This window comes from Microbacterium pasadenense (assembly GCF_047246565.1).
Classification (GTDB): Bacteria; Actinomycetota; Actinomycetes; order Actinomycetales; family Microbacteriaceae; genus Microbacterium.
The window spans coordinates 1-57,441 of the sequence record NZ_JBFOKN010000003.1 but is presented as its reverse complement, the minus strand read 5'-3'; the positions used below and the strand labels follow the sequence as shown (position 1 = coordinate 57,441).

At 71.4% G+C, this 57,441-nt stretch carries 48 protein-coding genes and 1 riboswitch (1 of these 49 only partly in view); of the genes, 19 read left to right on the top strand and 29 right to left on the bottom strand.

The window, feature by feature from the left end; genetic code table 11:
• Positions 1 to 524: the 3' end of a helix-turn-helix domain-containing protein gene (locus tag AB3M83_RS10850; RefSeq protein ID WP_412947975.1), read on the top strand. It extends 916 nt beyond the left edge of the window; 524 of the gene's 1,440 nt are visible here — the last part of the coding sequence; its start codon lies off the left edge, out of view; its stop codon occupies positions 522 to 524.
• A 7-nt stretch (positions 525 to 531) separates the two neighbouring features.
• Here AB3M83_RS10850 and AB3M83_RS10845 read toward each other — a convergent pair whose 3' ends face one another.
• Both AB3M83_RS10845 and AB3M83_RS10840 read right to left on the bottom strand, forming a co-directional pair.
• On the bottom strand, positions 532 to 1,623 hold the full coding sequence (locus tag AB3M83_RS10845; protein ID WP_412947973.1) for a winged helix DNA-binding domain-containing protein: 1,092 nt from the start codon (positions 1,621 to 1,623) through the stop codon (positions 532 to 534).
• A 41-nt stretch (positions 1,624 to 1,664) separates the two neighbouring features.
• Positions 1,665 to 3,143: an MFS transporter gene (locus AB3M83_RS10840; RefSeq protein ID WP_412947971.1), complete on the bottom strand. Its 1,479-nt coding sequence runs from the start codon at positions 3,141 to 3,143 to the stop codon at positions 1,665 to 1,667.
• A gap of 238 nt (positions 3,144 to 3,381) precedes the next feature.
• Between AB3M83_RS10840 and AB3M83_RS10835 the strand changes: the two genes are divergently transcribed.
• Positions 3,382 to 5,031, top strand: a complete 1,650-nt coding sequence (locus tag AB3M83_RS10835; protein ID WP_412947970.1) for a thiamine pyrophosphate-binding protein — start codon at positions 3,382 to 3,384, stop codon at positions 5,029 to 5,031.
• Positions 5,032 to 5,041: 10 nt separating this feature from the next.
• Here AB3M83_RS10835 and AB3M83_RS10830 read toward each other — a convergent pair whose 3' ends face one another.
• On the bottom strand, positions 5,042 to 6,934 hold the full coding sequence (locus AB3M83_RS10830; protein WP_412947968.1) for an FAD-dependent monooxygenase: 1,893 nt from the start codon (positions 6,932 to 6,934) through the stop codon (positions 5,042 to 5,044).
• Between the two features lie 10 nt (positions 6,935 to 6,944).
• Positions 6,945 to 8,336, bottom strand: coding sequence for an MFS transporter (locus tag AB3M83_RS10825; RefSeq protein WP_412947966.1), 1,392 nt, complete (start codon positions 8,334 to 8,336; stop codon positions 6,945 to 6,947).
• 98 nt (positions 8,337 to 8,434) lie between these two features.
• On the opposite strand from AB3M83_RS10825, the gene AB3M83_RS10820 reads away from it, so the two are divergent.
• The 6 genes from AB3M83_RS10820 to AB3M83_RS10795 are packed head-to-tail and all read left to right on the top strand — an operon-like array spanning position 8,435 to position 14,955.
• A complete protein-coding gene (locus AB3M83_RS10820) occupies positions 8,435 to 9,925 on the top strand; it encodes a fumarylacetoacetate hydrolase family protein (RefSeq protein ID WP_412947964.1) in 1,491 nt (496 codons plus the stop codon).
• A complete protein-coding gene (locus tag AB3M83_RS10815) occupies positions 9,922 to 10,611 on the top strand; it encodes a GntR family transcriptional regulator (RefSeq protein WP_412947963.1) in 690 nt (229 codons plus the stop codon). Before AB3M83_RS10820 ends, AB3M83_RS10815 begins: the two co-directional genes overlap by 4 nt.
• 23 nt (positions 10,612 to 10,634) lie before the next feature.
• A complete protein-coding gene (hpaE, locus tag AB3M83_RS10810) occupies positions 10,635 to 12,203 on the top strand; it encodes a 5-carboxymethyl-2-hydroxymuconate semialdehyde dehydrogenase (protein ID WP_412947961.1) in 1,569 nt (522 codons plus the stop codon).
• A 15-nt stretch (positions 12,204 to 12,218) separates the two neighbouring features.
• A complete protein-coding gene (gene hpaD / locus AB3M83_RS10805) occupies positions 12,219 to 13,385 on the top strand; it encodes a 3,4-dihydroxyphenylacetate 2,3-dioxygenase (RefSeq protein ID WP_412947960.1) in 1,167 nt (388 codons plus the stop codon).
• Positions 13,382 to 14,173 (top strand): 2-keto-4-pentenoate hydratase, encoded by a 792-nt coding sequence (locus AB3M83_RS10800; RefSeq protein ID WP_412947958.1) that lies wholly within the window; start codon positions 13,382 to 13,384, stop codon positions 14,171 to 14,173. Before hpaD ends, AB3M83_RS10800 begins: the two co-directional genes overlap by 4 nt.
• Positions 14,158 to 14,955, top strand: coding sequence for an HpcH/HpaI aldolase family protein (locus AB3M83_RS10795; RefSeq protein ID WP_412947956.1), 798 nt, complete (start codon positions 14,158 to 14,160; stop codon positions 14,953 to 14,955). The genes AB3M83_RS10800 and AB3M83_RS10795 overlap by 16 nt, the downstream gene beginning before the upstream one ends.
• Before the next feature lie 43 nt (positions 14,956 to 14,998).
• Here AB3M83_RS10795 and AB3M83_RS10790 read toward each other — a convergent pair whose 3' ends face one another.
• Positions 14,999 to 15,808, bottom strand: coding sequence for a Rossmann-fold NAD(P)-binding domain-containing protein (locus AB3M83_RS10790; protein WP_412947954.1), 810 nt, complete (start codon positions 15,806 to 15,808; stop codon positions 14,999 to 15,001).
• Between the two features lie 80 nt (positions 15,809 to 15,888).
• Between AB3M83_RS10790 and AB3M83_RS10785 the strand changes: the two genes are divergently transcribed.
• Positions 15,889 to 16,767: a glycoside hydrolase family 43 protein gene (locus AB3M83_RS10785; RefSeq protein ID WP_412947952.1), complete on the top strand. Its 879-nt coding sequence runs from the start codon at positions 15,889 to 15,891 to the stop codon at positions 16,765 to 16,767.
• A 6-nt stretch (positions 16,768 to 16,773) separates the two neighbouring features.
• Here AB3M83_RS10785 and AB3M83_RS10780 read toward each other — a convergent pair whose 3' ends face one another.
• The 3 genes from AB3M83_RS10780 to AB3M83_RS10770 form a co-directional block, all read right to left on the bottom strand.
• Positions 16,774 to 18,414, bottom strand: a complete 1,641-nt coding sequence (locus tag AB3M83_RS10780) for an MGH1-like glycoside hydrolase domain-containing protein (RefSeq protein WP_412947950.1) — start codon at positions 18,412 to 18,414, stop codon at positions 16,774 to 16,776.
• Positions 18,415 to 18,496: 82 nt separating this feature from the next.
• Positions 18,497 to 19,816 carry an ABC transporter substrate-binding protein gene (locus AB3M83_RS10775; protein WP_412947948.1) on the bottom strand — a complete coding sequence of 440 codons (1,320 nt, stop codon included), beginning with the start codon at positions 19,814 to 19,816 and terminating at the stop codon, positions 18,497 to 18,499.
• A gap of 153 nt (positions 19,817 to 19,969) precedes the next feature.
• A complete protein-coding gene (locus AB3M83_RS10770) occupies positions 19,970 to 20,977 on the bottom strand; it encodes a LacI family DNA-binding transcriptional regulator (protein ID WP_412947946.1) in 1,008 nt (335 codons plus the stop codon).
• Positions 20,978 to 21,168: 191 nt separating this feature from the next.
• On the opposite strand from AB3M83_RS10770, the gene AB3M83_RS10765 reads away from it, so the two are divergent.
• From AB3M83_RS10765 to AB3M83_RS10745, 5 genes are all read left to right on the top strand, one after another.
• The gene (locus tag AB3M83_RS10765) at positions 21,169 to 22,086 is read left to right on the top strand and encodes a carbohydrate ABC transporter permease (RefSeq protein ID WP_412948506.1); all 918 of its coding nucleotides are present in this window, start codon (positions 21,169 to 21,171) and stop codon (positions 22,084 to 22,086) included.
• Complete coding sequence (locus tag AB3M83_RS10760) at positions 22,076 to 22,981, top strand: carbohydrate ABC transporter permease (protein WP_412947944.1); 906 nt, start codon at positions 22,076 to 22,078, stop codon at positions 22,979 to 22,981. Before AB3M83_RS10765 ends, AB3M83_RS10760 begins: the two co-directional genes overlap by 11 nt.
• A 129-nt stretch (positions 22,982 to 23,110) precedes the next feature.
• Positions 23,111 to 23,977 (top strand): ABC transporter substrate-binding protein, encoded by an 867-nt coding sequence (locus tag AB3M83_RS10755; RefSeq protein ID WP_412947943.1) that lies wholly within the window; start codon positions 23,111 to 23,113, stop codon positions 23,975 to 23,977.
• A 22-nt stretch (positions 23,978 to 23,999) separates the two neighbouring features.
• Positions 24,000 to 24,851 (top strand): amino acid ABC transporter permease, encoded by an 852-nt coding sequence (locus AB3M83_RS10750; RefSeq protein ID WP_412947941.1) that lies wholly within the window; start codon positions 24,000 to 24,002, stop codon positions 24,849 to 24,851.
• Complete coding sequence (locus AB3M83_RS10745) at positions 24,848 to 25,582, top strand: amino acid ABC transporter ATP-binding protein (protein WP_412947939.1); 735 nt, start codon at positions 24,848 to 24,850, stop codon at positions 25,580 to 25,582. The genes AB3M83_RS10750 and AB3M83_RS10745 overlap by 4 nt, the downstream gene beginning before the upstream one ends.
• 78 nt (positions 25,583 to 25,660) lie before the next feature.
• On the opposite strand, the gene AB3M83_RS10740 is transcribed toward AB3M83_RS10745, so the two are convergent.
• On the bottom strand, positions 25,661 to 26,551 hold the full coding sequence (locus AB3M83_RS10740) for a bifunctional methylenetetrahydrofolate dehydrogenase/methenyltetrahydrofolate cyclohydrolase (RefSeq protein WP_412947937.1): 891 nt from the start codon (positions 26,549 to 26,551) through the stop codon (positions 25,661 to 25,663).
• A complete protein-coding gene (gene glyA, locus AB3M83_RS10735; RefSeq protein WP_412947935.1) occupies positions 26,548 to 27,822 on the bottom strand; it encodes a serine hydroxymethyltransferase in 1,275 nt (424 codons plus the stop codon). Before glyA ends, AB3M83_RS10740 begins: the two co-directional genes overlap by 4 nt.
• 37 nt (positions 27,823 to 27,859) lie before the next feature.
• Positions 27,860 to 27,943, bottom strand: a riboswitch (ZMP/ZTP riboswitch).
• Between the two features lie 68 nt (positions 27,944 to 28,011).
• Between glyA and AB3M83_RS10730 the strand changes: the two genes are divergently transcribed.
• Complete coding sequence (locus AB3M83_RS10730; protein WP_412947934.1) at positions 28,012 to 29,502, top strand: beta-N-acetylhexosaminidase; 1,491 nt, start codon at positions 28,012 to 28,014, stop codon at positions 29,500 to 29,502.
• Positions 29,503 to 29,528: 26 nt separating this feature from the next.
• On the opposite strand, the gene AB3M83_RS10725 is transcribed toward AB3M83_RS10730, so the two are convergent.
• The 5 genes from AB3M83_RS10725 to AB3M83_RS10705 form a co-directional block, all read right to left on the bottom strand.
• Positions 29,529 to 30,434 (bottom strand): ROK family protein, encoded by a 906-nt coding sequence (locus AB3M83_RS10725; protein WP_412947932.1) that lies wholly within the window; start codon positions 30,432 to 30,434, stop codon positions 29,529 to 29,531.
• Positions 30,435 to 30,436: 2 nt separating this feature from the next.
• Positions 30,437 to 31,384 carry a carbohydrate ABC transporter permease gene (locus tag AB3M83_RS10720; protein WP_412947930.1) on the bottom strand — a complete coding sequence of 316 codons (948 nt, stop codon included), beginning with the start codon at positions 31,382 to 31,384 and terminating at the stop codon, positions 30,437 to 30,439.
• Positions 31,381 to 32,337 carry a carbohydrate ABC transporter permease gene (locus tag AB3M83_RS10715; RefSeq protein ID WP_412947928.1) on the bottom strand — a complete coding sequence of 319 codons (957 nt, stop codon included), beginning with the start codon at positions 32,335 to 32,337 and terminating at the stop codon, positions 31,381 to 31,383. Before AB3M83_RS10715 ends, AB3M83_RS10720 begins: the two co-directional genes overlap by 4 nt.
• Complete coding sequence (locus tag AB3M83_RS10710; RefSeq protein ID WP_412947926.1) at positions 32,334 to 33,599, bottom strand: extracellular solute-binding protein; 1,266 nt, start codon at positions 33,597 to 33,599, stop codon at positions 32,334 to 32,336. Before AB3M83_RS10710 ends, AB3M83_RS10715 begins: the two co-directional genes overlap by 4 nt.
• 61 nt (positions 33,600 to 33,660) lie before the next feature.
• Positions 33,661 to 34,797: an ROK family transcriptional regulator gene (locus AB3M83_RS10705; protein ID WP_412947924.1), complete on the bottom strand. Its 1,137-nt coding sequence runs from the start codon at positions 34,795 to 34,797 to the stop codon at positions 33,661 to 33,663.
• A 104-nt stretch (positions 34,798 to 34,901) separates the two neighbouring features.
• Between AB3M83_RS10705 and AB3M83_RS10700 the strand changes: the two genes are divergently transcribed.
• Together AB3M83_RS10700 and AB3M83_RS10695 are read left to right on the top strand one after the other, a co-directional pair.
• Positions 34,902 to 35,300 carry a YrdB family protein gene (locus AB3M83_RS10700; protein ID WP_412947922.1) on the top strand — a complete coding sequence of 133 codons (399 nt, stop codon included), beginning with the start codon at positions 34,902 to 34,904 and terminating at the stop codon, positions 35,298 to 35,300.
• A complete protein-coding gene (locus AB3M83_RS10695) occupies positions 35,297 to 36,664 on the top strand; it encodes an FAD-binding oxidoreductase (protein ID WP_412947920.1) in 1,368 nt (455 codons plus the stop codon). The genes AB3M83_RS10700 and AB3M83_RS10695 overlap by 4 nt, the downstream gene beginning before the upstream one ends.
• 18 nt (positions 36,665 to 36,682) lie before the next feature.
• On the opposite strand, the gene AB3M83_RS10690 is transcribed toward AB3M83_RS10695, so the two are convergent.
• Complete coding sequence (locus AB3M83_RS10690) at positions 36,683 to 37,462, bottom strand: glucosamine-6-phosphate deaminase (RefSeq protein ID WP_412947918.1); 780 nt, start codon at positions 37,460 to 37,462, stop codon at positions 36,683 to 36,685.
• A gap of 162 nt (positions 37,463 to 37,624) precedes the next feature.
• On the opposite strand from AB3M83_RS10690, the gene AB3M83_RS10685 reads away from it, so the two are divergent.
• Entirely contained in the window at positions 37,625 to 39,046 is a 1,422-nt protein-coding gene (locus tag AB3M83_RS10685; RefSeq protein ID WP_412947916.1) for a L,D-transpeptidase family protein, read from the top strand.
• A gap of 69 nt (positions 39,047 to 39,115) precedes the next feature.
• Here AB3M83_RS10685 and AB3M83_RS10680 read toward each other — a convergent pair whose 3' ends face one another.
• Positions 39,116 to 41,332 (bottom strand): NADP-dependent isocitrate dehydrogenase, encoded by a 2,217-nt coding sequence (locus AB3M83_RS10680; protein WP_412947914.1) that lies wholly within the window; start codon positions 41,330 to 41,332, stop codon positions 39,116 to 39,118.
• 155 nt (positions 41,333 to 41,487) lie between these two features.
• Here AB3M83_RS10680 and AB3M83_RS10675 point away from each other — a divergent pair, with 155 nt between their 5' ends.
• The gene (locus AB3M83_RS10675) at positions 41,488 to 41,940 is read left to right on the top strand and encodes a GNAT family N-acetyltransferase (RefSeq protein WP_412947912.1); all 453 of its coding nucleotides are present in this window, start codon (positions 41,488 to 41,490) and stop codon (positions 41,938 to 41,940) included.
• 60 nt (positions 41,941 to 42,000) lie between these two features.
• Here the strand turns inward: AB3M83_RS10675 and AB3M83_RS10670 are convergent, their stop codons facing one another.
• The 12 genes from AB3M83_RS10670 to AB3M83_RS10615 form a co-directional block, all read right to left on the bottom strand.
• Positions 42,001 to 43,812 carry an ABC transporter ATP-binding protein gene (locus tag AB3M83_RS10670; protein ID WP_412947910.1) on the bottom strand — a complete coding sequence of 604 codons (1,812 nt, stop codon included), beginning with the start codon at positions 43,810 to 43,812 and terminating at the stop codon, positions 42,001 to 42,003.
• Positions 43,809 to 45,629: an ABC transporter ATP-binding protein gene (locus tag AB3M83_RS10665; protein ID WP_412947907.1), complete on the bottom strand. Its 1,821-nt coding sequence runs from the start codon at positions 45,627 to 45,629 to the stop codon at positions 43,809 to 43,811. Before AB3M83_RS10665 ends, AB3M83_RS10670 begins: the two co-directional genes overlap by 4 nt.
• 282 nt (positions 45,630 to 45,911) lie before the next feature.
• Entirely contained in the window at positions 45,912 to 46,406 is a 495-nt protein-coding gene (locus AB3M83_RS10660) for a methylated-DNA--[protein]-cysteine S-methyltransferase (protein WP_412947905.1), read from the bottom strand.
• Positions 46,403 to 47,899, bottom strand: a complete 1,497-nt coding sequence (locus tag AB3M83_RS10655) for an AlkA N-terminal domain-containing protein (RefSeq protein WP_412947904.1) — start codon at positions 47,897 to 47,899, stop codon at positions 46,403 to 46,405. The genes AB3M83_RS10660 and AB3M83_RS10655 overlap by 4 nt, the downstream gene beginning before the upstream one ends.
• 69 nt (positions 47,900 to 47,968) lie before the next feature.
• Positions 47,969 to 49,657, bottom strand: coding sequence for an ABC transporter substrate-binding protein (locus AB3M83_RS10650; RefSeq protein ID WP_412947902.1), 1,689 nt, complete (start codon positions 49,655 to 49,657; stop codon positions 47,969 to 47,971).
• Positions 49,658 to 49,665: 8 nt separating this feature from the next.
• Entirely contained in the window at positions 49,666 to 49,890 is a 225-nt protein-coding gene (locus tag AB3M83_RS10645) for a hypothetical protein (RefSeq protein WP_412947900.1), read from the bottom strand.
• A gap of 108 nt (positions 49,891 to 49,998) precedes the next feature.
• Positions 49,999 to 50,289, bottom strand: a complete 291-nt coding sequence (locus AB3M83_RS10640) for a WXG100 family type VII secretion target (RefSeq protein WP_231370862.1) — start codon at positions 50,287 to 50,289, stop codon at positions 49,999 to 50,001.
• A gap of 122 nt (positions 50,290 to 50,411) precedes the next feature.
• Entirely contained in the window at positions 50,412 to 50,972 is a 561-nt protein-coding gene (locus AB3M83_RS10635) for a GAD-like domain-containing protein (RefSeq protein ID WP_412947898.1), read from the bottom strand.
• Between the two features lie 9 nt (positions 50,973 to 50,981).
• Positions 50,982 to 51,611 (bottom strand): polymorphic toxin type 15 domain-containing protein, encoded by a 630-nt coding sequence (locus AB3M83_RS10630; protein ID WP_412947896.1) that lies wholly within the window; start codon positions 51,609 to 51,611, stop codon positions 50,982 to 50,984.
• A 3-nt stretch (positions 51,612 to 51,614) separates the two neighbouring features.
• Positions 51,615 to 52,319: a WXG100 family type VII secretion target gene (locus tag AB3M83_RS10625; RefSeq protein ID WP_412947894.1), complete on the bottom strand. Its 705-nt coding sequence runs from the start codon at positions 52,317 to 52,319 to the stop codon at positions 51,615 to 51,617.
• A gap of 57 nt (positions 52,320 to 52,376) precedes the next feature.
• Complete coding sequence (locus tag AB3M83_RS10620) at positions 52,377 to 56,969, bottom strand: type VII secretion EssC family protein (RefSeq protein ID WP_412947892.1); 4,593 nt, start codon at positions 56,967 to 56,969, stop codon at positions 52,377 to 52,379.
• 58 nt (positions 56,970 to 57,027) lie between these two features.
• On the bottom strand, positions 57,028 to 57,441 hold a 414-nt coding region (locus AB3M83_RS10615), incomplete at its 5' end, for an FHA domain-containing protein (RefSeq protein WP_412947890.1).

The following is a 57,441-nucleotide window of genomic DNA, read 5'->3' as shown; positions in this document are numbered from 1 at the left end:
TGCTGACCCAGCATTTCGGCATCGGGGTGCACTTCCTCCGCGTCGATGACACCGGCGCCATCAGCCGCGTCTACGAGAACGACGGCCTCCCCCTGCCGATGGACGTGACGGGGGCGGTCGAGGGCCAGATGGTGTGCCGGACCTTCGCCGCGCGCTCGGCGTTCACCGAGCAGAACCGCACGACCGAGCACTATCAGTACACCGACACTCCGGGCGGCACGTTCTGGTGCTCGAGTCAGACGGGCTCGACGACCGACGGCGAGTTCTCGATCACGGTCGGCGTCGGCTTCGACGACGCCCGCTGGTTCCGTGGTCGCGAGACCCACAAGCGCGCCACCTCCACCTGCCCCGATGAGGGATGCTGCCGCCGTCCCGACGCCGAGCTGACCCGCCGCTGGGAGGGCAAGGCCTGGCCGAGCGCGCGCGTGCACATGCGGATGTTCTCGCCGCTGCCGGCGGGTTCCTTCCCCGGCGTCGACGACAACGAGGTGTACGCCTTCCTCGACCGTCACGCCGACAGCTGAGCCGCGCTCAGGAGGCGAGGAACCGCGCGTACTCCGCGAGCGCGTCGGTCGCGTCGACGGATGCCTCCTCCTCGAACGCCGCCGCCACCGGCGGCAGGTGGTGCTTGCCGACGGCCGTCGAGTGCGACCACGTGCCGACGACCTCGCCGCCGGCGACGAGCACCGGCTTGACCATCCCGTTGGCACTGGGGCCGACGCGCGCCATCCGCTCCGGCGCGCACACCCGGCTGCGGTCGGCGTACGACAGGTAGTACTCGTCCCACGGGGGCAGCGCGCGCACCCGGTCGGCGCCGTCCGCGACGGCCGCTGCCGCGTCCCCGGCATCCGTCCCGACGAACATGCCCGCTTCCTCCGCCGGCGCGATCCGGTCGCCGGCCGTGGCCGCCGCCTCGCGGACGGCCGTCTGCGGCAGTCCCACCCACCAGCGGAAGTCGGCCAGCGTCGCCGGTCCGTGGGAGCGCAGATACGCGACGAGCAGCTCGGCCAGCGGGTCGGTGACCGTGCGCCCGGCGGGCAGGTCGTCGACGGCGACCAGGTACTGCTCCCGTGTCGGCCCGCTCTCGCGCGGAACGACGGGTCCGAGGGCGAGCACCGCGCGTACCGCGAGCGCCGACAGCAGGTGGTTGGCCCGCGAGGCGGTCGTCTCGATGCCCGCCCCCGCGAGGACGTCCGCGAACTCGGCGCGGGTGAGCCGGTTGCCGCCGGCGAGCGCCGTGCGGACGGCCCGCTCCGCCCGGCCGAGGTCCGTGTCGTCGATGCCGTAGGCGCGATGGATGCCGGCGGCGGCCTGCAGCTGGCGCCCGGCCGTGACGGGGAGGATCCATGCCAGGTCGGCGGCCGCCACGATGTGGAGCGTTCCGCGCTGGGTCCAGGTGCGCACCAGCTCGCCCCGCTCGAACGCGCCGTCGACGTCGGAGCGGCCCGGATGGTCCGCGGTGCGGGCGGCGAGCGCCCAGCGTCCGCCGCCGAAGTCCTGGGACTGCACGGCCAGCATGTGGGTGGCGGCATCCGTCACGGTCGACGCGGGCGCGGACAGCAGATGCGACCGCAGCCGGGCGCGCTGCACCGGGGTCATCGACTCGGGCGTCCTCGGCGGCATGTCGGCAGTGTGCCACGCCGGCGGCCGGGACGCACCCGCCCTCACCGCGAACCGGGGGTCACGCCCTCCTTCGCCCCTTCGACGAGCGACAGCGGGTCGGAGATGTCCTCGAGGGACTTGCCGGCGGCGCTCACCCCGAAGATCCCGCAGATGATGCCGCCGAACATCATGACGCTCGCCCCGAGCACGTATCCCCAGAACAGCGGACCGCGGTCGCCGGTGTCGGCGCTCGAGCCGATGAGCGACCCGTACAGGGTGGGGGCGATGGCGCCCACGAGCTGGCCGATCGAGAAGACGTACGAGATCACCTGGCTCCGCACCTCGAGCGGGAAGATCTCGCTGACGGTGAGGTAGGCGGCCGAGGCGCCGGCGGATGCGAAGAAGAACGAGGCGCACCAGAAGGCGGTGTGGGTCGCCGCCGTGAGCACCCCCGCGTTGAACAGGAAGGCGCTCACGAGCAGGATGAGACCCGCGAGCATGTAGGTGCCGAACAGCATCCGCCGGCGTCCCCACGTGTCGAAGAAATGCCCGAGCAGCAGCGCACCGGTCAGGTTCCCCACCGCGAAGACGATGAAGTACGTCGACGCCTCGGCGGGCGGGGTGTCGTAGAAGTTCTCCAGCACGAGCGCGTAGGTGAAGAAGATGGCGTTGTAGAGGAACGACTGCGTGACCATCATCGTGATGCCGACGAACGTGCGGCGCGGGTATTTCGTGAAGAGGACCTTCGCGATGGTGACGAACGGCACCCGGCCGTACTCCCTCACGGTGATCGCCTTGGACTCCGGGACGTCCTCGAAGGTCTTCCCCTCCGTGCGGATGCGCTGCTCGATCTCGTCGACGTTGCGCTCCGCCTCGTCCTCGCGGCCGTGCGTCATCTGCCAGCGCGGGCTCTCGGGGATGTGCCGGCGCAGCCAGATGATCAGGATGCCCAGCACCGGTCCGAGGAAGAAGCTGAGGCGCCAGCCGATGTCCTCGGGGAGGATGTCCGTGTTCAGGAAGAACATGTTCGCGACGGCGCCGAGAGCCGCACCGCCCCAGTAGGTGCCGTTGATGGCGATGTCGACGCGACCGCGGTACTTCGCCGGGATGATCTCGTCGATCGCGGAGTTGATCGCGGCGTACTCGCCGCCGATGCCCGCGCCGGCCACGAAGCGCCAGACGTAGAAGAACCAGGGAGCGAACGACAGGCCCGCGACACCCGATCCCACGAGATAGATCACGAGGGAGATGATGAAGAGCTTCTTGCGGCCGAGCCGGTCGGTGAGGCGACCGAAGACGAGCGCGCCGAAGACCTGCCCGAGCAGATAGAACGTGCCGGCGAGACCGACCTCGGCGGGGCCCATCCCGAGCGTGCTGGCGTAGCCGTTCGCCGCGACGATCTGCACCTCGAGGCCGTCGAGGATCCACGAGAAGCCGAGACCCACCACGATCATCCAGTGGAACCGGGCCCACGGCAGCCGATCCATCCGTGCGGGGACCAGCGAGCGGACCTCTTTCACCTCGATGCGCGACGACGCCATCGTCCGCTCCTCCCTGCGGCGCGTCCGAGCGCGTCTGCGGGGATATTTCTACTCCCGCCGGATCGTCGCGACGACGTCTTGACCGCGGTCCACCCAGCCGCTAATGCCGCGCCTATACTCGTGCTGTCCGGCAACGACCGCCGGTGCTCGGAAAAGGGGCACGCAGCCGACGCGCATCGACGCGGCGCGCGAGACACATACGGCATCCATCCGTCACTGTCCTCCGCAGGAGCCTCCCGTGCCCACCGTCTCCGCCCACGTCGCCTCGACCCTCGCCCGCCACATCGACTCCGTCTTCGGGGTGATGGGCAACGGCAACGCGTACTTCCTCGACGCCCTCGAGCGCTCCACCGACGTCTCCTTCACCGCCGTCCGCCATGAGGCCGGCGGCGTCGTGGCCGCGGACGCCTACCACCGCGCCGGCGGCGGCCTCGCGGCCGCCACCGCGACCTATGGGGCGGGGTTCACGAACACCCTGACCGCGCTCGCCGAGTCGGTCCTCGCCCGCGTCCCGCTCATCCTCGTCGTCGGCGACGAGCCCACGTCGGGACCGCGGCCGTGGGACGTCGACCAGATCGCGCTGGCGTCCGCGGTCGGGGCGCGGACGTACACCGTCGGGCGGGCGGATGCCGCGGCCACGACCGCCATCGCGGTCGAGCACGCGCTCACCTACCGCGTGCCGACGGTCCTCGCCATCCCCTACGACGTCGCCAAGCTCGACGCGGGCCCGGTCCCTTCCGCCCCGGAACCGGTCGTGCCGCTGCCGCTCGCCCCCGCACCCTTCGCGCAGGCCGCGATCGGGGAGCTCGCCGCCGCCCTGGCCCGCGCGGAGCGCCCGCTGCTGCTCGCCGGTCGCGGCGCCTGGCTGGCAGGGGCGAGCGACGCCCTCGGGCGCCTCGCCGACGCGACCGGCGCGATCACCGCGTCCACCGCGCTCGGCCGCGGGGTGTTCCCCCGCGCCGAGTACGACCTCGGCGTCACGGGCGGCTTCGGCGCCGAGCCCGCGATGGAGCTCATACGCACCGCCGACGTCGCGGTCGTGTTCGGCGCCTCGCTCAATCAGTTCACGATGCGCTTCGGGGAGCTCTTCGCCCCGGCCACGCGGGTGGTGCAGGTGGACATCGCCCCGACCGCCACCCATCCGCACGTGGGGGGCTTCATCCGCGGCGACGCGGACCTCGTGGCATCCGCCCTCGCCGACGAGGTGGCGCGCATCGGCTCGGCCCCGTCCGGGTGGCGGGAGTCGCTCGACGTGCCCGCGCTGCGGGTCTACGAGCCGGGCACGGAGTTCGCCGCGGACGGCCGGCTCGATCCCCGCTCGGTGGCACGCCGGATCGGCGAACTCCTTCCCGAGGACCGCGTCGTCGTCTCGGACGGCGGACACTTCCTCGGCTGGTCGAACATGTACTGGCCGGTCGCGGCACCCGACCGGATGATGATGATCGGCACGGCCTACCAGTCGATCGGGCTCGGGTTCCCCTCGGTGCCCGGCGCGGCGCTGGCCCGGCCGGACTCGACGATCGTCCTGACGACGGGCGACGGCGGCGGCCTCATGGCCCTCGCCGACCTCGAATCGGCCGTGCGCGTCGCGGGCGGCCGCGGACTCGCCGTCGTCTGGAACGACGCGGCCTACGGCGCAGAGGTCAACCTGTACGGCCTGTTCGGTCTGGCCACCGCACCCATGATGATCCCCGACGTGGACTTCGCCGGCTTCGCGCGGGCGGTCGGGGCGGACGGCGTCGTGGTGCGGACCCTCGCCGACCTGGACGCGCTGCAGCGCTGGGCCGCCTCGCCGCCGGCCGAGCGCCCGTTCCTGCTGCTCGACTGCCGCATCTCGACGTCCGTCATCGCGCCGTACCAGCAGGAGATCATCCGGGTGAACTCCTGACGCCTCCGCCTCAGCGCTGGGGCAGCAGCGCCCCGGCGAAGAAGTCGGCGAGCTCGGCGGTCGCCGTCAGCGGCAGGATGTGCGCGACGTACTGGTCGGGCCGGACGACGACCACGACCCCGTCTCGGGACAGCTCCCGCTCGTCGAAGATGTCGACCCCGGTCCACGTCGAGGGCCCCGACGCGAAGACCTTCTCCCAGTCCATCAGGGCGAGGGGACCCGACACCGGGCGGAACACGGCCGGCACCCGGGAGATGTCGACGTCCTCGAACCCCTGCTGGTACACGACCTTCACGTCGAACACGGCGTCGGCGTCGGCTCCCGCCGGCGTGTGCCGCCGAAGGGGCGACTCCGCGGAGCCGAGCCAGTCCGCCCAGTCGGCGAGCGCGGACGGCTCGCCGGCAGCCGGGGCGTCGGCGAACGCATAGATCCGCCAGCGGCCGTCGGCCTTGGCGTGGTGGCCGAGGTGGACGACGTTGCCGTCGGCCACCCGGACGACCTCGGCCGACTTCAGCCGCTTGCCGAGCGGGAAGCCCGCCGCGAGCCCCTGATGGGCGCCGGCGGCCGTGATGGCGCTGGCGCCGTACTGCGTCATGAACCCGGAGGGGAACTCGGCCGTCGCGAGGTAGTACGTCGCGAGGTCCTGTGCGTCGGTGATCTCGTCGGGCTTGCGGGCCATCAGCGACGACCACTCCTTGTCGAAGTCGATGAGCTGCTGCGCGACCGGCATCCGCTCCGCCCCGTAGGTCGACAGCAGCGCCGGCGCCGCCAGGCCGGAGAGGACGTGGCCGAGCTTCCAGCCCAGGTTGAAGCCGTCCTGCATCGACACGTTCATCCCCTGGCCGGCCTTCGCGCTGTGCGTGTGGCAGGCGTCGCCGGTGAGGAAGACGCGCGGATCGCGCTCGACGCCCTCGGGCACGTCGTCGAAGCCGTCGGTCACCCGGTGACCGACCTCGTAGACGCTGTGCCAGGCGACCTCCTTGACGTCGATCGTGTACGGCGCGAGGATCTCGTTCGCGCGGCGGATGACGTCCTCGATGGGGGTCTGCCGCACCCGGTGGTTGTCGTCCGCGGCCACCTCGCCGAGGTCGATGTACATGCGGCTCAGGTACCCGCCTTCGCGCGGGATGTGCAGGATGTTCCCGGCCGCCGAGCTGATCGCGCACTTGGTCCGCCAGTCCGGGAAGTCCGTGTTGACGAGGACGTCCATGACGCCCCACGCGTGCAGCGAGGCGTCGCCGACGTGGACCCGGCCGATCGCCGTGCGCACGCCGCTCCGGGCGCCGTCGCATCCGACGACGTACCGCGCCCGCACCGTCTGCTCCTGCCCGGCGCGGTCCCCCGCCACGTGCCGCACGCGCACCTCGACGGGGTGTTCGCCCTCGTCCCCGACGGTGAGTCCCAGGAACTCCACGCCGTAGTCGGGCGTGATGCGGCCGGGACCGGAGGCGGCTGCCTCGGCGAAGTAGTCCAGCACGCGTGCCTGGTTGACGATGAGGTGGGGGAACTCGCTGATCTTCAGCGCGTAGTCATCCGTGCGGGTGGTCCGGATGATGCGCCCCGGATCGGCCGGATCGGGTCCCCAGAAGTTCATGTACGCGATGTTGTAGGCCTCGGCGACGATCCGCTCCGCGAAGCCGAACGCCTGGAAGGTCTCGACGGACCGCGGCTGGATGCCGTCGGCCTGGCCGAGCACCAGGCGCCCCTCGCGTCGTTCGATGAGGCGCGTCGTGACGGCCGGGAACTGCGCGAGCTGGGCGGCCAGCAGCATGCCGGCCGGCCCGGAGCCGACGATGAGCACATCCGTCTCATCGGGCAGCTCGGCGGGCCGGTCGACTCCGGTCCCCGCGGCGGGTGCGACGCGGGGATCGCCCGAGACGTAGCCGTGGTGGTGGAACTGCATGGGCGACTCCTCAGGCCTTGGACATGCCGTACACGGGGCTGACCGCCTGCTGGTCTTCGTGCGCCGGGTCGAGCGGGATGCCGGAGCGGTCCCGCAGGAGCAGCGTCGCGATGAGCCCGAGGACCGTCATGCCCGCGAGGTACCAGGTCACCGGAGTCGTCGACCCGAACGCCTGGACGAGCGCCGTCGCGATCGTCGGGGCGAAGGCGCCGCCGAGGATCGCGCCGATGGCGTACGAGATAGAGACGCCGGAGAAGCGGATGGATGCCGGGAACAGCTCCGCGTAGAGGGCTGCCTGCGGCCCGTACGTGAAGCCGAGGCCGAGGGTCAGGAGGGCGAGGCCCAGGAACAGGACCCCGACTTCACCGCTGTTCACGAGCGGGAAGAGGGCGAAGACGCCCACCAGCTGCAGGATCCAGCCGATGATGTAGGTCGTCCGCCGGCCGATGCGGTCGGAGAGGAAGCCCGCGGCGAGGGTCGAGAGGAGCCAGGTGACGGCGGACCCGGTCACGGCCCAGAGCACGGGACCCCGCTCGAGCGCGAGCGGGCCGTCGGGGTTGGTCGCGTACCCCTGGATGTACCCGCCCGTCGTCATGTAGCCGACGGCGTTGTTGCCGGCGAAGACGAGTGCGGCGATGATCACGAGCGGCGCGTGCCGGCGGAACAGCTGGACGATGGGCATCTGCGCCCCCTCCTTGCGCTCGGCCAGCTCCAGGAACACGGGGCTCTCCTCGACGCGGCGACGCACGTACCAGCCGATGAGGATGAGGACGACGCTGAGCAGGAACGGCACGCGCCAGCCCCACTCGAGGAACTGGTCACCGGGGGCGATCGCCGACATCAGCGCCATGACGCCCGAGGCGAGCAAAAGCCCGAGGGGGACGCCGATCTGCGGCGAGGCGCCGAACGCGCCGCGGCGCGTCTTAGGCGCGTGCTCGACGGCCATGAGGACCGCGCCGCCCCATTCGCCGCCGGCCGAGATGCCCTGCAGGATGCGGAGGAGCACGAGCAGGATCGGCGCGGCGAGGCCGATCGTCTCGGCGGACGGGAGCACGCCGATCAGCGCGGTCGCGACGCCCATGAGGATGAGAGTCCACATCAGGACGACCTTCCGGCCGTACTTGTCGCCGAGGTGGCCGGCCAGGAACGCGCCGAGCGGGCGGAAGAGGAAGCTGACGCCGACGGTCGCGAAACCGATGAGGAGGCTGTCGTCGCCGAGCGGCGCGAAGAACAGCTGCCCGAAGACGAGTCCCACGGCGGTCGCATAGATGAAGAAGTCGTACCACTCGACGGTGGTTCCGACGACGGTCGCGAAGACGACCCGGCGGCGGTCCGCCGCGGTCGCGATCGTGCCGGTGGGGGTGAATCCGCTCGGCGGCGGCGCGGAGGGGGATGCGCTCATGATGACTCCTGTGTCACTCGACGTCTTCGTCGTTCCGGGTTGTCCGGTGCACGCCGATCATATACGATTTGAGATACGACGCAAGAGCGAGGGAGCTCATGACCGACACGGATGCCACGACGCCGGGATTCCGAGCGCTGCCCCACCGGCCGGGGAAGATCATCGCGATCCATCTGAGCTACCGCTCGCGCGCCGCGCAGCGCGGCCGCATTCCCGCGGCTCCCTCCTACTTCTTCAAGCCGTCGAGCTCCGTCGGCGTCTCCGGCGGAACGGTGGAGCGCCCGGCCGGAACCGAGCTGCTCGCCTTCGAAGGGGAGATCGCGCTCGTCATCGGCACCCCCGCCCGCCGCGTCGGGCAGGACGACGCATGGGGGCATGTCGCGTTCGTGACGGCGGCGAACGACCTCGGGCTGTACGACCTCCGCGCGAACGACAAAGGCTCGAACGTCCGATCCAAGGGCGGCGACGGGTTCACCCCCCTCGGGCCGGACCTCATCGACGCGCGCACCGTCGACCCCGCGGGCCTGCGCGTGCGCACGTGGGTGAACGGCCGTCTCGCCCAGGACGACGGCAGCGACGCCCTCCTGTTCCCGCTCACCCAGCTGGTGGCGGACCTCTCGCAGCACTTCACGCTCGAGGACGGGGACGTCATCCTGACCGGCACGCCGGCCGGCTCGTCCGTCATCGTCCCCGGCGACGTCGTGGAGGTGGAGGTCGACTCCCCCACCACCGGCGCCACCAGCGGGCGACTCGTCACGACGGTGACGCAGGGCGATGTCGGCTTCGATGCGACGCTCGGGTCGCTCCCCGCGGTCGACGACGCGCAGCGCGAGGAGGCCTGGGGCTCGCGTGAGGCGGCCGGACTCCCGGCCGCGGCGGGACCGGCATCGTTCCTGACCCCCGCCCTGCGGGAGAAGCTCCTCGCCGCTCCCGTCGCGGGCCTGTCGCAGCAGCTGCGCAAGCGCGGGCTGGACAACGTCACGATCGACGGGCTCACGCCGCTGCATCCCGACCGCAAGCTCGTCGGCACCGCCCGGACCCTCCGCTTCGTGCCCAACCGCGAGGACCTCTTCGCGGCGCACGGCGGCGGCTACAACGCCCAGAAGCGCGTCTTCGACGCGGTGGGAGAAGGCGAGGTCGTCGTCATCGAGGCCCGCGGCGAGCACGGCTCCGGCACGCTCGGCGACGTCCTCGCCATCCGGGCCCGCGCCCGGGGCGCGGCCGGCATCGTCACCGACGGCGGAGTCCGCGATGTGGCGGCCGTCGCCGCGGTGGGGCTGCCCGTCTACACCGTCGGCGGCCACCCCGCCGTCCTCGGACGCAAGCACGTGCCGTGGGAGGGCGACGTCACAGTGGCCTGCGGCGGCACGACCGTCCAGCCCGGCGACGTCATCGTCGGCGACGCGGACGGCGTCATCGTGATCCCGCCCTCACTCGTCGCCGAGGTGGTGGACGCGGCCCTCGCACAGGAGGACGAGGACGCCTGGATCGCGGCGCGCGTGGCCGAGGGGAATCCGGTGGACGGCCTGTTCCCGATGAACGCGCGGTGGCGCGCGCGCTTCGAGGCGGAGCGGGGTCCGCGCGCATGACGACCGAACCCGCCGGCACCCTCGGCAAGTCGCAGCGCGCGTACCGCTGGCTCCGGGAGCGCATCACGGACCAGGAGTTCACGCCCGGCTACCGGCTCGTCCTCGGTGCGATCGCCGGCGAGCTCGACATGAGCGTCGTCCCCGTGCGCGAGGCGATCCGCCAGCTCGAGGCCGAGGGTCTCGTGACCTTCGAACGCCACGTCGGCGCACGCGTCGCGATGGTCGACGACTCGCAGTACCGCTTCAGCATGCAGTCGCTGTCGCTCCTCGAGGGCGCCGCGACCGCGCTCTCCGCCCGCAGCCTCACGGACGACGACATCCGCGCCGCGCGGACGATCAACGAGCGGATGATCGAGACGCTCGCGCACTTCGATCCGCGCGCCTTCACCGGCCTGAACCAGCAGTTCCACGCGATCCTGTTCGCGAAGTGCGCCAACCCCCGCATGCTCGAGCTCGTCGAGGCGGAGTGGGCACGGCTCGGCCACCTGCGCGACTCGACGTTCAGCTTCGTCCCGGGGCGCGCGCGGGAGTCGGTGGCCGAGCACGAAGGCATCCTGCGCCTCATCGAGACGAGCGCGCCCCTCGGCGAGATCGAGCAGGCCGCCCGCCGCCACCGCGTCACGACCCTCGACGCCTACATGACCCACGAGCATCCCGGCGAGGCCCTCGGCCTGCCCGCCTTCTGATCCATCCTGCGAAGGAGCACACCATGACCGACACCACCCCCGCCCTGGACCGCCGCCACGTCCCGGCGGACCTGCCGACCCGCATCCAGCACTACATCGACGGCGCGTTCGTCGACTCGGCCGACGGCGACACCTTCGACGTCCTCGAGCCGGTCTCGAACGAGGTCTACGTCCAGGCCGCCGCCGGCAAGAAGGCCGACGTCGACCTCGCCGTCGCCGCCGCCCGCCGCGCCTTCACCGAAGGGCCCTGGCCGAAGCTGCTCCCCCGCGAGCGGTCGCGCGTGATGCACCGCATCGCCGACATCGTCGAGTCGCGCGACGCCCGTCTCGCCGAGCTCGAGTCCTTCGACAGCGGCCTGCCGATCACGCAGGCCCTCGGCCAGGCCCGCCGTGCCGCGGAGAACTTCCGCTTCTTCGCCGACCTGGTCGTCGCGCAGTCCGACGACACCTTCAAGGTGCCCGGCCGGCAGATCAACTACGTGAACCGCAAGCCCATCGGCGTCGCCGGGCTCATCACGCCGTGGAACACGCCCTTCATGCTCGAGTCCTGGAAGCTCGGCCCCGCGCTCGCCACCGGCAACACGGTCGTCCTCAAGCCCGCCGAGTTCACGCCGCTGTCGGCGTCGCTGTGGGCGGAGATCTTCGAGGAGGCGGGCCTCCCGCAGGGCGTCTTCAACCTCGTGCACGGCCTCGGCGAGGAGGCGGGCGACGCGCTCGTGCGACACCCCGACGTCCCGCTCATCTCGTTCACGGGCGAGAGCCGCACCGGCCAGGTCATCTTCGGGAACGCCGCACCCTTCCTCAAGGGCCTGTCGATGGAGCTGGGCGGCAAGAGCCCGGCGATCGTGTTCGCCGACGCCGACCTCGACGCCGCCGTCGACGCCACGATCTTCGGCGTCTTCTCCCTGAACGGCGAGCGCTGCACCGCCGGCAGCCGCATCCTCGTCCAGCGGAGCGTCTACGACGAGTTCGTCGAGCGCTATGCCGCGCAGGCGAAGCGCGTGCGGGTCGGCTACCCGCACGACCCCGCCACCGAGGTCGGCGCGCTCGTGCACCCGGAGCACTTCGACAAGGTGATGGGGTACGTCGAGATCGGCAAGGGCGAGGGCCGCCTCGTCGCCGGCGGCGGCCGGCCCGAGGGCTTCGAGGCCGGCAACTTCGTCGCACCGACGGTCTTCGCCGACGTCGCGCCGGACGCCCGCATCTTCCAGGAGGAGATCTTCGGCCCCGTCGTGGCGATCACCCCCTTCGACAGCGACGAGCAGGCGCTCGACCTCGCCAACGACACGAAGTACGGCCTGGCCGCCTACGTGTGGACCAACGACCTCACCCGCGCGCACACCTTCGCCCAGTCCGTCGACGCGGGCATGGTGTGGCTCAACTCCAACAACGTGCGCGATCTGCGCACGCCCTTCGGAGGCGTGAAGGCCTCGGGCCTCGGCCACGAGGGCGGCTACCGCTCGATCGACTTCTACACCGACCAGCAGGCCGTGCACATCACGCTCGGCGCGGTCCACAACCCCACCTTCGGCAAGGGCGCGCCCGCCCCCGTCGGAGCCGTCGCCGACGCCGTCGAATCGGCCGAGAACTGAGACAAGGAATCAGACATGACCTCCCGCGACTCGATGACGAAGACGTCATCCGGCTTCTCCGTCTCCCAGGAAGCCCCGATCCGCTCCGACAACCCGGTCGCCACCCCGGCCTCCCCCGCACCGGACATCCTGCGATGCGCGTACATGGACCTCGTGGTCACGGACCTGGCGGCATCCCGCCGCTTCTACGTCGAGATCCTCGGGCTGCACGTCACCGAGGAGGACGACGAGGCGATCTACCTGCGGTCGGCGGAGGAGTTCATCCACCACAACCTCGTGCTGCGCAGGGGCCCGGTCGCCGCGGTCGCCGCCTTCTCGTACCGCGTCCGCACGCCCGAGGACCTCGACCGGGCGGTCGCCTTCTACGAGGAGATCGGATGCCGCGTCGAACGCCGCCGGGACGGCTTCACGAAGGGCATCGGCGACTCGGTGCGCGTCGAGGACCCGCTCGGGTTCCCCTACGAGTTCTTCTTCCAGGCCGAGCACGTCGAGCGGCTGTCCTGGCGGTACGACCTGCAGGGTCCCGGGGAGCTCGTGCGGCTCGACCACTTCAACCAGGTCACGCCCGACGTGCCGCGTGCCGTGCGCCACTACCAGGACCTCGGCTTCCGCGTCACGGAGGACATCCAGGACGAGGAGGGCACCGTCTACGCGGCCTGGATGCGCCGCAAGCCGACCGTGCACGACACCGCGACGACCGGCGGCGACGGACCGCGCATGCACCACGTCGCGTTCGCGACGCACGAGAAGCACAACATCCTGGCCATCTGCGACAAGCTCGGCGCACTGCGCCGCTCCGACGCGATCGAGCGCGGGCCGGGCCGCCACGGCGTCTCGAACGCGTTCTACTTGTACCTGCGCGACCCGGACGGCCACCGCGTCGAGATCTACACGCAGGACTACTACACCGGCGACCCCGACAACCCGGTCGTCACCTGGGACGTCCACGACAACCAGCGCCGCGACTGGTGGGGCACGCCGGTCGTGCCGTCCTGGTACACCGAGGCCTCGCTCGTGCTCGACCTCGACGGCAACCCGCAGCCGGTGGTCGCCCGCACCGACGCGTCCGAGATGGCCGTCACGATCGGGGCGGACGGGTTCTCGTACACCCGGCCGGACGACGGCGAGCAGTCCATGCCGGACTGGAAGAAGGGCGAGTACAAGCTGGGCAACCAGCTGTGAGCGCGCTCACCCCCGAGGAGATCGCCGCGATCGCCGCCGAGCTGGCCGAGGCCGATCGGACGCACGGCGTGATCCCGCGGATCACGGCCCGGTACCCGCAGGCCACCGTCGAGGACTCCTACGCGATCCAGGGCGTCTGGCGCGACCGCATGATCGCGTCGGGCCGCCGGCTCGTGGGCCGCAAGATCGGCCTGACGTCGAAGGCCATGCAGCAGGCCACGGGCATCACCGAGCCGGACTACGGCGTCATGTTCGACGACACCGTCTACGAATCCGGCGGCGAGATCCCCGTCGACCACTTCTCGAACGTGCGCGTCGAGGTCGAGCTCGCCTTCGTGCTCGGGGCGGCCCTGGCGGGTCCGGACTGCACGCTCGAGGATGCCCTCGCCGCGATCGACTACGCCGTGCCCGCCCTCGAAGTGCTCAATTCGCACATCGAGCTCGAGGGACGGACGATCGTCGATACGATCAGCGACAACGCCGCCTACGGGGCGATGGTCGTCGGCGCCGACCGGCGGCGCCCCGACGAGATCGACCTGCGCTGGGTCCCGGGCGTGCTCTCGCGCAACGGCGAGATCGAGGAGACGGGCGTGGCCGCCGGTGTGCTCGGCCACCCGGCGACCGGGGTGGCATGGCTGGCGAACAAGGTCGCCGCGCACGGCGACCGGCTCGAAGCGGGTGAGATCATCCTGGCAGGATCGTTCACCCGTCCGATGTGGGTGTCGCGCGGCGACCTGGTGCGCTGCGACTACGGTCCGATGGGGGTGATCGAATGTCGTTTCGTCTGAGGCCGACCTTCCGAGACGCGCTGGCGGGGGCATCCCGTCCGCTCGCGGGCATGTGGGTGTGCTCGGGATCGCCGCTGGTCGCGGAGATCTGCGCGGATGCGGGGCTGGACTGGCTCCTCATCGACATGGAGCACTCCGCCAACGGGCTGGAGTCGGTGCTCGCGCAGCTGCAGGCGGTCGCGGCGGCGGATGCCATCCCCGTCGTGCGCGTCCCGAGCGGCGACGCGGTCGTCCTCAAGCAGGTGCTGGACCTCGGCGCGCAGAACATCCTCGTGCCGATGGTGGACTCCGCCGCGCAGGCGGAGGACCTCGTCCGCGCCGTCCGCTATCCGCCCCGGGGCGTGCGCGGCGTCGGATCGGCGCTCGCGCGGTCCGCGCGCTGGAATCGCGTCGACGACTACCTCGCCGACGCCGATCGGCACGTCTCCCTGTTCGTGCAGGTCGAGACGGCGGCGGGCGTCCGGAACGCGGCGGCGATCGCCGCGGTCGAGGGTGTCGACGGCGTCTTCGTCGGTCCGAGCGACCTCGCCGCGTCCATGGGCCTGCTCGGCCGGCAGACGCACCCCGACGTCGTCGCCGCGGTGCTGCGCGCGTTCGAGGCCGTGCGGAGCACGGGGACTCCCGTCGGGGTGAACGCCTTCGATCCCGGTGCCGCGCAGGGCTACCTGGACGCGGGGGCGTCGTTCGTCCTGGTCGGCGCGGACGTGACCCTCCTCGCCCGCGGATCGGAGTCGCTCGCCGAGCGGTGGACGACGCCGGGCGACGCGGGCCGCTCCTCCTGACCGAGCGGCGGCTGGCGCCGGCTGCCCGGCTCGGCCACCGGGATCAGGATCGCCCGCGGGCGGACAGCAGGTCCGTGTAGCCGTCCTCGAAGGTCGGATACGCGAGGTCGCCGACGACGCCCCGCAGCCGCCGGCCGTCGAGCACCGTGCCGCGCCGGCCGGCGGGCTCGCCGCGGGGAGGCACCGGCACGCCGAGCCGACCGGCGAGGAACGTCACGACCTCGCCCAGGGTCGCGGGCCGGCCGTCGACGGCGTGGAGGACGGGCGGCACCTGCTCGGCGCCGAGGAGCGCGACGACGGCCCGGACGACGTCAGCCTCGTGGATGCGGTTGGTCCGGCGGTCGTGATCGACGGGGGTGCCGGCGAGGACCTGCCGGATGAGCCGGTCCCGGCCGGGACCGTAGATGCCGGCCGGCCGGAGGACGACGGCGTCGAAGAGCTCGACGGCCCGGCGCTCGCCGGCCACGAGCTGGTGCGCCCGCTCCCCGACGGGGCGCGGCGCGTCGTCCTCGTCGAGGGGCCGTTCGTCGTCGTAGCCCTCGAAGACCCGCGTCGAGGAGACGAAGACGGTCCGTGCCGGCGGGTCCGGGAGCGCGCCGGCGAGGTGCGTCATCGCGTCGGCGAGAAACGCCGGGTGAGCTCCCGGCGGCAGCGTGACCACGACGGCATCCACGCGGGGAAGGCCCGTCAGGAAGGCCGAGCCGAGATCGGCGCTGATCATCCGGACGCCCTGGCCACCCGCCGGCGGCGAGCGGCGCACGCCGATCACCTCACCGCCGCTCGCGGCGAGCGCCGTCGCCACGCCTGCGGCGATCCGCCCGTACCCGACGAGGAGTGTGCGCGCTGGGGTCATGCCGCCATCCTGCCAGGCGTGCCGCAGGTCGGTCAGAAAGCGTTTTCTGTCGGACCCTCTTCTCCCTTAGAGTGGCCGGTATGCCTCGCCTCGACGACATCCAGATCCGCGACCCGTTCGTCCTTGTCGATGAGCGGGACGGCCGCTCCTGGCTCTTCGGCAGCACCGACGAGAACATCTGGGACGGACCCGCGACGGGCTTCGACACCTGGTGGAGCGAGGACCTCGTGGAGTGGCACGGACCCATCGCGGCCTTCCGCCCCGCCGAGGACTTCTGGTCGCACACGCAGTACTGGGCGCCCGAAGTGCACCCGTACCGCGGCGCGTTCTACCTGTTCGCCACCTTCACCGCCGACGGCGTGACGCGCGGCACGCAGGTACTCCGCGCCGACGAGCCGTCCGGCCCGTACACGCCCTGGTCGGATGGGCCGCTGACACCGCGCGAGTGGGAGTGCCTCGACGGGACGCTCCATGTGGAGGACGGCATCCCCTATCTCGTGTTCTGCCACGAGTGGAAGGACGTGGGCGACGGCGAGATCCACGCCGTCCGGCTCAGCGACGACCTCCGCACGGCGGTCGGCCGTCCCTTCCTGCTGTTCCGCGCATCGAGCGCGCCCTGGTCGCAGCCGATCCCCCGTCCGGAGTTCGACCGGGTGTACGTCACCGACGGCCCGTTCCTGCACCGCACGGCAGACGGGCGCCTGCTCATGCTGTGGTCGAGCGGGGGCGCGTCGGGATACGCGATGGGCGTCGCGACGTCGCAGAGCGGCTCGGTGCACGGCCCGTGGGTTCAGACCGACGAGCCGCTCTGGTCTGCCGACGGCGGCCACGGCATGGTCTTCCGCGACCGCTCCGGCGGCCTTCAGCTCACGCTGCACTCCCCCAACGACACCCCGAACGAGCGCGCGCGGCTGTTCCCGCTCGACGAGACGGCCGACGGGCTGGCCCTCCGGAACTGAGCGCGCTCAGAAGACCGGCGGGACGAACTCCGGTCCGCTCCGCCGGCTGACGCGGGCGTCGCGGACGTCGACGACCTCGTTCGGCGCCACCACCAGCTCGAGCTCCGCCGTGCCGGTCCGGAGCACGCCGCCGATGGCGGCGGCGGCCAGACCGACGACCTCGCTCACGCGTCCGTCGGCGTCGACGACGACACGCCAGCCGCGCGGGAACGCGGCGAACGGCTCGCCGTCCCGGAACACCTCGACGATCTCATCGTCGCCGGCGATCTCCCACAGCCCGGCATCCGTTCGCCGCGAGAACGCCACGGCGGTCGCGGCAGCACCGTGCTCCAGGCGCGTGGGGGTCATGCCGGACAGCCACAGCGTCCCGTCCGGACGGGCCATCACGCCGCTGGTGCGCTCAAGCGCATCGAGGTACCAGAGGATCGAGGGCGAATACACCTCGGTGTACCCCGCGGCACCCGACCACGGGTCGAGGCACTGCGGGAAGCGGTCCGCGATGGCGACGGCGGACAGCACCGGCGAGGTCACAAGGCTCAGCTCGGCGACATGACCGTGCCGTTCGAACGCGTCCGGGGCGCGGAGCTGCGCGAGGAAGTTCACCGGTCCGCCCCAGGAGTTCCGGGTCGCATCGGCGTCGAATCGGGGGTCGTCCATCGCGATGGTCGTGAAGCCGTAATGGGCCAGGAACCTGCGCGTGTTCATCAGGTGATCCCGCAGGCTCGCAGCGAAGAACGCTCCGTCCCCGATCTCGCACGCGAGCACGCGCGCGAGGACGTCCGAGGCGATGGCGACATGGGCACCCGACCGGTCGCGGTCGTAGAACATGCCGTCCGCCTCGACGAAGCACTGGTCGTACAGCGCCGCCCGCGACGCGGCCGCCGCCTCCTGCCACGGCGCCGGGTCCTGCCCGAGCTCGCGTGCGATGACGGCCAGGTACTCCCGCTGACAGGCGACGTTCGCGGTCAGGTCGGGGGCGACGTACGGCACGAGCGGCGCCGTCGGGTCGCAGTAACGGGCATCGGAGTGGAGGGCGCGGTCGGGTGCGAACCAGAATCGCGGCGAGAGGTCGTGTCCGGTGTCGAACGTGCAGAAGGCCTCGACCCCGCCGGTGCCGCGGGTGTCCCGGTAGCGCACCAGCCAGGCGTCGTGGCGGACCATCGCGTCGTACAGCGCGCGGAGCAGTTCCGCGTCCCCCGTCGCGAGGTAATGCCGCCACACGGTCCGCGCGAGCGGCGTGACCATCTGGATCTGGCTGAATCCCGGGCCGGCCGGGGTGACCTTGTACGGGATCATGCCGTCCTCGCGCTGGTGGTCGGCGAACTGCCGCAGCGTGTCCCTCGCGACGCGCGGCGCGAACCGGGTGAGGACGTCGACGTTGATGGTGCCGGTGCTCTCGATCCAGCATCCGTCGTACGGGCCGCCCTCGTTCAGCACCGGCGCCGACGCGCCGATCGGACGGATGCACTGGCTCAGCTCGCCCAGCGCGTCGTCCCAGCGCGCCTCGAGCGGACCGCCGATCGCGGCGAAGCCGACGGCTCCCGTCGCCAGTTCGGCGCCGAGGGGCGTGCCGGCGACGCCGGCGCGGGCTGCGGTGTCCGCGGCGCGCAGTCGAGCGAGCGCGTCGTGTCGCGGGGACGAGGCCATGGGGTTCTCCTTGCGGGTGCGATCGGACGAACGACACGGCGGGACAGGGCCACCGGGCCCCGCCCCGCCGTGTCGGGTGACGTCAGTTCAGTGCGGCGCCGAGCTCGTCGACCCAGCCCTGGCCGGCTTCCTGCGGCGTGGCGCGGCCGAACAGGACCTCGGACTCCATCCGCTGCGACAGCTCGTTCATGATCGCACCGCCCGCGGGCTGGGGCGGAGCGACGACACCGGCGTCGAGCACGACGTCGACGTAGTCGGCGGCGATCTGGCTTGGTCCGCTCAGCAGCGGCGCGACCACTTCGAGCGTGTCGGGGTTGAAGGGCACACCGCGCGTGTCGAGGATCAGCTCGGCGGCGGCGGGCTCGTGCAGGAACCAGTCGACGAGGAGCGCCGCGGCCTCGGGGTGCTCCGTCGCCGCGTTGACCGACCAGAAGGCCGACGGCAGCAGTGCGACGCCGGAGATGTCCGTCGACGTCGGCGGGAGCATCATCTGCACATCCTCACCGGCCGTCGTGTACGCACTCATCAGGTTGCTGTAGCCGAACGTGATGCCGGCCTGTCCGAGGGTGAACGGCTGCTGGTCGGGGGGCAGGGTCCAGTTCGCGGTGACCACCGAGGGGTCGGGCAGGCCGCCGCCCTCGTTGAGCCTCTGCTCGATCTCGTACCAGCCGGCGACCTGGTCCGCGTCGACGCCGAGCGAGCCGTCCCAGTCGTACATGCCGACCTCGCTCACCTGACCGGCATAGGTGCCGATGATGTCGCCGATGCGCAGGTCGATGCCGACGATGTTCTGGCCGGCCTCGTTCTCCAGTCCGGCCGTGCCGATCGCGTTGGCCGCCTCGATGAGGTCGTCCCACGTCCAATCGGCGGTCGGGATCTCGACGCCGGCCTGCTCGAAGATGTCGGCGTTGATGAAGGCCGCCGTCGCGTTGCCGCCGGTGGGCAGCCCGTACAGCTTCTCGTCGACGATCGCGTTGGTGAGCGAGAAGTCGGGGTACGCCGAGCTGTCCAGCTGCTTGCTGACCGTGCCGAGGTCGAGCAGCGCGCCGAGCGAGCCGTATTCCTGCGGCTTGGCGCCGCCCAGCGCGAACACATCGGGGGCGGTGTCGCCGCCGGCCGCGAAGTCCGTCGCGAGTCGGTTGAAGAGGTCTTCCGGAGCACCCACGGGCGTCTCCACGACGGTGATGTTCGGGTACTCCTGCTCGAACATGTCGATGACCTCGCCGAACATCGCGGCGCGGGCGTCGTCACCCCACCACGAGATCTCGAGCGAGACCTCCTCGTCGGGATCGAAGTCGCCGCCGCCCGCGGCGGGAGCGCCGCCGCCGGAGCAGCCGGCAAGGGCGATGGCGGTGAGGGCCGCGGTGGAGCCGAGGACCCCTCGCAGTGCTGTTTTACGCATCGTTGCGCCTCTTTTCGGGTTGATGCCAGGACCTCGCCACGGAGGCGAGAAATCGCTTTCTCGGCGAAGCTAGCATCGGCTTCGAGCGCCTGTCAACAAATGTGCTCGGCGGCAACAAAAACGTGATCAGCCGAGCCGGATTACCGCAACGGCTCAGCGCGACCGCGGCGGCGCCGTGGACATCCGCACCTCGAGACGGGGCGGGAAGGTGACGTGCGGGCCGGGGTCCTCCCCCGCCATGACGGCCTTCATCTGCCGCCAGGCGAGCACGCCGAGCTCCGCGTGCGACACCGACGCCGTGGTCAGAGCCGGGTCCAGGTACCGGGCGAGCGGGATGTCGTCGAACCCCGTCACCGAGACGTCGCCGGGCACCCGCAGTCCCAGCTTGCGCAGGCCGCCGATGAGCCCGACGGCGACGAGGTCGTTGAAGGCCATGGCCGCCGTCGCACCGCTTCCCCGAACGGATGCCGCGGCCGCCTGACCGTGGTCGGACGAGGTGCCCGCGGGGATGTGCGCCATCGTGACGTCGGGATGGTCGGCGAGGAAATCGGCGATCCCCTCCTCGCGCAGCGCGTTGGAGGCACTGCGCTCGGGACCGTACACGTACGCCATCCCGCGATGGCCGAGGCCGTAGAGGTGCTCGGCGATGGCCCGGATGCCGCGGCGGTAGTCGATCGCCAGGGAGGGCCCGGCCGACTCGGTCACGCGGCGGTTGATGAGGACGACGGGGCCGAGCTGAGGCATGAGCGATGCCAGCTCCGCCTCGGGCATGCGGGGCGCGCAGAGCACGATCGCATCGGTGCGGCGGCGGATCTCCATCGCGAGCGGAGCCTCCTCGGCGGGCGACTCCCCGGAGTCGGCCACGAGCACCCGGTAGCCGTCGGCGGCGGCGGTCTTGCTGAGGCCCGCCAGCACCGACTGGAAGGCGGGGTTCGCGAGGTCCGGCACGACGAAGGCGACCGCGTGGGTCCGTCCGAGGGCCAGGCTGCGGGCGAGCGGGCTGGGGGCGTATCCGAGCTCCGCGACGGCGCCCCGCACGCGTTCGGCGACGGCGGGCTCGCCGGCGAACCTGTCGTTCATGACGCGCGACACGGTAGCCGGTGAGACCCCGGCGGCGCGAGCCACGTCGGCGATCGTCGCATTGCCGTGATGACCGGCCATCGAACCCCTCTCGTCTCGCCCTCACGCGACGGGACGCTCACACGATACCCGCCGTCGGCTTGACGGATGGGCCTCGGCATGCTGATAATCGACCTCGTCGTGAAACCGCTTTCTCAGATGTTGTGGTTCCCGACTAATCCAATTCCCCGTGACGAGGAGGTCATGTGAGCAGTCTCGGCGAGCTCCGCACGATTGCGCGGTCGCGGCGTGACACGACGTCCTCGCGCGTCAGAGTGCGCTATCCCGACAACAAGGCGGCGTTCTTCTTCCTGCTGCCCTGGTTGATCGGCACCCTGGGCCTGACGCTCGGCCCCATGCTGGCGTCGCTGTACCTGTCGTTCACCGACTACAACCTGCTGCAGGAGCCGGTGTGGTCGGGGCTCGACAACATCACCGCCATGTTCGGCGACGCCCGGTTCTGGAACTCGATGCGGGTGACGACCGTCTACGTCCTCATCGGCGTGCCGCTGCAGCTCGCCCTCGCCCTCGGGCTCGCCCTGCTGCTCGACAAGGGCATGCGGGGGCTGCCGTTCTACCGGTCGATCTTCTACCTGCCCTCGCTGCTCGGCGGCTCGGTCGCGATCGCGATCCTGTGGCGTCAGGTGTTCGGCAAGGAGGGCCTGGTCAACGCCTTCCTGGCCGTGTTCGGGATCGAGGGTCCCGGCTGGATCGGCCATCCCGACTACGCCCTCGGAACCCTGATCATCCTGCACGTGTGGACGTTCGGCTCCCCCATGGTCATCTTCCTGGCGGGCCTCCGCCAGATCCCGGAGATGTACTACGAGGCGGCCTCGATCGACGGCGCCGGCCGACTGCGCCAGTTCTTCTCGATCACGTTCCCGCTGCTCACCCCGGTGATCTTCTTCAACCTGGTGCTGCAGATCATCTTCGCGTTCCAGTCCTTCACGCAGGCCTACGTCGTCTCGGGCGGGACGGGCGGGCCCAGCGACGCGACGATGTTCTTCACGCTGCTCCTGTACAAGGAGGCGTTCACGGAGCTCGACATGGGATACGCGTCCGCCATGTCGTGGTTCCTGCTCCTGGTGATCGCCGCCTTCACCGCGTTCAACTTCTGGCTCTCGAAGTATTGGGTGTTCTATGACGACTGAAACCGAGACCCTCGTCCGGCCGGACGCAGTTCTGCGCCCCCGGCCGCGACGCCGCTTCGCCGGCCGCAGCGGCGGCATGCGCTCGATCGTGAAGCACGTGATGCTCGTCCTCGTGTCGCTCATCATGATCTACCCGCTCATCTGGCTCGTCGTCTCGAGCCTGAAGCCGAACGATCAGATCTTCCGCGACCTCAGCATCTTCACGACCGACCTCACGTTCGAGAACTACACGAACGGGTGGAACGACCTGCAGGCGCCCTTCAGCGTCTTCCTCGTGAACTCGTCGATCATCGCGCTCGGGGCGATCGTGGGGAACCTGCTGTCGTGCTCGATGGCGGCGTACGCATTCGCCCGGCTGCAGTTCCGCGGCCGGACCCTCGCCTTCACGGTGATGCTCGGGTCGATCATGCTGCCGTTCCAGGTGCTGCTGGTGCCCCAGTTCCTCATCTACAAGGAGCTCGGCTGGCTGAACACCTTCCTGCCGCTGATCGCGCCGAAGTTCCTCGCGACCGAGGCGTTCTTCATCTTCCTCATGGTGCAGTTCATCCGCGGGCTCCCGAAGGAGCTGTTCGAAGCCGCCCGCGTGGACGGGGCCGGTCAGATCCGCAGCTACTTCCAGATCACCCTGCCGCTGATCGTCCCGTCGCTCGCGACGACCGCGATCTTCACGTTCATCTGGACGTGGGGCGACTTCTTCGGACCGCTCATCTACCTGCGCCTGCCGGAGCTGTTCCCGGCTTCGCTCGCGCTGAAGGGGTTCCTGGACGCGCAGTCGAGCTCGGACTACGGGTCGATGTTCGCGATGAGCGTCGTGTCGCTGATCCCGCTGTTCCTGATCTTCCTGTTCGGCCAGCGGTTCCTCCTCCGCGGCGCGGCGACATCCGGCCTGAAGTGACCGGCCCCGCGCGGCAGATGACAGCGGTGTAACAAAGCGTCGCTGCGGGGGCCTCCGGGCCTCCGCAGGGGCGAGAATGATCGACGGCCCCGGATACAGCACCGGAGCCACTCGAACCCGGAGGCCCGTATGTCCCGTCGTCCTGTTCTGCGCACCGCGCTCGTCGCCGCCACGGCCGCCGCCGTCGTCTTCCTCGGCGGCTGCGCGTCGACCGCCGGCGAGGCACCGGAGGAGTCGGCGGATGCCGGTGCTCCCGAAGCCTCGGACTTCGTCACCCCCGGCAAGCTCACGATCGGCACGGGCGAGCCCGCGTACGAGCCTTACGTCATCGACGACGACCCCGCATCCGGCGACGGCTTCGAGTCGGCGGTCGCCTACGCCGTGGCCGAGGAGCTCGGCTTCGCGCCGGAGGACGTCGAGTGGGTGCGGACGACCTTCGAGTCGGCGATCGCCCCGGGACCCAAGGACTTCGACATCAACATCCAGCAGTACACGATCACCGAGGACCGCGAGAAGGCGGTCGACTTCTCGACCCCCTACTACGAGGCGAGCCAGGCCATCGTCGCGATCGAGGGCGGCAAGGCCGACGGCGTGACGGACATCGCCGGCGCGAAGGACCTGCTGCTCGGCGCCATGGCGGGATCGACGAGCGCCACGACCGTGGACGAGGCCATCCAGCCGACCACCGACCCGCTCCTGTTCAACAGCAACGAGGACGCGCGTGCGGCCCTCGAGGCGGGCCAGATCGACGGTCTCGTCCTCGACCTGCCGACGGCCTACGTCGCGGCGAACTTCTACATCGAGGACGCGTTCCTCGTCGGCGAGCTGCCGGCGGCGGGCGTCCCGGACCAGTGGGGGCTGCTGCTGTCGGATCAGTCGCCGCTCACCGAGAGCGTGACGGCCGCCGTCGACGCCCTGCGCGAGGACGGCACGCTCGCTGCGCTCGAGGAGGAGTGGCTCTCGGTCCTCAGCGAGGGCGCTGCCCAGCTGCAGTGATCCGGTCCGGTAGCGTCGTGTCGTGACCGACCCGTCCTTCCGGCCGAGCGAGCTCGAGCTCGACCGCCGCGCGTACCGCGCGCGCCGCGCGCGTCGATCGGTGCTCGTGGCGGTCGCCTCCACGGTCGTGTTCGCCGCCGTCGTGTGGGTGACCGTCGTGAACACCCCCGGCTGGGCGCAGGTGCAGCAGCGGTTCTTCGACCCGGCGACGTTCGTCGCCTCGCTGCCGAGGGTGTGGGACGGGTTCCTGCTGAACCTGCAGGTGCTCGGCCTGTCGGTCGTGACGGTCTCGATCGCGGCGCTGCTCATCGCGCTGCTGCGGACGCTCCGCGGTCCGGTGTTCTTCCCGCTCCGGGTGCTCGCCGCCGGCTACACGGATGTCTTCCGGGGCATCCCGCTCATCATCGTGCTGTACCTCATCGGCCTCGGCATCCCGGCCCTGCTGAACCAGCGGATCTCGGTCGTCGTGCTGGGGACGGTGGCCATCACGCTGACGTACTCCGCCTACGTGAGCGAGGTCATCCGCGCCGGAATCGAAGCCGTGCACCCGTCGCAGCGGCTCGCCGCGCGCGCCCTGGGGCTCGGCTACACCCAGACGCTGCGCCGCGTGGTGCTGCCGCAGGCGCTCCGCAAGATGACGCCGCCGCTCATGAACGACTTCGTCTCGATGCAGAAGGACGTGGGGCTCATCTCGGTCCTGGGCGCCGTCGACGCCGTCCGGGCGGCGCAGATCGAGACGTCGCTGTCGTACAACTTCACGCCCTATGTCGTGGCGGCGGTCCTGTTCGTCCTGCTGGCGATCCCGACGATCCGGCTGGCCGACTGGTACACCGCGCGACTGCGCGAGCGCGAGCAGACGGGATCGATCGTATGAGCGCGGTGCTGCGGGCGTCCGGCATCCGGAAGTCGTTCGGCGAGCGCGAGGTCCTGCGCGGCGTCGACGTCTCGCTCGCGCAGCACGAGGTCGTCGCGCTGATCGGCGCGAGCGGGTCAGGGAAGTCGACGCTGCTGCGATGCCTCGGACTGCTGGAGCCCATCGACGACGGGCAGATCTTCCTCGGCGACGAGGACATCTCGGATCCCCGCGTCGACGGCAACCGGGTCCGCGCACGCCTGGGCGCCGTGTTCCAGAGCTACAACCTGTTCCCGCACCTGTCCGTGCTCGACAACGTGACGCTCGCCTCGCGCGTTGTCCACCGGCTGCCCCGGCGCGACGCCGAGGCGCGTGCGCTCGACCTGCTCGCGCGGGTCGGGCTCGCCGACAAGGCGAGCGAGCACCCCGACCGGCTGTCGGGCGGCCAGCAGCAGCGAGCGGCGATCGTCCGCGCGATCGCGACCGACCCCGAGGTGCTGCTCCTCGACGAGATCACATCGGCGCTCGATCCCGAGCTCGTCGGAGAGGTCCTGGGACTCGTCCGCGACCTGGCGGCCGAGGGCGCCACGATCCTGATGGCGACGCACGAGATGGCGTTCGCGCGCGACGTCGCCGACCACGTCGTCTTCCTCGACGCCGGCACGATCGTCGAGCAGGGTCCGCCGGCGGCGGTGCTGCGCCGCCCCCGCGAGCCGCGCACGCGCGAGTTCCTCGCGCGCGTCACCGCCTGAGCGCCGAACCGGCGAGACGGCACGCTGCGCCCGTGACGGGCTCCCGTCCGGGGCGTGACGTGCCGTCTCGAGGGAGGGTCAGTCCCGGAGGCCCGCCGCCCGCTCCGCGACCTCGACGACGTTCGTCATGAGGAGCGCGACGGTCATCGGTCCGACGCCGCCGGGATTCGGCGACAGGTAGCCGGCGACCTCGGCGACGTCCGGGTGGACGTCGCCGTAGACGCGGCTCTTGCCGGTCTCGGGGTCGTCCTCGCGGGTCACGCCCACATCCAGGACCGCGGCGCCCGGCTTCACGTGCTCGGCGCGCACGATGTGCTTCACACCCGCTGCCGCAACGATCACGTCCGCCCGGCGCAGGTGCTCACCGAGGTCGGTCGTGCCGGTGTGGGTGAGCGTCACGGTCGCGTTGTACGCGCGGCGCGTGAGCAGCAGGCCGATCGAGCGGCCGATCGTCACGCCGCGGCCGACCACGACGACGTGCGCGCCGTTCAGGTCGTAGCCGTTCCGCTGCAGCAGCTCGATGACGCCGCGCGGCGTGCACGGCAGCGGCGACGAGATCGGCGCGTTGACGTTCAGCACGAGGCGGCCGAGGTTCGTGGGGTGCAGGCCGTCGGCATCCTTCGCCGGGTCGATGCGCTCCAGGATCCGGTCGGTGTCGAGGTGCTTCGGCAGCGGCAGCTGCAGGATGTACCCGTGACACGCCGGGTCCGCGTTCAGCTCGTCGATCAGGGCCTCGACGTCCTCCTGCGTCGCATCCGCGGGGAGCTCGCGCGAGATCGAGTTCATCCCGATCGCCTCGGACTGGCGGTGCTTCATGCCGACGTACAGCTGGGATGCCGGGTCGGCGCCGACCAGCACCGTCGCGATCCCGGGGGTCACGCCGCGCTCCTTCAGCGCGGCCACCCGCTCGGCGAGCTCCGCCTTGATCGCGGCGGATGCGGCTTTGCCGTCGAGGACCTGCGCGCTCACTGCTGGAGGCCGGGGTAGAGCGGGAACGCGTCGGCGAGCGTCGCGACGCGAGCGCGCAGCGCCTCGAGATCCGCGCCGGGCTGCAGCGCGAGGGCGATGATGTCGGCGACCTCCGTGAACTCGGCGTCGCCGAACCCGCGGGTCGCGAGTGCGGGCGTGCCGATGCGGAGGCCGGACGTCACCATCGGCGGGCGCGGGTCGTTCGGGACGGCGTTGCGGTTCACGGTGATGCGGATCTCGTGCAGCAGGTCCTCCGCCTGCTTGCCGTCGATCTCGGCGCCGCGGAGGTCCACCAGGACGAGGTGCACGTCGGTGCCGCCGGAGCGCACGGCGATCCCGGCATCCGTCACGTCCTGCTGCGTCAGCCGCTCCGCGAGGATCGCGGCACCGCTGATCGTGCGCTGCTGCCGCTCCTTGAAGGCGTCGGTCGCCGCGAGCTTGAACGCGGTCGCCTTCGCGGCGATGACGTGCATGAGCGGCCCGCCCTGCTGCCCCGGGAAGACCGCGGAGTTGATCTTCTTCGCGATGTCGGCGTCGTTGCTCAGGATGAAGCCCGAGCGGGGGCCGCCGATCGTCTTGTGCACGGTCGAGCTGACGACGTGCGCGTGCGGCACCGGGTTCGGGTGCAGGCCGGCGGCGACGAGGCCGGCGAAGTGCGCCATGTCGACCCACAGGAGGGCGCCCACCTCGTTGGCGATCGCACGGAACGCGGCGAAGTCGAGCTGACGGGGGTACGCCGACCAGCCGGCGATGATGACCTTCGGCTTGTGCTCGAGCGCGAGGCGGCGGACCTCGTCCATGTCGACGAGCGAGGTCTCCGCGTCGACGCCGTACGCGACGATGTTGTAGAGCCGGCCCGAGAAGTTGATCTTCATGCCATGGGTGAGGTGACCGCCGTGGTCGAGCGAGAGGCCGAGCAGGGTGTCGCCGGGGCGGGCGATGGCGTGCAGGACGGCGGCGTTCGCCGAGGCGCCCGAGTGGGGCTGCACGTTGGCGAACTCGGCGCCGAACAGGGACTTCGCGCGCGAGATGGCGAGCTCCTCGGCGACGTCCACCTCTTCGCAGCCGCCGTAGTAGCGGCGGCCGGGGTAGCCCTCGGCGTACTTGTTCGTCAGGACCGAGCCCTGCGACTGCAGGACCGAGACGGGCACGAAGTTCTCCGAGGCGATCATCTCGAGGTAGCCGCGCTGGCGGTCGAGCTCGCGCTCGAGGACCTCGGCGATCTCGGGGTCGACCTCTGCGAGGGGGGCGTTGAACAGCGAATCGGTCATGGCGATCTCCTGACGACGGCTTTCGGGATGAGAATCTCGCATCGGCCCAGGCGCGCGGTCGAATGCCGTGTCAATCGCTCCCCGGTGGTGACCCACCTCAACGCCAGTCGCGACACAGCGAGCATATCCGATGGTGCGCTGGTACGGTGTCGCCATCCCCGACCCGACTCGACGACGAACGGCGGCCGCATGCCCTCGCCTGCGCTGGTCCCCCTGCCCGCGGACGTGTCCCCGACGGATGCCGCAGGGCTCCGCCTCACCGGCGCCGCGACGGTCTCGGGGGACCCCGGCGCGGTCGCGGCGCTCCGCGAGCTGGTGCGCCTGCGGACCGGCCTCGACCTGCAGCCGGCGCCGGACGGCGGCACGATCGCCCTGACGGTCACCGGAACGGGCGCCGCGGAGTCGTACCGCCTGGACGCCGACGCCGCCGGCATCCGCATCGACGGCGCCGATGCCGCGGGCCTGTTCTACGGCGTGCAGACCGTCGGGCAGCTCATCGTCGGCGACGCCGACGGCTGGACGGTGCCCGCCGTCGCGATCGACGACGCGCCGCGCTTCGGCTACCGCGGCGTGATGCTGGACGTCGCCCGTCACTTCCATCCCGTCGAGACGGTGACGGCCTACATCGACCGGGCCGCGTCACTGAAGTTCAACCACCTGCACCTGCATCTCTCGGACGACCAGGGGTGGCGGATCGAGCTCCGTTCGCGGCCGGAGCTCGCGGCACGCGCCTCGGGCTCGGGGGTGGGCGGGGGGCCCGGCGGCTTCTACACCCGGGAGGACTACCGCGCGATCGTCGCCCACGCCGCCGCGCACCACATGACCGTCGTCCCCGAGATCGACATGCCGGGCCACACGCACGCGGTGGGACTCGCCTATCCGGCGCTGGCGGCCGACCCGGTGCGGGATGCCGCGCCCGACGGGGAGCTCCCCCGTGCCGGCGAGCCGTACACGGGCATCGGCGTCGGCTTCTCGTCGCTGCATCCCGCGGATGCCGCGGTGCACGCCTTCGCGACGGACGTGTTCACGGAGCTCGCCGACCTGACGCCCGGACCGTATCTGCACTTCGGCGGCGACGAGGCGCTCGGCACCGACCGCGCCGAGTACGCCGCGTTCGTCGCCCGTGTGAGCGGGCTCATCGCCGGCCTCGGGAAGACCCCGATCGCCTGGCACGAGGCCGGCGCGGCCGCTGATCTCGCCCCCGGGACGATCGGACAGTACTGGAGCTTCGTGACCCCGGCCGCCGACGCGGCCGACCACGCCCGGGCGTTCGTGGCGAAGGGCGGACGGCTGATCCTCTCCCCCGCCGACGCGGTCTACCTGGACATGAAACCGAGCGACGACTTCCCCCTCGGGCTGACCTGGGCAGGCGGCGCCACGAGCGTCGAGCGCGCGTACCGGTGGGAGCCGACGGACGTCGTCGACGGTGTCGCCGAGGGCGACATCCTCGGCGTCGAGGCGCCGCTGTGGTCCGAGACGGTCCGCTCGCTCGACGACATCGACGCCCTCGCCTTCCCCCGCATCGCGGCGGCGGCCGAGGCGGCCTGGTCGCCCGCGACCGGCACCCGCGAGGAGCGGACCTGGGAGTCGTTCCGCGCGCGCGTGGGGACGCTCGGGCCGCTGTGGACGACGCTCGGGATCCGCTTCCCCGGCTCGCCCGAGATCGCCTGGACGAGCTGACGCGCCCCGGGGCGGCCTCGCCGGACTCAGCCGACGAGACCCGTCGGCACCTCGGCCGCTCCCAGCAGCGCGGCCCCGACCGCGCCGACGGGATCGGGCTGCGCCAGCACGACGATCCGGTCGGCGAGCGCGAGTGAGGCGAGGAAGGCCGACCCCTCGCCCGCGTCGCGGAGCCTCGCGCGGACGGGTCCCGTGAGCCGGTCGCCGAGGCGCGCGACTCCCCCGCCGAGGACGACGGCGTCGACATCGGTCGTGAGGACGAGCATCTGGACGGCGGCCGCGACGCCCCGCCAGACGTCGTCCCGGAGGGCCGTCGCGGCGGGGTCGCCTCGGTCCGCCGCATCGAAGACCTCCTGCACCGGGTACGCTCCGGGCCGTCCCCACCGGCGCGCGACGCTCGCTCCGCCGGCGAGGGCCTCGATGCAGCCGCGCTGCCCGCAGGAGCACATCGGTCCGGCCGGATCGACGGCGACGTGACCGATCTCGCCGGCGGCGCCGCGAGCGCCCCGCCACGGCGCGCCCGCCTGCGCGATGCCGGCCGCGACACCGGTGCCGAGATTGAGGTAGGCGACGGCCTCGAGCGCCGGCATCCGCGCCGCCACTCCGACGGCCGCCGCGCGCACGTCGTTGTCGACGAACGGGCGGATTCCGGTGCGATCCTCGATCGCCGCGGCGAGATCCAGGCGGTCCACGCCCAGGTTGAGGGCGTGGCGGACGATTCCCGAGCCCGGGACCACCTGCCCCGGCACGCCGATGCCGATCGAGCTCGGTCCGGTGTCCCCGGCGACGGCGCGGACCGCCGCGACGACACCCGCGACCACGGCATCCGGTCCCCAGCCCGTCGGGCGGCGATCGGTCGCGATGATCCGGCCGTCCGGTGCGGCCGCGACGGCGAGGATCTTGCTGCCGCCGACATCCAGTCCGACCCGCACGGTCAGCCCTTCACCGCGCCGGCGACGAGGCCGCCCGACATCCGCCCCTGCACGAGCAGGAAGAAAATGACGACCGGGACGGAGATCAGGGTGGATGCCGCCATCACGGCGCCCCAGTTGGTCGCCTCCGTCGCGGACTGGAACGACAGCAGCCACGGCGGCAGGGTCAGGTTGTAGCCCCGCATGAGCAGCAGCGCCATCGTGAACTCGTTCCAGGACTGGATGAAGGCGAAGATGCCGGTCGCCACCAGGCCGGGCGCGAGGAGGGGGAACGTGACCCGCCAGAACGCCTGCGACCGGGTGCAGCCGTCGATCATCGCCGCCTCCTCCAGTTCGACGGGAACGCCCGCCACGAAGCCGCGCAGCGTCCAGATCGTGAACGGGATGACGGCCGCGACGTAGACGACGCCGAGCCCGACCAGCGTGTTCATCAGGCGCCAGTCGTCGATGAGCCCGTAGATCGTGAACATCATCGCCTCGCCCGGGATCATCTGCACAATGAGGACCGCGACGATGAAGGAGCGCCGCCCGCGGAATCGGATGCGGGACACCGCGATCGAGGCGAGGAAGGCGAACAGCAGCGTCACGACGAGCACGCCGACGGTCACGAGGGTGGAGCTGAGCAGCCCGTGCGGGAAGTCGGTCTGCCCAGGGGCGGCCTCGCGCGTCCAGGCCGTCTGGAAGTTGCGGAAGGTGAAGTCGAGGGGCAGGAAGCTCGGCGTGCGGCTGATGATGCTCTCGCCCCGGGTGAACGACATGTTCAGCATCCAGTAGACCGGGAACACCGAGCAGGCGAACACGACGAGGGCAGCGAGGTTCAGGCCGGCGCGCGTTCCGCGCGAGGACCGCGGGCGACGCCGCGGGACGTCCCGGGCCGCGTCCGGCGCGCCGGCGACCTCCTCGACGCCGACGGTCCCGAGCTGCACGGCGGGGGTGACCTGTGTGCTCACGGCTCCTCCTCCCGCAGGGTGGTGCGGACATAGCCCCATGACAGCGCGAGCAGCAGGATGACCATGAGCACGCCGATCGCGCTCGTCACCCCGAACTCGCCGACGCCCTGCCGGAAGATGTACGTGCCGAGCACGTTGGTCTCGGAGATGAGACCACCGCGCTGCTGCAGCGTGTAGACCTGCGTGAAGATCCGCATGTTCCAGATCACCTGCAGCACGACGACGACCGTGAACACGTTCCGCAGGTACGGGAAGACGACCAGACGGAACCGCTGCCGACCTGTGGCGCCGTCGAGGGATGCCGCCTCGAGGACGTCGGGCGGGACCTGGCCGAGGCCGGCGTAGAGGGTGAACGCCGCGAACGGGATGCCCTGCCAGACGACGATGATCGTGAGGACGACGAAGAACGACCACGGATCCAGCAGCCACGAATGGTTCGTGAACGCGGTCGAGCCGGTCACGGCGTTGAGCGCCCAGTTGACGAGGCCGTACCGCGTGTCGAAGATCCAGCCCCACACCGTCGTGGCGGCGAGGGGCGGCATCGCCCAGGCCAGCAGCAGCCCCACCGACACGAGGGTGCGCCAGCCGCGGCTGAGCCGGGTGAGCAGGAGGGCGACGACGGTCCCCAGTCCCACGATGAGCAGCGTCATCACGAGCATGAGCCCGAGGCTCCGCACGAGCACGGCCGGGAAGTCCGACTGCGTGAAGACGGCCAGGTAGTTGTCGAATCCGACGACGTCGGGGGCCGTCCCCTGGATCTTGTTGCGGATCGAGTAGTCCGTGAAGGACTGCACGAGCATGAGGACCGCGGGGTACCCGACCATCACCCCGAGGATCACGAGGGACGGTCCGAGCAGCGTCAGGGCGGCGCCGGCATCCTTGCGCCGGCGGACGCGCTCGCGGGCGGTGCCCGCGAGCGCGTCCCGTGCCGGTGCCGTGGTGGTGGCGCTCACTTGTTGAGGATCGCCTCGATCTGGCTGTCGAGCTCCGCCGCCAGCGCGGGCACGTCGCCGCCCTGCGCGATCTTCACGAGTGCGTCCTTGATCACACCGGAGGACTCCACCTCCGCCCAGTTGGGGCTCGCCGGGACGGCCTTCGACGAGGCGGCCGCCTTCGCGGCCTCCGCGGTGATCTGGTCGTCGGGCAGGTGGCTGGCGAACGCGGTGCGTGCGGGGATCAGGCCGTTCTCGGCGAGGATCTGCTGGTACCCCTCCGACAGGATGATCCCGAGCGCGGCCTTCGCCTTGTCGGGGGCGTCGGACTTCGCGGCGACGGCGATGTTGGAGCCGCCGGCGAACACGGGAGCGACGTCCCCCGCGGTCATCCCCGGCAGCGCGAAGGCGGCGAGATCCTTGCCCGCCTCGTCGGGGCATCCCGGCGCGGCCTCGGCGTCCGCCGGCGCCAGGATCGACCACTTCACCCAAGCGGGAGCGGAGAGGAATCCGATCTCGTCGGCGCAGAACGGCACCTGCGGGTCGGTCTCGTCGCCGTCGGCCGGCGCGATCGTCGCGTTCTCGTACACGTCCTGCAGCATCTCGAGGCCTGCGACGCCGCCGTCGCTGGAGAATCCGCCGACCCACCGGTCGCCGTCCTGCGTGGCGATCTCGCCGCCGTTCGCCCAGACGAAGGGCAGGGCGTTGTACCAGTCCTTGCCGGGTGCGTAGATCCCCGACTTCGACGCCGTCGTCCCCTCGATGCCCGCCTGGACGTACTCCTCGAGCGTCGCGGGGACCTCGCCGTCGTGCGTGCGGGGCGAGAAGAACACCACGCGGGAGCCCGCGTAATACGGCGCGGCGTAGAGAGTGCCGTCCTCCGATCCGAGGTCGACGAAGCTCTGCAGCAGATCGTCGCCGCCGAGCTCCTCCCGCAGATCGGTGATGTCGGCGAGCATGCCCTGGGCGATGAAGCCCGGCGCCTGCGTGTTCCCGACCTCGACGACGTCGGGGGCGTCGTTCGATGAGAGCGCCGCGACGTAGTTGTCGGCGGTGTCCGCCCAGGTCTTCTCCTCCACGGTGAGGGTCCACCCGTCGTTCTCCGCCTCGAATGTCTTCTTGAGGTGGTCGCGCGCTTCCTGCGGGGTGTCGGTCCCCACCAGCCACACCGTCAGCTCTCCGGTCTCTTCGGTGCTGCCCGACGGCGTGCCGCCGGCGGCGCAGGCGGAGAGCGCGAGGGCGGACGCGCCGAGGAGCGACAGTGCTCCGAGGGTCTTCTTCATAGCGATTCCTTTGTTCCTGGGTGGGGGACGGGCCGGGCGGACCGTCCGTGTCATCGGGTCGTCAGGACACTCCGAGCCGGCCGGAGAGCACCATGACGGCAGCGCCGCGGAGGACGATGTCCTCGCCGTGGGTCGTCATCCGCACGTGCAGCTCGTCGTGGAAGGTGGCGAGGGTGCGCGTGCGCACCGTCTCGGCGGCAGCTTCCGCGAGGAGGTCGCCGAGGAGGTCCTCGGGACCGGAGAGCACGATCTCGGAGAGGTCGAGCGCCCCCACGATCGGCGCGAGCGCGATGCCGAGACGCTCCCCCGCGTCGCGCAGGACGCCGCCCGGATCACTGCTCGCCGCGACGCGCTCGGTCAGCGCAGGCACCGAGAGCCACGCTTCGAGGCAGCCGATCTTGCCGCAGGCGCACAGCGGACCGCCGTCGGTCCCGACCGTGACGTGCCCGATCTCGCCCGCCGCGAAGCGGGCGCCGGCCAGCGGCTGCCCGCCTGTCAGCAGACCGGCGCCGACGCCTCGACCGACCCGGACGAGGATGACGTCGTCGCCCGCGCCGCCGAAGGTGTGCTCCGCCAGGACGGCCGCGTTCGCGTCGTTCGCGACGAGGACGGGCACCGCCAGCTGAGCTTCGAGGATGCCGCTGAGGTCAAGACCCTCCCAGCCGAAGCCCGGCGCGGTCAGAACCGTGCCGCGGTCGTCGACGACACCGGGCGTCCCGACGCCGAGGCCGAGCACGGGGGCGTGGGCGTCGGCGATCACGGCGCGGGCGAGCTCGATGATGGCCGGCACGATGTCCGCGGCCGATGCCGGCACCGGCACCTCGTGCCGCGCGACGATCTCGCCGTCGAGGGTCAGGGTCGCGCCGCGGAAGCGGTCGCTGCCCGACAGGTCGAGGCCGGCGATCCGATGCCCGTCACGAGCGAGATCCACCAGGATGGCGGGCTTCCCCGGGCCGGATGCCTCGCGCACGCCTCGCTCGACGATGTAGCCGTCGCCGATCAGCTCCGCGACCAGATCGGAGATCGTGACCCGGGTGAGGCCGGTGGTCCGGGCGAGGTCGGCGCGACTCATCGCGCCGGCGGAGAACAGCGACTGCAGGACGAGCGCGCGATTGTGGGCGCGGGCGTGCTCCGGCAGGATCTTGCCCGCCGTGTGGCGCATCCGCGCGGGGCGCGGAGATCTCGTCGACGTCGACATGTTTGTTAGTAGAACTTACGAACTGCCCCGGCGCAAGCGTCTGACGCCGATTCGGCAGCAGTCTTAACAAACTTGTGACATTCGGCCCGCCGTAGAATCGGAGCATGTCCGACCTTCCCCCCGTGCGGCCCGCGACACCCGACGCCCCGCTGCCCGCCGCCGGCACCCGCGCGCCCCTGTCGGTCCTCGACCTGCTGGGCTTCCTCTGCGTCCTCTTCGCCGCGGGCACCCTCGCCGTCTGGGGCTTCACCGCCTGGGACATGCCCTGGAACATCGTCGTCGGCATCGCGGCACCGCTCGGAGCGCTCGTCATCTGGGCACTCTTCGTCTCGCCGCGCGCCGTGCTGCGCGTCCACCCGTTCGTCCGAGGTCTCGTGGAGCTCCTCCTCGCCCTGTCGGCCACCATCGTGTGGTGGAGCGCCGGGCAGGCGTGGATCGGTCTCGGCTTCGGCGTCGTGGCGGTCGTCGTCGGCGTCCTCGCCGGGCGCCAGCGGCTGGCATGAGCGAGGTCGTCGCCCGGCTCCGCGAGGAGCTCGGCGAGCGCGTCACCACCGACGTGGCGGAACGGGAGACCGTGCGCGCAGACAAGTCCGGTCACCGCGCGGCCGGCCTCCCGCTGGCGGTCGTGCACGCGGCATCCGTCGACGATGTCCAGGCGACCCTGCGGATCGCGCACGCCAGCGGAACCCCCGTCGTCGTCCGAGGTGCCGGGACGGGACTCGCCGGCGGAGCCAACACCGGCAGCGGTGAGATCTCGCTGTCCCTGCGGGCCATGGACGCCATCGTGGACGTGCGTCCCGACGATCTGCTCGCGGTCGTCGAGCCGGGCATCCTCAACGCCGACCTCAACGCGGCGCTGGCCGCTCACGGCCTGTGGTGGGCGCCCGACCCCGCCAGCCGCGACATCTCCACCGTGGGCGGCAACATCGCCACGGGTGCCGGCGGGCTGCTGTGCGCGAAGTACGGCGTCGTCCGCGATGCCGTGCTCGCGCTCGACGTCGTCCTGGCGGACGGGCGCCTCATCTCGGTCGGACACCGCAGCGTCAAGGGCGTGACGGGCTACGACCTCACCGCCCTGATGATCGGCTCGGAGGGCACGCTCGGCGTCGTGGTCGGGGCGACCCTCAAGCTCCGCCGCCTGGTTCCCGGCGTCACCCGCACCCTCACCGCCACCTTCCCCGACGTGCGCGCCGCGGCGGTCGCGTCCGCCGCCGTCACGGCCGCCGGCATCCAGCCCTCGATCATGGAGCTGATGGATGCCGTGAGCCTCGCCGCCGCCCACGCTCTGCTGGGACTCCCCCCACCGCAGCCGGGGGCCGCGCAGCTCACCGTGCAGACCGACGGCATCGCCGCCGCCGACGAGCAGGCGGCGATCGCGACCGTCCTGGCCGACGCCGGTGGCCGGGTGCGCCTCGCGGTCGACGACGTCGAGGCCGCGCAGCTGTGGACGGTGCGGCGGTCGATGCACCCCGCCATGGAGCGGCTCGGCACCACGCTCATCGAGGACGTCTCGGTGCCGCGGAGCGCCCTGCCGGCGATGTTCGACGAGATCGCCCGGATCGAGCAGGCGTATGGCCTCACGATCCCGACCGTCTGCCATGCCGGCGACGGCAACCTGCACCCGAACTTCGTGTTCGACGGCACCGAGGTGCCGGACGTCGTGTGGGAGGCGGCGGGCGAGCTGTTCCGCGCGGCGCTGGCACTCGGCGGCACCCTGACGGGCGAGCACGGCATCGGGGTCCTCAAGCGCCGCTGGCTCGCAGACGAGCTCGGAGCGGATCAGGAGGAGCTGCAGCGCGGCATCAAGGCGCTGTTCGACCCGGCCGGCATCCTCAATCCGGGGAAGGTGTTCGCCCCGCGGCCGTGACCCGTGCCGCGGTGCGTGTCACAGACCCTGCCAGGCCGGCTTGTGCGCATAGGCGTAGCGGTAGTAGTCCGCTCCGGCGAGCCGCGACGCGGCGGCCTCATCGATGATCACCGTCACATGCGGGTGGAGCTGGATCGCCGAGCCGGGCAGAGACGAGGTCAGCGGGCCCTCCACGGCCCCTGCGACAGCCGCGGCCTTGCTCTCGCCGAACGCGAGCAGCACCAGGTGGCGGGCCATGAGGATGGTGCCGAGTCCCTGCGTGATGCAGTGCATCGGCACGTCGTCCGCGGAGTCGAAGAACCGGGCGTTGTCGCGTCGCGTCTGCTCGACGAGCGTCTTCACCCTCGTGCGCGACGCGAACGACGAGCCGGGCTCGTTGAACCCGATGTGACCGGACGTCCCGATCCCGAGGATCTGCAGGTCGATACCGCCCGCGCGGGCGATGGCGCGCTCGTAGTCCTCCCCCGCATGCTCGATGGTCTCGGGGGCGCCGTTCGGGGTGTGGATGCGCGTCGGATCCAGCCCGAGCGGCTCGACGACCTCGCGGGTGATGACCGCGCGGTAGCTCTGCGGGTGCGCGGGATCCAGGCCGACGTACTCGTCGAGGGCGAACCCCTGCACCTGCGACACGTCCAGCCCGTCGAGCCGGGGTCGGAGCGCCTCATACACCGGGAGCGGGGTCGACCCGGTGGCCAGGCCCAGCACGGCGTCCGGTCGCTCGGAGAGCAGCCGCACGATCTCATCGGCGGCGAGCGCTCCGGCCGCGGCGGGCGATTCGACGATCACGACTTCGGCCACGGATCCCATTCCTCCCGTCGCGGCGGGCGCCGCGCCCGGCCAGTGTACGGCTGCCGCGCCGGACCGGATACGCGTCGACGCGCTCTCCCAGGCCGGTCGCGATACCATTTCCGGTACGCGACCGGATCACCTGGCGCGGCCTGACTGCTCCTCGGGGGGACCATGTCCGAAGTAATCACACGCTCCGAGCCCGACGGGTCGGTTCCTCCGGAGACGCCGGAGGTCCGATGGGCGCCCGCCGAGCCGGCGCCCAAGCGCCGTCACCTGGGCCTGAAGATCGGGATCCCGGTCGCCGTCGTCACCGTCGGGGCCGTCGCCGCGTCGCTCGTCCTCATCGCCCCCGGCACCGCGGTCGCCGGTGTCCCGGTCGGCTGGCAGACCCCGGGCATGGCCGCTGACACCGTCTCGAGCCACGTCGCCGGCATGACGGTCTCCCTCGGCGAGGGCGGCCCGACCGTCTCGGCGGCCGATCTGGGCGCTTCGGTGGATGCCGGGTCGCTCGCCGACGCCGCGTTCGCGCAGAGCCCCATGTGGAACCTGGGCAGCTGGTTCAGCGAGGTCGGCGGTGCGGAGATCTCGCTCGACGCCGAGCGAGCCACCGCGACGCTCCGCGCGGCCGCGCCCGAGCTCTACACCGACCCGACTCCGGCGGCGGTCTCGTTCGAGGACTCCTCCTACACGGTCAGCCCGGCCGTCGACGGCTCCGGCATCGCCCTCGAGGACGTCCGTGCCGCGCTCGAGGACGGCCTGTCGGACGGCTCCGCCACGGTCGTGATCGACCCGACGGCCGAGCCGGTCGCCTCCGCCACGACGACCGAGATGGCCGAGGCGACCGCCGACACCCTCAACGAGATGATCGACAACGCCGGCTTCTACGCGGCTGACGAGCGCGTGGTCGCCGTGTCCGCGACAAAGCTCGCCTCGTGGCTCACCGTCGACACCGACGCGTCCGGCGCGTTCACGATCACCGCCGACCCCGCCGCGATCCAGGCCACGGTCGACGGTCTGCCCGAGAAGGTCGACCAGGACCCCGAGTCCGCCGAGGTACTCACGAGTGAGTCCGGCGCGCAGCTCGTCACCCTCGTCGAGGGCCAGGACGGGCGCGTGCTCGGCGACACCGACGGCATCGCGCGCGACTTCGCCGAGCAGCTCACCGGCGGCAACGCCGCCTACGACCTGCCGGTCGAGGTGACGCCGCGCGAGACCGTCACCACCACACGACTGGCCGAGGTCGACCTCAGCGAGCAGCGGATCTACCTGCGTGAGAACGACAAGGTCATCGACACGTGGCTGATCTCGAGCGGGCGCGAGGGCGCGGTGACGTTCACGGGCCGCTACAGCATCGGCTGGCGCACTCCGCTGCAGGACATGAGCGGCACCTCGCGCGACACCGGCTCGAAGTACACGCAGCCCGATGTGCCCTGGGTGATGTACTTCAACGGCAACCAGGCGTTCCACGGGGCCTACTGGCACGACAACTTCGGCAACCGGATGAGCGCCGGCTGCGTCAACATGCCGCCGCACCTCGCCAAGAAGCTCTACGACTGGCTGCCCAACGGTGCGGACGTCTGGATCCACGCCTGACGCACGCGCGCGTCGCAACGACGAAGGGGCCGGATGCCGCGTGGCATCCGGCCCCTTCGTCGTCATCGGTCAGATCGCGTCGATGATCCCGTTCAGCGTGGCCGACGGGCGCATGATGCGGGTCACGAGCTCGGGGTCCGGACGGTAGTACCCGCCGATCTCCGCGGGCGATCCCTGCACGGCGTTCAGCTCGGCGACGATCGTCTCCTCGTTCGCGGTGAGCGCCTCGGCGACCGGACCGAACACAGCCGCCAGGTCGCCGTCGGTGGTCTGCGACGCCAGCTCCTGCGCCCAGTAGCTGGCCAGGTAGAAGTGGCTGCCTCGGTTGTCGATCGTGCCGAGCGCACGGCCGGGCGACTTGTCGTTCTCGAGGAACGTGCCGGTCGCGGCGTCGAGGGTCTCGGCCAGGACGCGGGCGCGGTCGTTGCCGGTCGTGTCCGCCAGGTGCTCGAAAGATGCCGCGAGCGCGAAGAACTCTCCCAGGGAGTCCCAGCGCAGGTAGTTCTCCGCCACCAGCTGCTGCACGTGCTTCGGAGCCGAGCCGCCGGCACCCGTCTCGAACAGGCCGCCGCCCGCGAGGAGCGGGACGATCGAGAGCATCTTGGCGCTCGTGCCCACTTCGAGGATCGGGAACAGGTCGGTCAGGTAGTCGCGCAGGACGTTGCCGGTCACCGAGATGGTGTCCTCGCCCGTGCGGATGCGGTCGAGGGAGTACTGCGTGGCCTCGGCCGGGGCGAGGATCTCGATCGTCAGGCCGTCGGTGTCGTGCTCGGCGAGGTAGGTCCGGACCTTCTCGATGAGCTGGGCGTCGTGGGCGCGCGAGGCGTCCAGCCAGAAGACGGCCGGTGCCCCGGTCGCGCGGGCGCGTGTGACGGCGAGCTTCACCCAGTCGCGGACCGCGACGTCCTTGGTCTGCGTCGCGCGCCAGATGTCGCCGGCGCCGACCGCGTGCTCGATGAGCACCGTTCCGGACTGGTCGACGATCCGCACCGCACCGGCCGACGCGATCTCGAAGGTCTTGTCGTGGCTGCCGTACTCCTCCGCCGCCTGCGCCATGAGGCCGACGTTCGGGACGGTGCCGATCGTGGCGGGGTCAAGCGGTCCGTGCGCGATGACATCGTCGATGACCGCCTGGTAGACCCCGGCGTAGGACGAGTCCGGGATCACGGCGATCGTGTCGGCCTCGCCGCCGTCCGCGCCCCACAGCTTGCCGCCGTTGCGGACCAGCGCGGGCATCGACGCGTCGACGATGACGTCGGACGGGACGTGCAGGTTCGTGATGCCCTTGTCCGAGTTCACGTACGACAGGCGCGGTCCGTTCGCCAGCGCGGCGTCGAACGCGGCGGCGATCTCATCGCCGTTCGCGACCGTGCCGAGCCCCGCGAGGATCGAGCCGAGCCCGTCGTTCGGGGTGAGCCCGGCATCCGCGAGGACGCCCCCGAAGCGGTCGAAGACGTCGGCGAAGAACGCCGTCACGACGTGGCCGAAGATGATCGGGTCGCTGACCTTCATCATGGTGGCCTTGAGGTGGACGGAGTACAGCACGTCGTCGGCCCGGGCGGCCTCGATCGTCTCGGCGAGGAACGCGTCGAGAGCGGCGGCGGACAGGAACGTGGCGTCGACGATCTCGCCCGGGAGCACCTTCAGGCCGCTCTTGAGCTCGGTCACGGTGCCGTCCTCGGCCACGTGCTGGATCGTCAGCACGTCGTCCGCCGCCAGGACCGTCGACTTCTCGTTGCTCTTGAAGTCGTCGTGACCCATGGTGGCGACGCGGGTCCGGGAGCCCTCGGCGAACGGCTTGTTGCGGTGCGGGTGCTTGCGCGCGTAGCTCTTCACCGAGAGGGGCGCGCGGCGGTCGCTGTTGCCTTCGCGCAGCACCGGGTTCACGGCGGATCCCTTGATCCGGTCGTAGCGGGCGCGCACGTCCTTGTCCTCGACCGAGGAGGCCTCATCCGGGTAGTCCGGGATGTCGTAGCCCTGCGACTGCAGCTCGGCGATGGCCGCCTTCAGCTGCGGGATCGAGGCCGAGATGTTCGGCAGCTTGATGATGTTGGCCTCGGGCAGCGTGGCGAGACCGCCGAGCTCGGCGAGGGCGTCGCCCACCTGCTGCTCGGGCGTGAGTCGCTGCGGGAAGGCGGCGAGGATGCGGCCGGCGAGCGAGATGTCGCGGGTCTCGATGGCCACTCCGGCCTGCCCGGCGACCGCCTGGACGATGGGGAGGAACGAAGCGGTGGCCAGTGCCGGTGCCTCGTCCGTATGGGTGTAGATGATGGTCGACTCGGACACGTGTCGTCTCTCCGTTTGAGCGGCAAATGGGATCCCGGCCAGCCTATCGCACGGGACCGAAGTCTCTCGATATCGAGATACTTCTCGCGCCGGCCGGCCCGGCGCCGCCGGAAATCGGCGTGCGCCGCGACCGATCTGTTGGGTACCCTGGCCGCATGACGGAGCTGCGATTGGTCGAACTGTCCGCGGATACGATCGTGGCGGTCAACACGATGTCCCTCAAGCCTGGGCAGGAGCAGTTCCTCGCCCCCACCAGCTATGCCGTCGCCGGCGCCGTCGTGAACCCCGCCACCGCGTGGCAGCGCGTGGTGCTGGACGGCGACGAGGTCGTCGGCTTCGTGAGCGCCAACTTCGACGAGGACGCCGCTCAGGACCACTTCCGCTCGGTGCTGTGGCGCATCAACGTGGACGCCGACGACCAGGGCCGCGGCGTCGGCCGCTTCGCCGTCGAGAAGCTCCTCGACGAGGCGCGCTCCCGAGGTTTCGACCACGTCAACGTCATCTACGAGGCGGGCGACGAGGGCCCCGAGGCCTTCTTCCGTCGTGTCGGCTTCACCCCGGTGGACGAGACGGAGTACGGCGAGGTCGTTGCCGAGTTCCGTCTCTGACGACCCGCTGAGACGAGCGGATGCCGGGACGCGAGCCCCGGCATCCGCTGCCCCTCCGCGTCAGACGAGCGACTCGCGCCACGCCCGGTGCAGCTGCGAGAACTTGCCCGTGCCCGCGATCAGCGCATCCGGGGTGTCGTCCTCGATGATGCGGCCGTGCTCCATGACCAGGACGCGGTCGGCGATCGCGACCGTCGACAGGCGGTGGGCGATGATGATCGCGGTCCGGTCGGAGAGCAGGGTCCCGAGGGCTTCCTGGATCTGCCGCTCGCTGGGGATGTCGAGCGATGCGGTCGCCTCGTCGAGGATCAGCACCGCGGGGTCGGCGAGGAACGCCCGCGCGAACGAGACCAGCTGACGCTGACCCGCCGAGACGCGGCCGCCGCGCTTGTTGACGTCGGTGGCGTAGCCGTCCGGCAGCCGCTCGATGAACTCGTGGGCGCCGACCGCCCGGGCCGCGGCCTTGATCTCGTCCAGCGTCGCGTCGGGCTTGCCGAGGGCGATGTTGTCCGCCACCGTCCCGCTGAACAGGTACGCCTCCTGCGTCACCATGACGATCGCGCGCCGCAGGTCCTTCGGGTGCAGCCGGCGCAGGTCGACGCCGTCCAGGGTCAGCCGTCCGCGGGTCGGGTCGTAGAACCGCGCGATGAGCTTCGCGAGCGTCGACTTGCCGGCGCCGGTGGTCCCGACGAGCGCGATCGTCTGACCGGCCGGGATGTCGAGCACGAACCGGGGCAGGATCGTGACCTCGTCGGAGTAGCCGAACTCGACCTCGTCGAATCGGAGGTGACCGCGGGCGACGCGCAGGTCGACCGGGTCGGTCGGGTCGGGGACCGTCGGCGACTCCTCGAGCACCCCCGACACCTTCTCGAGCGCCGCTGTCGCGGACTGGTACGAGTTCAGGAAGAACGCCACCTCCTGCATGGGCGCGAAGAAGTTGCGCACGTACAGGACCGCGGACAGCAGGAAGCCGAGCTCCAGCGCGCCGTCGATGACGCGGAACCCGCCCCAGAAGAGCACGAGCGCGAGTGCGACGGACGAGATGGCCATCATGCCGGGCTCGAACGTCCCGAACAGACGGATCGAGCGCATGTTCACGTCGCGGTAGTCGCTCGCGAGCTTCCCGAACTCGGCGTCGTTTGCCGGCTCCTTGCGGAACGCCTTGACGGCGCGGATGCCGGTCATCGACTCGACGAACTTGACGATGACCTTCGCGCTGATCACGCGCGACTCGCGGTAGACCACCTGTGACCGGAGGTAGAACCAGCGCATCAGGAGGAACAGCGGGAGCCCCGTCGCGGCGAGGATCAGACCCGACTGCCAGTCGAGCAGCAGGAGGGCCACGAGCGTGAACCCGCCGTAGAGCAGCCCCGAGACGAGCTCGTTGAGGCCGCCGTCGAGGAGCTCGCGGATCGTGTCCAGATCGCTCGTCTGGCGCGAGATGATGCGGCCCGAGGTGTACGACTCGTGGAACTCGAGGCTCAGCCGCTGCGTGTGCAGGAAGATGCGACGCCGCAGGTCGAACATGACCGCCTGGGTCAGTCGCGCCGCGACCACGGCGTACCAGCCGATGAGGGCTGCGCCGCCGATCGCGGTGACGAGGAAGACGACGACCACGACGATCGTCGGCATCCAGTCCGCCTGCTCGACGACGGCGGGCAGTGCGTTGGCGATGCCCCATCCGACGAGGGCCGGGCCCGCGACGCGCAGTGCCGTCGAGATGACGAGGACGATGGCGGCGAGCACGAGCTGCATGCGCAGCGGCGTCACGAGCGACCCCAGCAGCCGCAGCGAGCGCCGCCGGATCTCGCGGCTCTCCTCGCGCGTGTAGTCCGAGCGGTCTTCGCCGCTGGTGCCGGTGACGGTGCTCACAGCGACACCTTCCTCTCATGCTGACGTTCCTGCTCGTCCTCGAGGCTCGAGATGACGTGCCGGTAATGCTCGCTGGTGCGCAGGAGCTCGGAGTGCGTCCCGACCGCGGTGATGCGGCCTGCCTCGAGGAGCGCGACGCGGTCCGCGAGGGTCACGGTCGACGGGCGGTGCGCGACGATGAGGGCGGTGGTCTCGGCGAGCACTTCGCGCAGGGCGTCCTCGACGAGGGCCTCGGTGTCGACGTCGAGGGCCGACAGCGGATCGTCGAGCACCAGCACGGCGGGGCGTGCGGCGACCGCGCGGGCGAGCGCCAGCCGCTGACGCTGGCCTCCGGAGAGACTGAGCCCCTCCTCGCCGATCACGGTGTCCACGCCGTTCGGCAGATCGTCCACGAAGCCGGCCTGGGCGACCCCGAGCGCTTCACGGAGCACGCGCTCCGCCTCATCGCTGCCCGGCGTGAGGTCCTCGCGGCCGAGCAGCACGTTCTCGCGCACGGTCTGCGAGAACAGCGTGGCGTCCTCGAACGCCATGCCCACGTGCCGGCGCAGCTCGGCGAGCGTCAGCTCCCGCACGTCGACGCCGTCGAGCGTCACCCGTCCGCCGGTGACGTCGTACAGCCTGCCCGGCAGGGTCGTCAGAGTCGTCTTGCCCGAGCCGGTGAGACCGACGAGAGCCATCGTCTCGCCGGGGCGGAGCGCGAGGTCGATGCCGTCCAGCAGGTCGCGCTCGGCCTCGCCCGCGTCCTGATAGCGGAAGTGGGCGTTCTCGAACACGAGCGCCCCGCGCGGGCGCTCGATCGTCTTCGGGTCCACCGGGTCGGTGATCGTGTTCTCCTCGTCGAACACGTCGAACAGACGGTCCGTCGCGGTGCGCGCGTCGACGAGGAACGAGAACAGGAAGCCGATGGACTCCACCGGCCACCGCAGGATCGTCGCCATCGCGAAGAACGCGATCAGCGCGGCCCGGTCGATCTCGCCCGCCTGTGCGAGGAAGATGCCGGCGCCGAGGCACAGTGCGAATGCGATGTCGGGCAGGAGGACGAGCCAGAACCAGATCCAGCCGACCGCGCGCGCCTTGTTGATCTCCGTCTCGCGCAGCGTCTCCGCCTGCCGGGTGAACTTCTTGAGCGCGTGGCTGCCGCGACCGAAGGCCTTCAGCACGCGGATGCCGTGCACCGACTCCTCCACCGCCGTGGCGAGGTCGCCGGCCTGGTCCTGGCTCTGCCGCGAGAGCGCGCCGTAGCGGTTCTCGAAGATGTAGCCCGCGATCCACAGCGGCGCCGACACGACCACGAAGATCGTCCCGAGCACCCAGTGCCAGCGGAAGAGGATCGCCGAGCCGACGACGATCGTGATCGCGTTGACCACGAGCAGCACGATGCCGAACGCGAGCCAGCGGCGGATGAGACTGATGTCCTGCATCATGCGGCTGAGCAGCTGTCCCGACTGCCACCGGTCATGGAAGGCGACCGGCAGACGCTGCAGCCGGGAGAAGAAGTCGCTCCGCAGCTCGTACTCGACGCGCGTCGCGGGACCGAGCACGAACCAGCGGCGGGCCCACACCATCAGCGCCTCGAGGAGGCCGAGGAGCAGGATGATCCCCGCGCCGAGCGCGATGAGCCAGGGGTCGCCCGAGGCGATCGGGCCCTCGTCGCTGACGATCTGCTCGAGCACGAGCGGGATCCCGAGGGCGAGCAGGCTCGCCACGAGCGCGCTCGCGGCACCGAGGCCGAGGCGCGGGAGCACCGCCTTCGCGAACGGCAGCAGCCGGATGAGGGAGCGGAAGGTGGACAGACGGGGCGTCGTCGAAGAGGTCATGTTCCTGCAGGGGTGGAGACGGATGCCGAGGCGGCGGAGAGCGCAGCGGTGCGCGGGAGATCGGGGCCGACGGCCGCGAACGGAAGAGTGCGAGCGGAAGGTCTACCGCTCTGACGTCACCCCTTGCGGGCGGAGGGTCCGGCGGCGAGGGAGGCGACGGACTTCGTGGGAACGATTTCCGGATACATGGCTTCCTCCTGGCTTCAGCCGAACGGGGTCGACGCGGCGTGCGCGACAGCCCTCCAGGTTAGACCGGGTCCGCCACGGGAGGCAAGCGTTTTCTCAGCGGATCGTCGCCTCACGGGCGAGCAGGCGCTCCTTCACCGGCAGGCCCCAGGCGAAGCCGCCCAGCGCGCCACCGGTCCGGAGCACCCGGTGACACGGGACGAACAGAGCCGGGGCGTTGCGCGCGCAGATGGACGCCGCGGCGCGGACGGCTCCCGGCGAGCCCAGCGCGGCAGCGAACTCCGTGTAGGTCAGCGGGCTCCCCGGTGCGATCGACCGCAGCGCCGCCCATCCCGCCCGCTGCAGATCGGTGCCGCGCTGGGCGACGGGGACCGCGTCGATGGCGGCGAGGTCGCCGTCGTAGTACGCCGCGACGGCGGCCGCGGCATCCGTCCGCCCGGAGTCGACCTGTGCGGGCCGGTGCCGGGGGTGCAGCCGCACCAGGATCGCGGCCGGGTCCGCCGTCCATCCCGAGGCGAGGACCCGTCCCTCCGACTCGAGGATGGTGAAGGCGCCGTCGGCCGTGTCGACGGTCTCGATCAGTGCGGTCATGGCGTGGTCTCCTCGGGTGCGGGAAGGGCCCGCCACGCCTGCGTGACGGGGGCGGCGTACCAGAGGTGCGCCATCAGGTAGCTGCGCCAGGGAGCGACCCGGCGTGACCACTCGGTGAGCCCGCGGGCGTCGTCGGGGATGCCTGCCGCGGTGGCGCCCGCGCGCGCGGCCACGTCTCCGGGCAGCAGCACGTCGGGATCGCCGAGGACGCGCATCCGCACGTAGTCCGCCGTCCAGGGCCCGATGCCGGGGAGCGCGAGAAGGGCGGCGCGCTGCTCGACCGGGTCGTCCCCCGGGCTCAGCCGGAGTGCGCCGTCGGCGAGTGCGGCGGCCGCGCCGACGATCGAGCGCACCCGCGCGGCCGGCCCGCGGAGCACTTCCGCGCCGGAGGCTGCCACGGTCTCGGCCGTCGGGAACAGGATGGCCGGCCCGCGGACGGTGTCGACGGGCTCGCCGAGGTCGGCGACGAGACGCCCCATGACGGTCCGGGCCGCCGCCACGCTGATCTGCTGGCCGATCATGGCGCGGATCAGCATCTCATCGGCATCCATGGCGGCGGGCAGACGCACTCCCGGGACCCGGGCGACGAGCGGACGCAACTCGGGATGCGCACCGAGGGCCTCGTCGATCGCGGCGGGGTCCGCGTCGAGGTCGAACAGCCGCCGCACCCGGGCGATCAGCACGGACAGGTCCCGCAGCGTGGTGAGTTCGGCCTGCATCCGCAGTCGGCCGCCGGCGTCCTGGTGCACCTCGAACCAGGCGGTCCCGCCGGGAAGGCGCACGACCCGGCTGAACGATCCCGCGTCGCCCACCTCCAGCCCGGGGACGGCGTGCGCACGGAGCCAGCCGAACACGCCGACGGCGTCGAAGGGCTCGCGGACCGGCAGCGTCAGGTCGATGCGCCCGGGCCGGGGACCGCCGCCGGTGCGGCGGGCGCGCAGCTGCGTCGGCGGGAGCGCGAAGACCTCGCCGACCGTCTCGTTGAACTGCCGGATGCTCGCGAAGCCCGCGGCGAAAGCGACGTCGGCGACGGGCAGGTCGGTGTCGACCAGCAGCGTGCGCGCGGTGTGGGCACGGTGGGCGCGGGCGAGGGCGAGCGGTCCTGCCCCCAGTTCGGCGGCCAGCAGCCGGGTGAGGTGCCGGGTCGAGTACCCGAGGCGCGCGGCGAGGCCGGGGACGCCCTCCCGGTCGACGACACCGTCGGCGATGAGACGCATCGCGCGACCCGCGACGTCGCTGCGCACATTCCACTGCGGCGATCCGGGCGTCGCCTCGGGCAGGCACCGCTTGCAGGCGCGGAACCCGGCTTCGTGGGCGGCCGCGCTCGTCGGGTAGAAGGTGACGTTCGCCGGTTTCGGGGTGCGCGCCGGGCAGCTCGGCCGACAGTAGATGCCGGTCGATCGGACGGCGGTGACGAACTGGCCGTCGAAGCGGACGTCGCGCGCATCGATGGCGCGGTAGCGCTCGTCGAAGGTCATCGCGGCGATCGTCATGACCTCAGCCTGTCACGCCTCCCCGACACCGGCTCGCGGAAATCGGACACAACGATGCGCCGGCCGGCGTCAGCCCGCGGGGGCCCACTGCGCGATCCCCGACATCACCGGAGCCCGCGATCCGTTGCGCACCGTCACACTCGACAGCCCCGGGTCGACGATCGTCACCCGCGGGTTCACGGCGATCGGACGTGCGACGGCGGCGTCCACGATCGTCCGCTCGATCCGGGCCGTCAGCTCGCGAGCCGCGTACACGTCGACCGTCTCGGCGAGCGTCGCGATGAGGTCGTCCCGATCGGCGTCGGCATGCCCGGTGACGGATGCCGCGCCCTCGCTCCCCCACTGCGCCGCCATCTCGTCCGGCGTCTGCGGGATCCTCACGCGGTCGATCACGGCGTTCCAGCCGCCGCCCGACAGCGCCTTCGAGACGTCGTCGCTGCCGCAGTCGGCGACCGCCCAGCCCGCCTCCTTCGCGGCCTTCTGCAGGGCCGTGAAGGCCCCCGCGGCGAACGCGCTGCCGCGGTCGTACAGGACGCACACGCGCGTCCTCGCCGGCACCCCCGCGCGCGATCGGTCGAGCGGCGGGTCGTCGGCCGGCGTGCCGAGGGCGTCGGTGAAGCCGGAATCCTCGTTGACGATGTCGAATGCCCGCGAGCCGGGGGCCGCCACCATGGACGTGCTCTTCGCGTACACCCGCGCCCATTCGCCGGCGCCCGCGGCGACCATCTCATCGGCCGGGACGACCCGCAGGAACGCGGCCCGCGCCGCCCGGTCGGAGAAGATCCGGTCCGGCCGGAGCAGGACGCTCCACACCGTGCCGTCGTGCGTCGCCTGCACGGCGAAGTCACGGCGCTCCTTCTCCCGGATCGGCCCGCGGTTGTCGGCGGTCGGAGCGAGCGTCACGAGATCGAGCGAGTCGCCGACGGCCGCCGCCGGATCCTTCCCGCGCGGGACCAGGTCCACGCGTGCGATCCGGGGCGTCGCCGCTCCCCGGTAACCCGGATTGGGCACGAGCCGCACCGTCTGATCCCCTCCGGAGCCGTCGATCCCGTCCAGCAGGTAGGGGCCGCTCGAGATCAGCACCTCGGGGGCGGTGTCGCCGTCCGCCGCGATCTCGAAGGCCCGGTCCCACTCCTCCGCGATCGCCGCGGTCGCAGCCGCATCGCGCTCCGCCAGCGCACGGAGGACGGCCTGCTTGGCCTCCATCGGGTCGTCCAGCCCGAAGGCGCGCTCGCCGACGACGTGCGCGGGCACCGGAGCACTCACCGCGGTCTGCCAGGAGATGGTCGGCGCGGGGAAGGTCACCTCGATGGCGCGTGCGAACTCGTCCACCACGGGAGGGGCCGGAGCCTCGTCCTGCGAGGATCCGCCGTCGGCCGCGAAGGCACCGGCGGCCCCTGCCCAGCCGAGCATCAGATCGGCCGCGTCCACGGGGATGCCGTCGGACCACGATGGCTCGGCCAGGTCGTACCGCACGGTGAAGGGATCGTCGCCGGCGATGGACGCCGTCCCGAAGCTCTCATCGGGGATGAAGTCGCCGTCCACGGTGTCCCCGAACCGGGAGCGGGTCGCGGCGGCGATGTCGAGGTTGCCGGCCGTCGGGTGCGCTGCCGCGTTGAGCGAGGTCAGCTCCGCCGACCATCCCACGACGACGCTGCTGCCCGGGACGACGGAGGGCGGTGCGGTGGGTGCGCAGGCGGCCAGCCCGACGGCCGACAGCACGACGACGACGGCCGCGCCGCGGCGGGAGGAGTGCATCGTGGGCGTCAGGCGTAGTCGGTGCCGTCGTCGAGCTCGGCGGCCATCTCGCGGTACGGCTCGCTCTCTTCGCTCTCGAGCCAGCTGCGCGCGTACTCGAGCAGCACGGCGGGCGAGTCCTCCGCCTCCGCGGCCGACGAGAACGGCCCCAGGCAGTCGGCCGACGGGCGTTCGTCGTCGCGGACGACCGACTGCGTCGTGAGGTTGTACCAATAGGTCTGCGACGTGGTCATCGGCTCGACACTCCGTTCATCTCCCTGATCCTAATCACCCCTGACACGAAGAACGGGCCGCGGTGCGGATCGTTCGATCGCACCGCGGCCCGTGTCGTCGCGGGAGGCTCAGCCGCCGGCGAGCTCCGCGTCCGTGTCGCGGATGCGGTCCGCCATGCGGTCCAGCGCCTGCGCCATGTCGTTCACGGCCTCAGCCGCGTCGTCGAGCGAGGTCGTGAGCTCCGAGTACGCGGTCGAGTACGCCTCGGAGGCGTTCTCGGTCTTGAAGCCGTCCTGCACCAGGTCGTCGATGATGCCCTGGAGCTCCTTCAGCGTGTCGGTGACGGTCTGACGACCGTCGCGCAGCCGCTGTGCCGCGCTCTCCATCTCGCTGTACGTTGCACCGAAATCGTGTGCCATGAACCCGCCTCCCAGCGTGTCGTCGTTGTGCGAGCGCCCGTTCAACCCCCGCGGGATCGATGCTAGCGAAGGTTCTCAGACCCACCTATGGGGAGAACTACCCACCTGGGCGCGATGGGCGGTCAGTGGCCGATGGGTCCCTGCATGTCGACCATCAGCTGGATGGCCGTGAGGGTCTGCCGCTTGTGCAGCGTGTCGACGGTCCCGGGGCCGCCGAGCGAGGGAAGCGGCACGAAGATGAAGGAGTCGTCGAATGCCGGCGCCCCCTGCTGCGCGACCGCGTCGGGGAACACATCCCAGTTCAGCGTCCGGGACAGGTGCTTGGCGCCTGCGGCCCGCGTCAGGGTCAGGAAGGTCGCGGCCTTGCCGAGCCCGACACCGCGGTTCTCGCGGAAGATCAGCGCCACGAGCGAGTCGATGCCCGGCTCCCACAGGATCAGGTCCCCGAGACCGGTGACCATCACCGGGATGGCGACGCCGTCGCCCTGCGTCTTCCCGACGCGATCCCCGAGCTCGGCCTCGTACACCGCCGGATCGATCACACGCAGGAAGCCCTCGCCGAAGGTCCCCTGGCCGTAGCTCTCCCAGATCTCCTGGATCTCCGCCGGGACGCGCCCTCGATAGGCTTCGATGACCTCGGGATCGACGGGCGCGTGCGGGATGAAATCAGCGAGCTCCACCATGCCCACAACCTACCTGAAGACCACGTTCATGCGGACCCTGCTGAGGTCCGCACCGGGGTTCGCCTCGAGGTATCGGGCGACCGCCGCATCGATGTCCCCCACGCGGGTCCGCCACTGCGACCCCAGCGAGGAATTGATCCGGGAATCGCCGACTCCCGAGATGTCGGTGACGTCGCCGCCGGCGATGCCGTCGAGACGGTGGGTCGCGGCCTGGGTCCGCAGCCAGTCGCCGGCGTTGCGGGTCGCCTCGTCGTAGTCCTGCCCCTCCGACACCAGTTCGACGATCTTGTCCTCGAGCGCCGCATCGCGCGCGTACTGCTGCTCGCGGAGCGAGTCCGGCGTGCGACCCCGGTCGAGGTAGTCCGCCCGGTTACGCCGCCATTCGTCCACCGGCATCCGCTGCAGTGTCTCCATCTGCTCGTCGTACTGGCGGCTGTACTCGGCGGGATCGTGCTTCTTGTTCCGCCGGAACGGCTTCAGAGTCACCTCGAGGGTGTCGAGCTCCTCGACCCCGTCGCGGTTCCGTCGCTGCGTCGTCCGCAGCCCGCGCACCATCTCGCCGAGCTGACGACCGTGCACCGGAACGTCGTCCAGCGCCCGCAGCATGGGCCTGATCAGTTCGTCTCCGACTTTGCCCATCGTTCAGTCCCCCGTGATGTTGAGCCCGGCGAGATCCGCCATCAGCCGGTCCATGAGCGATTCGATGTCACCGGCGCGCAGGTCGAGCTCCTCCTCGGCCTGCTCGAGGGCCTGGAGATCCGCGTAGAACTCGTCGGGGTCGCCCGCGACCGCCTCCACCACGGGCGCGTTCACCGCCGCGGAGATCACTCCCGGCAGCTCATCGGCCAACGGCTCGATCACCATCGGCAGCACCTGGTTGAGCGCCTGCTCGATCGCGATGTCGACGGCGGCGTTCAGCAGCTTCTTCTTGATGATCAGCATCGGTCCGGCGCCGACGGCGGTGATCGGGTTCGTCAGCATCCCCACGAGGGCGATCATGGTGGTCGTCACGTCGGCGATCACCTTCACCTTCAGGCCGAGGACCACGCCGGCTGCGAGATCCATGCCGGTGGGCACGGGCCCGAGGAGGTCGACGAGGCGCTGCAGGTTCTGCGAGCGGTTGGTGTTCCACGCCGATACGAACGCGGGACCCGCGCGGCCCCGCATGGCTGCCGCGAGATCGCCGTTCACCTTCCGGTCCAGCGCCTGGAGCGACTCCTCGAGCTCATCGCGGAAGGTGCCGACGATCTGCGCGCCACGCCGCAGCTCGTCCTCGTCGACGTCCGGCCACTCGAACCCGAGCTTCTCCATCACCCAGATCAGCTCGTTCGGCAACATCATGCCCATGACACATCACCTCCCCCGCAGGTTACGCAGGAGGAGGCGAGATGCCCATGGGGAGAACTACCCGCCGGGGACGCGGGCAGGCACCTCGGCCGGGACGCTCGCCCGAGCCGCGGCCCGCGTCGCCGGCACGCCACCATCGCCGGCGCGCGGGGCGGCGTCGACCACCAGCGGCATCTGGAGGGTGACGGCACGCCCCGCCTGGACGAAGATCCCGCGCCCGACGGGGAAGTCCGACCGCTTGACGCGGCCGAACGGCGTCTTGAAGATCGCCTCGCCGTCGTAGGTGTCGGGCTTGAGCACGATGCCCTGCCGACCGGACTTCCACTCGCCGAGCACCCCGATGCTGCCGCTGGCGCGGGTGATCTCGGCATCGCCGACCAGCAGGTGCTCGCTGTCGTTCATCGCCTGCAGCAGAGCCCGCATGGGGCGGTCGGCGACGCTGTCGGACAGGTGCGGCATGTCCTCGATCACGATCATGATCCGCCCGCCCGGCGCGTCGCTGACGACGAGCTCCGCCAGCTCGGTCGCGAGGTCGCGCTCGTCCTCCGGCCGGGTGGCGCTGCGCACCCAGGGTCGGAAGTCCTTCAGATCGGCGCGGCGGCTGCCGAAGTGGTACAGCCGCACGGACGGGTCGAAGCGCTCCATCGCGACGACGAGCGCCTTGAGCGCGTTGGTGCGGCCCGACGCCGGCGGACCCGAGACGACGAACGACCCGATCGGCTCGAACCCGCGCGGCGCGAGGGTGTCGTCGGCGACGCCGAACACCGGCATCCCATCGACCTGCGCGGGCATGTCCGACGAGGGGACGGACGTCGGCAGCGCGCCGATCTCGGGCAGGTCGCGCACGCCGGCGGCACGCAGCCGCTCGCCGAGCGCGCCGAGCGCCTTCGTCTGCTCGACCGCGTTCGAGGTCCCGCCCAGCACGGCGATCTGAGCCTCGTGGCCGTCGATGACCGCGCGCCCGGGCGCGGACTGCTCGTCGAGCACGTCGCGCGGCGTGCCGAGGAGCATGTACTGGGACGGGTCGCCCATCCGCAGCACGACCCGGCGGGAGATGTTCGAGGCGACCGCGCTCGGCACGGCGTTCCCCCGGTCGGCCGTGATGACGGTGTGCACGCCGAGCGTCCGCCCCTCGCCGAGGATGCGCATGAAGGTGCGGTAGAACGGGCCGCGACCGGGCGCGACCTCCCAGTCCTTCTTGAAGTCGGGGAAGTTGTCGATCAGGAGGATGATGCGCGGCAGCAGCGGATCCGCGATGTCGCGGTACTCCTGCAGCGTGGCGGCGCTCGCGGCCGAGAATGCGGTCGCGCGACGGTCCATCTCGGCGTCCAGGGTGCGAAGCAGTCGCTGGATGCGCTCGACGTCGCCGCCGTCGACCACCGACCCCACGTGGGGCAGAGCCGCGAGGGCGCCGAGCGCTCCGGTCGCGAAATCGAGGCAGTACACGTTCACGCGGCCCCGGTCGGGCCGCATGCCGGCTGCGGTGCCGATCGTCTTCAGCACCGTCGACTTGCCCGACCCGGAGGTGCCGTAGACGACGAGCGAGCCGTCCCGGTCGGGAACGAACGCCGCGGCTTCCTGGCGCTGGTTCTCGGGGACATCCATGAGGGCGATCGGGATCCGCGTGTCGCCGTCGTTCGCCAGGCTCGCGAGGTCGACGAGCGGCGACAGGTCGTCCAGCCAGGGCCGGCGCGGGCGCGGCAGGCGCGCGAGCTCGCTCGCGCGCACGAGCGTCGACACGATCCGCTTCTGGTCGTTCGGCCCGAGGTCGTCCGCGTGGGACTCCGACTCGGCGGGGCGATCGGGCTCCCACTCGACGGCGGCGCCGAAGCGCAGCTCCGCGACGCGCACCTCGGCCACCGTGGTGTCCTCGTCGCCGGTCCAGGCGCCGGTGTAGGCGGACTGGAACGGCACCAGGCGGCCCGGGCCGGTCTTCGCGATCGCGCGACCGGGCACGGTCGCCGGGAAGCTCGCGGCGATCTCGTCGTCGACGACGTCGCGCGAGTCCGACTCGTCGGCCATGCGCAGTGCGATGCGGAGGTTCGTGTTGGCGCGCAGGTTGTCCTTGATGACGCCGGCGGGGCGCTGCGTGGCCATGATCAGGTGGATGCCGAGGGAGCGACCGCGCTGGGCGATGTCGACGACACCGTCCACGAACTCGGGCATCTCCGAGGCGAGCGCCGCGAACTCGTCGATGACGAGGACGAGCGAGGGCGGGCACTCCGGGTCCTGGCGCTTCTCCAGCTCGAGGAGGTCCTTCGCCTTCTTGCGGTTGAGGAGGTGCTCGCGGTGCTGCAGCTCGGCCCGCAGACTCGTGAGCGCGCGGCGCACGAGGTGCGGGTTCAGGTCGGTGACCAGGCCGACGCAGTGCGGCAGGTCGACGCAGTCCGCGAAGGCCGATCCGCCCTTGTAGTCGACGAACAGGAACGTGACCCGGTCGGGGCTGTGCGCGGCTGCCATGCCGAGCACCCAGGCCTGCAGGAACTCGGACTTGCCGGCTCCGGTCGTGCCGCCCACGAGCGCGTGCGGGCCCTGCGTGCGGAGGTCCAGCGCCATGGCGTCGCTGGCGCCCTGACCGATGATCGCGCGCAGCGTGCCGGCCTTCTTCAGGCGCGGTCGCGGGGTCGGCGAGCGATCGAGGATCGTGTTGTTCTGCCGCCAGCGCTCGATGACGAGGTTCGGGTTCTCCGCGATCGCCGGATCGACGAGCTGCAGGAACATGACGGAGTTCGGGATGTCGGAGGCGTCGTGGACGACCGTGCTGGCGTCCACGACCGGCGCCAGTCGCCGGGCGAACATCTCCATGTACGTGTTGGAGACGCCCTCCACGTTCACGTGCTCGAAGCGCTCGCCGCTGCGGACCAGTCCGACGCGGGCATCCGACAGGTCGTCGGACAGCTCGATGTAGCTGCGGCAGACGGCCGGGAGCGACTCGACGGTCGACGAGACGAAGACGGCGTGCACGCCGTGATCCGCGCCCCGCTCCAGCACGTCGGTGAGGCGACCGCGGTCCACGGGCGCATCGCCGGTGACGAACACGACGACCGAGATGGGCGGCGTGCGGGGGCGGTCCTCCGCGGCGCGCGCGACATCGGTGCCGTACACGAGCGGCTTCCAGTCCTCCTTGAACGGACCGCGCGGCTCGCCGGAGTCCCCCGCGGCCACGCGGCGGACGTACTCCTCGAGCGAGTTGAGCAGCGCGGCGCCGGTGGGCGCCGAGTCGGCGAGCGCCATGCCGCGGAAGGGGCTCCGCTCCGCGGAGGTGTGCGGCAGCCACTTCAGCCACTCGAGCTCCGGGGTCCACGCGGCGTCGGCGAACGCCACCGTGACGAGGTCGTTCGGCGCGTGCAGCCCGAACAGCTGGACGGCGACCCCGCGCATCGCGTCGGCGACCAGGGTCCGCGGGCCGGCGATGCCGATGGAGCCCGCGGCCGACAGCGTGTCGAACACCGGCACATCGTCGACGGACGCGTAGCGCTCGCGCAGCCGGTCCACGCGGTCGATGAACTCGGGAAGGCCGTCGGGGGTCTCGGCATCGTCGATGGAGTTGCGAGCGGGAAGCGAGCACGTGCCGAGCCGGAGTCCGAGGAAGTTCCAGTGCTCGCGCCGGCGCGTCCAGAGCATCGGCCCGAGCCGCATGGCCTGGTCGAAGACGTCCGCGACGGGCGGCGCCTCGGCGTTGCGCGCCAGCTCCTCTTCGGGCTTGCCGCGGAAGAAGTCCTCCTCGAGCTGCTCGAACTGCCGCTCGAACAGCAGCCGCTCGTGGTTCTCGCTCTTCTTGCTCTGCACCGACTGGTTGATGATGTTGCCGAGGGCCATGAGCGGCGTCATGACGATCAGCAGGAGCGAGCGGGGGTTGCCGTTGAGCGCGAACAGCGCGGCGCCCATCAGGATCGGCGCGACCATGATCGGCCAGGGGAAGATCTTGCCGAGCTTCTCCGTCGGCAGGCGCGGCGGCTTGAACCGCGTGCCGGGGTAGCGCACCTCGACGCGCGGGCTGCGGTTGAACAGCAGCCCGCCGCCGCGCTCGATGACGGGATCCTCCGCCGCCGCGCCGTCCCAGGACCGGGTGAGGTAGAGCACGAGCGTCGTCCCGCCGATGACGAAGGGCCTGCCGTCCTCGACGCGCACGCGCTGCATCTCGACGCCGTCGACGAGGACGCCGTTCGCCGAGTTGAGGTCGACGACCTCCGCATGGGCACCGACCTCGATGCGCGCGTGGCGCTTGGAGACCATCGGGTCCGCGAGGACGATGTCGTTGCTCGGGTCGCGTCCGATCGACACGTGGCCGGCCGAGAGGGCGAACTCCTGCCCGGCGAGGGGCCCGGACGTCGCGCGGAGCACTCCCGCGGCTTCGCGCCGGTCGGTCGAGACGTAGCCGGCGCCGTAGTTGACGAGGGATGCCGCGAACCCGGATCCGATCGGCGCTTCGCCGATCGGAAGGTCGTGCTGCAGCTCGACCAGGCGCGCACCCGTCGGGGGCGCGACGGCCAGCGTGAGGACGTCGCCCTCCGCGAACGGCACCGAGCGGGCCGGGTCCGAGGCGGCGATGTAGCGCGCCACGTCTCCGACGGTCGCGGTCGAATCGGCCGTGACGACGATGTCGACCGGGTCGCTCTCGTAGCGGTGCAGGGTCAGCTTCAGCCGCATGGCTCTCCTCTGAGGGGGTGCGTCCGGGACGCGGGGGTGCGGGAGGATCCGGCATCCGTCATAGCGGGACCACCTCGGCATGACGGTCGCCGAGCCGGATCGTGTCTCCGCCGGCTGCGGTGGCGGCGACACCGGGGGGAAGCTCGTGCTCCTCGCCGGAGCGGATCACCGCGGTGCCGTTCGTCGAGTTCCAGTCGAGCGCCTCGACGCCGCCGGGGACGGGGCGCAGGAGGGCATGCGTCTTGGAGAGCGAGCGGCTGGCGTCGGTGAGGCGCATCGTGCGGGCGCCCGGGACGGCGGCGGCGTCGGGGTCGCGGCCGACCAGCACGGCCTCGAGCAGCGGAATGGTCTCGCCGGTGTCCATCCGGAGGCCCCAGCGCGGCTCGGGAGCGGGCACGGCGGCGGGCGCCGGCTCGGGCGCCGGTGCGGCGGCGGGCGGCCGCTCGGGCGCCGGCGCGGCGACGTCCCGCAG

Bases quoted from the DNA above. Each gene is read 5' to 3' on its own strand.
- AB3M83_RS10635 (WP_412947898.1), bottom strand. From the start codon at position 50,972: ATGGTGGAGCTCGCTGATTTCATCCCGCACGCGCCCGTCGATCCCGAG.
- AB3M83_RS10730 (WP_412947934.1), top strand. From the start codon at position 28,012: ATGCCCTCGCCTGCGCTGGTCCCCCTGCCCGCGGACGTGTCCCCGACG.
- AB3M83_RS10650 (WP_412947902.1), bottom strand. From the start codon at position 49,657: ATGCACTCCTCCCGCCGCGGCGCGGCCGTCGTCGTCGTGCTGTCGGCC.
- AB3M83_RS10825 (WP_412947966.1), bottom strand. From the start codon at position 8,336: ATGAGCGCATCCCCCTCCGCGCCGCCGCCGAGCGGATTCACCCCCACC.
- AB3M83_RS10710 (WP_412947926.1), bottom strand. From the start codon at position 33,599: ATGAAGAAGACCCTCGGAGCACTGTCGCTCCTCGGCGCGTCCGCCCTC.
- AB3M83_RS10620 (WP_412947892.1), bottom strand. From the start codon at position 56,969: ATGCGGCTGAAGCTGACCCTGCACCGCTACGAGAGCGACCCGGTCGAC.
- AB3M83_RS10645 (WP_412947900.1), bottom strand. From the start codon at position 49,890: ATGACCACGTCGCAGACCTATTGGTACAACCTCACGACGCAGTCGGTC.
- AB3M83_RS10630 (WP_412947896.1), bottom strand. From the start codon at position 51,611: ATGGGCAAAGTCGGAGACGAACTGATCAGGCCCATGCTGCGGGCGCTG.
- AB3M83_RS10675 (WP_412947912.1), top strand. From the start codon at position 41,488: ATGACGGAGCTGCGATTGGTCGAACTGTCCGCGGATACGATCGTGGCG.
- AB3M83_RS10830 (WP_412947968.1), bottom strand. From the start codon at position 6,934: ATGCAGTTCCACCACCACGGCTACGTCTCGGGCGATCCCCGCGTCGCA.
- AB3M83_RS10795 (WP_412947956.1), top strand. From the start codon at position 14,158: ATGTCGTTTCGTCTGAGGCCGACCTTCCGAGACGCGCTGGCGGGGGCA.
- hpaD (WP_412947960.1), top strand. From the start codon at position 12,219: ATGACCTCCCGCGACTCGATGACGAAGACGTCATCCGGCTTCTCCGTC.
- AB3M83_RS10845 (WP_412947973.1), bottom strand. From the start codon at position 1,623: ATGCCGCCGAGGACGCCCGAGTCGATGACCCCGGTGCAGCGCGCCCGG.
- hpaE (WP_412947961.1), top strand. From the start codon at position 10,635: ATGACCGACACCACCCCCGCCCTGGACCGCCGCCACGTCCCGGCGGAC.
- AB3M83_RS10775 (WP_412947948.1), bottom strand. From the start codon at position 19,816: ATGCGTAAAACAGCACTGCGAGGGGTCCTCGGCTCCACCGCGGCCCTC.
- AB3M83_RS10660 (WP_412947905.1), bottom strand. From the start codon at position 46,406: ATGACCGCACTGATCGAGACCGTCGACACGGCCGACGGCGCCTTCACC.
- AB3M83_RS10820 (WP_412947964.1), top strand. From the start codon at position 8,435: ATGACCGACACGGATGCCACGACGCCGGGATTCCGAGCGCTGCCCCAC.
- AB3M83_RS10700 (WP_412947922.1), top strand. From the start codon at position 34,902: ATGTCCGACCTTCCCCCCGTGCGGCCCGCGACACCCGACGCCCCGCTG.
- AB3M83_RS10655 (WP_412947904.1), bottom strand. From the start codon at position 47,899: ATGACGATCGCCGCGATGACCTTCGACGAGCGCTACCGCGCCATCGAT.
- AB3M83_RS10760 (WP_412947944.1), top strand. From the start codon at position 22,076: ATGACGACTGAAACCGAGACCCTCGTCCGGCCGGACGCAGTTCTGCGC.
- glyA (WP_412947935.1), bottom strand. From the start codon at position 27,822: ATGACCGATTCGCTGTTCAACGCCCCCCTCGCAGAGGTCGACCCCGAG.
- AB3M83_RS10625 (WP_412947894.1), bottom strand. From the start codon at position 52,319: ATGGGCATGATGTTGCCGAACGAGCTGATCTGGGTGATGGAGAAGCTC.
- AB3M83_RS10745 (WP_412947939.1), top strand. From the start codon at position 24,848: ATGAGCGCGGTGCTGCGGGCGTCCGGCATCCGGAAGTCGTTCGGCGAG.
- AB3M83_RS10770 (WP_412947946.1), bottom strand. From the start codon at position 20,977: ATGGCCGGTCATCACGGCAATGCGACGATCGCCGACGTGGCTCGCGCC.
- AB3M83_RS10685 (WP_412947916.1), top strand. From the start codon at position 37,625: ATGTCCGAAGTAATCACACGCTCCGAGCCCGACGGGTCGGTTCCTCCG.
- AB3M83_RS10790 (WP_412947954.1), bottom strand. From the start codon at position 15,808: ATGACCCCAGCGCGCACACTCCTCGTCGGGTACGGGCGGATCGCCGCA.
- AB3M83_RS10755 (WP_412947943.1), top strand. From the start codon at position 23,111: ATGTCCCGTCGTCCTGTTCTGCGCACCGCGCTCGTCGCCGCCACGGCC.
- AB3M83_RS10840 (WP_412947971.1), bottom strand. From the start codon at position 3,143: ATGGCGTCGTCGCGCATCGAGGTGAAAGAGGTCCGCTCGCTGGTCCCC.
- AB3M83_RS10665 (WP_412947907.1), bottom strand. From the start codon at position 45,629: ATGACCTCTTCGACGACGCCCCGTCTGTCCACCTTCCGCTCCCTCATC.
- AB3M83_RS10695 (WP_412947920.1), top strand. From the start codon at position 35,297: ATGAGCGAGGTCGTCGCCCGGCTCCGCGAGGAGCTCGGCGAGCGCGTC.
- AB3M83_RS10640 (WP_231370862.1), bottom strand. From the start codon at position 50,289: ATGGCACACGATTTCGGTGCAACGTACAGCGAGATGGAGAGCGCGGCA.
- AB3M83_RS10785 (WP_412947952.1), top strand. From the start codon at position 15,889: ATGCCTCGCCTCGACGACATCCAGATCCGCGACCCGTTCGTCCTTGTC.
- AB3M83_RS10705 (WP_412947924.1), bottom strand. From the start codon at position 34,797: ATGTCGACGTCGACGAGATCTCCGCGCCCCGCGCGGATGCGCCACACG.
- AB3M83_RS10815 (WP_412947963.1), top strand. From the start codon at position 9,922: ATGACGACCGAACCCGCCGGCACCCTCGGCAAGTCGCAGCGCGCGTAC.
- AB3M83_RS10780 (WP_412947950.1), bottom strand. From the start codon at position 18,414: ATGGCCTCGTCCCCGCGACACGACGCGCTCGCTCGACTGCGCGCCGCG.